This window comes from Dyella sp. (genome assembly GCF_036568765.1).
Classification (GTDB): Bacteria; Pseudomonadota; Gammaproteobacteria; order Xanthomonadales; family Rhodanobacteraceae; genus GSA-30.
On the sequence record NZ_DATCRY010000026.1, the window covers coordinates 1 to 46,666 of the forward strand.

Annotated in this window: 49 protein-coding genes and 1 riboswitch; of the genes, 30 read left to right on the forward strand and 19 right to left on the reverse strand. The window is 61.9% G+C overall.

The window, feature by feature from the left end:
- Window positions 1-226: 226 nt before the first annotated feature.
- A complete protein-coding gene (gene egtD, locus VIM98_RS02010) occupies window positions 227-1,252 on the reverse strand; it encodes an L-histidine N(alpha)-methyltransferase (protein WP_331991416.1) in 1,026 nt (341 codons plus the stop codon).
- Window positions 1,253-1,263: 11 nt separating this feature from the next.
- Window positions 1,264-2,520, reverse strand: coding sequence for an ergothioneine biosynthesis protein EgtB (gene egtB / locus VIM98_RS02015; RefSeq protein WP_331991417.1), 1,257 nt, complete (start codon window positions 2,518-2,520; stop codon window positions 1,264-1,266).
- 217 nt (window positions 2,521-2,737) lie between these two features.
- Here egtB and VIM98_RS02020 point away from each other — a divergent pair, with 217 nt between their 5' ends.
- Window positions 2,738-3,181: a DUF6491 family protein gene (locus VIM98_RS02020; RefSeq protein WP_331991418.1), complete on the forward strand. Its 444-nt coding sequence runs from the start codon at window positions 2,738-2,740 to the stop codon at window positions 3,179-3,181.
- A gap of 60 nt (window positions 3,182-3,241) precedes the next feature.
- Here the strand turns inward: VIM98_RS02020 and VIM98_RS02025 are convergent, their stop codons facing one another.
- From VIM98_RS02025 to VIM98_RS02035, 3 genes are all read right to left on the reverse strand, one after another.
- Window positions 3,242-3,634 (reverse strand): hypothetical protein, encoded by a 393-nt coding sequence (locus VIM98_RS02025; RefSeq protein ID WP_331991419.1) that lies wholly within the window; start codon window positions 3,632-3,634, stop codon window positions 3,242-3,244.
- A gap of 62 nt (window positions 3,635-3,696) precedes the next feature.
- Window positions 3,697-5,883, reverse strand: a complete 2,187-nt coding sequence (gene rlmKL, locus VIM98_RS02030; protein ID WP_331991420.1) for a bifunctional 23S rRNA (guanine(2069)-N(7))-methyltransferase RlmK/23S rRNA (guanine(2445)-N(2))-methyltransferase RlmL — start codon at window positions 5,881-5,883, stop codon at window positions 3,697-3,699.
- Window positions 5,880-6,404, reverse strand: a complete 525-nt coding sequence (locus tag VIM98_RS02035) for an alpha/beta hydrolase (protein WP_331991461.1) — start codon at window positions 6,402-6,404, stop codon at window positions 5,880-5,882. The genes rlmKL and VIM98_RS02035 overlap by 4 nt, the downstream gene beginning before the upstream one ends.
- A 77-nt stretch (window positions 6,405-6,481) precedes the next feature.
- Between VIM98_RS02035 and VIM98_RS02040 the strand changes: the two genes are divergently transcribed.
- The 5 genes from VIM98_RS02040 (at window position 6,482) to VIM98_RS02060 (ending at window position 11,087) form a co-directional block, all read left to right on the forward strand.
- Window positions 6,482-7,042 carry an N-acetylmuramoyl-L-alanine amidase gene (locus VIM98_RS02040; protein ID WP_331991421.1) on the forward strand — a complete coding sequence of 187 codons (561 nt, stop codon included), beginning with the start codon at window positions 6,482-6,484 and terminating at the stop codon, window positions 7,040-7,042.
- A 47-nt stretch (window positions 7,043-7,089) separates the two neighbouring features.
- Window positions 7,090-7,953, forward strand: coding sequence for an acyl-CoA thioesterase II (tesB, locus tag VIM98_RS02045; RefSeq protein ID WP_331991422.1), 864 nt, complete (start codon window positions 7,090-7,092; stop codon window positions 7,951-7,953).
- Between the two features lie 35 nt (window positions 7,954-7,988).
- Window positions 7,989-8,381 carry a putative signal transducing protein gene (locus tag VIM98_RS02050; protein ID WP_331991423.1) on the forward strand — a complete coding sequence of 131 codons (393 nt, stop codon included), beginning with the start codon at window positions 7,989-7,991 and terminating at the stop codon, window positions 8,379-8,381.
- Window positions 8,382-8,443: 62 nt separating this feature from the next.
- Complete coding sequence (locus VIM98_RS02055; protein ID WP_331991424.1) at window positions 8,444-9,148, forward strand: arginyltransferase; 705 nt, start codon at window positions 8,444-8,446, stop codon at window positions 9,146-9,148.
- A 118-nt stretch (window positions 9,149-9,266) separates the two neighbouring features.
- Window positions 9,267-11,087 (forward strand): sensor domain-containing phosphodiesterase, encoded by a 1,821-nt coding sequence (locus tag VIM98_RS02060; RefSeq protein ID WP_331991425.1) that lies wholly within the window; start codon window positions 9,267-9,269, stop codon window positions 11,085-11,087.
- Window positions 11,088-11,186: 99 nt separating this feature from the next.
- Here VIM98_RS02060 and VIM98_RS02065 read toward each other — a convergent pair whose 3' ends face one another.
- Together VIM98_RS02065 and purT are read right to left on the reverse strand one after the other, a co-directional pair.
- Window positions 11,187-12,704, reverse strand: a complete 1,518-nt coding sequence (locus VIM98_RS02065; protein WP_331991426.1) for an FMN-binding glutamate synthase family protein — start codon at window positions 12,702-12,704, stop codon at window positions 11,187-11,189.
- Window positions 12,705-12,760: 56 nt separating this feature from the next.
- Window positions 12,761-13,942 carry a formate-dependent phosphoribosylglycinamide formyltransferase gene (gene purT, locus VIM98_RS02070; RefSeq protein WP_331991427.1) on the reverse strand — a complete coding sequence of 394 codons (1,182 nt, stop codon included), beginning with the start codon at window positions 13,940-13,942 and terminating at the stop codon, window positions 12,761-12,763.
- A 147-nt stretch (window positions 13,943-14,089) separates the two neighbouring features.
- On the opposite strand from purT, the gene VIM98_RS02075 reads away from it, so the two are divergent.
- The 5 genes from VIM98_RS02075 (at window position 14,090) to VIM98_RS02095 (ending at window position 18,134) form a co-directional block, all read left to right on the forward strand.
- Window positions 14,090-15,577: a transglutaminase-like domain-containing protein gene (locus tag VIM98_RS02075; protein WP_331991428.1), complete on the forward strand. Its 1,488-nt coding sequence runs from the start codon at window positions 14,090-14,092 to the stop codon at window positions 15,575-15,577.
- 61 nt (window positions 15,578-15,638) lie between these two features.
- Entirely contained in the window at window positions 15,639-16,499 is an 861-nt protein-coding gene (locus VIM98_RS02080) for an SPFH domain-containing protein (RefSeq protein ID WP_331991429.1), read from the forward strand.
- Between the two features lie 25 nt (window positions 16,500-16,524).
- A complete protein-coding gene (locus VIM98_RS02085; RefSeq protein WP_331991430.1) occupies window positions 16,525-16,725 on the forward strand; it encodes an Arc family DNA binding domain-containing protein in 201 nt (66 codons plus the stop codon).
- 13 nt (window positions 16,726-16,738) lie between these two features.
- The gene (locus VIM98_RS02090; RefSeq protein ID WP_331991431.1) at window positions 16,739-17,524 is read left to right on the forward strand and encodes a CPBP family intramembrane glutamic endopeptidase; all 786 of its coding nucleotides are present in this window, start codon (window positions 16,739-16,741) and stop codon (window positions 17,522-17,524) included.
- 148 nt (window positions 17,525-17,672) lie between these two features.
- Window positions 17,673-18,134, forward strand: coding sequence for a DUF1203 domain-containing protein (locus VIM98_RS02095; RefSeq protein ID WP_331991432.1), 462 nt, complete (start codon window positions 17,673-17,675; stop codon window positions 18,132-18,134).
- Window positions 18,135-18,193: 59 nt separating this feature from the next.
- Here VIM98_RS02095 and VIM98_RS02100 read toward each other — a convergent pair whose 3' ends face one another.
- Window positions 18,194-18,562, reverse strand: coding sequence for a DUF423 domain-containing protein (locus tag VIM98_RS02100; protein ID WP_331991433.1), 369 nt, complete (start codon window positions 18,560-18,562; stop codon window positions 18,194-18,196).
- Between the two features lie 83 nt (window positions 18,563-18,645).
- On the opposite strand from VIM98_RS02100, the gene VIM98_RS02105 reads away from it, so the two are divergent.
- Entirely contained in the window at window positions 18,646-19,251 is a 606-nt protein-coding gene (locus VIM98_RS02105; RefSeq protein WP_331991434.1) for an SCO family protein, read from the forward strand.
- Window positions 19,248-19,691, forward strand: coding sequence for a copper chaperone PCu(A)C (locus VIM98_RS02110; protein ID WP_331991435.1), 444 nt, complete (start codon window positions 19,248-19,250; stop codon window positions 19,689-19,691). Before VIM98_RS02105 ends, VIM98_RS02110 begins: the two co-directional genes overlap by 4 nt.
- Here the strand turns inward: VIM98_RS02110 and VIM98_RS02115 are convergent.
- The 7 genes from VIM98_RS02115 to VIM98_RS02145 form a co-directional block, all read right to left on the reverse strand.
- Entirely contained in the window at window positions 19,688-20,554 is an 867-nt protein-coding gene (locus tag VIM98_RS02115) for a cytochrome c oxidase assembly protein (protein WP_331991436.1), read from the reverse strand. The genes VIM98_RS02110 and VIM98_RS02115 overlap by 4 nt on opposite strands.
- A 78-nt stretch (window positions 20,555-20,632) precedes the next feature.
- Window positions 20,633-22,531, reverse strand: coding sequence for a GldG family protein (locus VIM98_RS02120; protein WP_331991437.1), 1,899 nt, complete (start codon window positions 22,529-22,531; stop codon window positions 20,633-20,635).
- 3 nt (window positions 22,532-22,534) lie between these two features.
- A complete protein-coding gene (locus VIM98_RS02125; protein WP_331991438.1) occupies window positions 22,535-23,269 on the reverse strand; it encodes an ABC transporter permease subunit in 735 nt (244 codons plus the stop codon).
- Entirely contained in the window at window positions 23,266-24,204 is a 939-nt protein-coding gene (locus VIM98_RS02130; RefSeq protein WP_331991439.1) for an ABC transporter ATP-binding protein, read from the reverse strand. The genes VIM98_RS02125 and VIM98_RS02130 overlap by 4 nt, the downstream gene beginning before the upstream one ends.
- A 281-nt stretch (window positions 24,205-24,485) precedes the next feature.
- Window positions 24,486-25,847 (reverse strand): polyketide cyclase, encoded by a 1,362-nt coding sequence (locus VIM98_RS02135; RefSeq protein ID WP_331991440.1) that lies wholly within the window; start codon window positions 25,845-25,847, stop codon window positions 24,486-24,488.
- A gap of 370 nt (window positions 25,848-26,217) precedes the next feature.
- Window positions 26,218-26,859 carry a response regulator gene (locus VIM98_RS02140; RefSeq protein WP_019464490.1) on the reverse strand — a complete coding sequence of 214 codons (642 nt, stop codon included), beginning with the start codon at window positions 26,857-26,859 and terminating at the stop codon, window positions 26,218-26,220.
- A 126-nt stretch (window positions 26,860-26,985) separates the two neighbouring features.
- Window positions 26,986-28,206, reverse strand: a complete 1,221-nt coding sequence (locus VIM98_RS02145) for a sensor histidine kinase (protein WP_331991441.1) — start codon at window positions 28,204-28,206, stop codon at window positions 26,986-26,988.
- A gap of 212 nt (window positions 28,207-28,418) precedes the next feature.
- Between VIM98_RS02145 and VIM98_RS02150 the strand changes: the two genes are divergently transcribed.
- The 17 genes from VIM98_RS02150 to VIM98_RS02230 all read left to right on the forward strand — a co-directional run bounded on the left by VIM98_RS02150 (window position 28,419) and on the right by VIM98_RS02230 (window position 44,052).
- Window positions 28,419-29,039 (forward strand): GNAT family N-acetyltransferase, encoded by a 621-nt coding sequence (locus VIM98_RS02150; protein WP_331991442.1) that lies wholly within the window; start codon window positions 28,419-28,421, stop codon window positions 29,037-29,039.
- A gap of 8 nt (window positions 29,040-29,047) precedes the next feature.
- A complete protein-coding gene (gene minC / locus VIM98_RS02155; RefSeq protein WP_331991443.1) occupies window positions 29,048-29,815 on the forward strand; it encodes a septum site-determining protein MinC in 768 nt (255 codons plus the stop codon).
- Window positions 29,816-29,856: 41 nt separating this feature from the next.
- The gene (gene minD / locus VIM98_RS02160; protein WP_331991444.1) at window positions 29,857-30,672 is read left to right on the forward strand and encodes a septum site-determining protein MinD; all 816 of its coding nucleotides are present in this window, start codon (window positions 29,857-29,859) and stop codon (window positions 30,670-30,672) included.
- A gap of 5 nt (window positions 30,673-30,677) precedes the next feature.
- The gene (gene minE, locus VIM98_RS02165; RefSeq protein WP_331991445.1) at window positions 30,678-30,953 is read left to right on the forward strand and encodes a cell division topological specificity factor MinE; all 276 of its coding nucleotides are present in this window, start codon (window positions 30,678-30,680) and stop codon (window positions 30,951-30,953) included.
- A gap of 30 nt (window positions 30,954-30,983) precedes the next feature.
- The gene (locus tag VIM98_RS02170; RefSeq protein ID WP_331991446.1) at window positions 30,984-31,499 is read left to right on the forward strand and encodes a hypothetical protein; all 516 of its coding nucleotides are present in this window, start codon (window positions 30,984-30,986) and stop codon (window positions 31,497-31,499) included.
- A 153-nt stretch (window positions 31,500-31,652) separates the two neighbouring features.
- Window positions 31,653-32,744 carry a glycosyltransferase family 9 protein gene (locus tag VIM98_RS02175; protein WP_331991447.1) on the forward strand — a complete coding sequence of 364 codons (1,092 nt, stop codon included), beginning with the start codon at window positions 31,653-31,655 and terminating at the stop codon, window positions 32,742-32,744.
- Between the two features lie 22 nt (window positions 32,745-32,766).
- Window positions 32,767-32,844, forward strand: a riboswitch (Fluoride riboswitch).
- Between the two features lie 68 nt (window positions 32,845-32,912).
- Complete coding sequence (gene crcB, locus VIM98_RS02180) at window positions 32,913-33,305, forward strand: fluoride efflux transporter CrcB (protein ID WP_414650177.1); 393 nt, start codon at window positions 32,913-32,915, stop codon at window positions 33,303-33,305.
- Window positions 33,306-33,391: 86 nt separating this feature from the next.
- Window positions 33,392-34,510, forward strand: coding sequence for a cyclopropane fatty acyl phospholipid synthase (gene cfa, locus VIM98_RS02185; protein WP_331991448.1), 1,119 nt, complete (start codon window positions 33,392-33,394; stop codon window positions 34,508-34,510).
- Complete coding sequence (locus tag VIM98_RS02190) at window positions 34,453-35,964, forward strand: MFS transporter (RefSeq protein ID WP_331991449.1); 1,512 nt, start codon at window positions 34,453-34,455, stop codon at window positions 35,962-35,964. Before cfa ends, VIM98_RS02190 begins: the two co-directional genes overlap by 58 nt.
- 43 nt (window positions 35,965-36,007) lie before the next feature.
- The gene (locus VIM98_RS02195; RefSeq protein ID WP_331991450.1) at window positions 36,008-37,042 is read left to right on the forward strand and encodes a proline iminopeptidase-family hydrolase; all 1,035 of its coding nucleotides are present in this window, start codon (window positions 36,008-36,010) and stop codon (window positions 37,040-37,042) included.
- 12 nt (window positions 37,043-37,054) lie between these two features.
- Complete coding sequence (locus VIM98_RS02200; protein WP_331991451.1) at window positions 37,055-37,930, forward strand: TraB/GumN family protein; 876 nt, start codon at window positions 37,055-37,057, stop codon at window positions 37,928-37,930.
- Between the two features lie 212 nt (window positions 37,931-38,142).
- Window positions 38,143-40,383 carry a DNA topoisomerase IV subunit A gene (gene parC, locus VIM98_RS02205; RefSeq protein WP_331991452.1) on the forward strand — a complete coding sequence of 747 codons (2,241 nt, stop codon included), beginning with the start codon at window positions 38,143-38,145 and terminating at the stop codon, window positions 40,381-40,383.
- Between the two features lie 115 nt (window positions 40,384-40,498).
- On the forward strand, window positions 40,499-40,990 hold the full coding sequence (locus VIM98_RS02210) for a hypothetical protein (RefSeq protein ID WP_331991453.1): 492 nt from the start codon (window positions 40,499-40,501) through the stop codon (window positions 40,988-40,990).
- A 187-nt stretch (window positions 40,991-41,177) separates the two neighbouring features.
- Window positions 41,178-42,017 carry an alpha/beta hydrolase gene (locus VIM98_RS02215; protein WP_331991454.1) on the forward strand — a complete coding sequence of 280 codons (840 nt, stop codon included), beginning with the start codon at window positions 41,178-41,180 and terminating at the stop codon, window positions 42,015-42,017.
- Between the two features lie 8 nt (window positions 42,018-42,025).
- Entirely contained in the window at window positions 42,026-42,388 is a 363-nt protein-coding gene (locus tag VIM98_RS02220) for an EamA family transporter (RefSeq protein WP_331991455.1), read from the forward strand.
- Window positions 42,389-42,392: 4 nt separating this feature from the next.
- Window positions 42,393-42,824 (forward strand): DMT family transporter, encoded by a 432-nt coding sequence (locus tag VIM98_RS02225; protein ID WP_331991456.1) that lies wholly within the window; start codon window positions 42,393-42,395, stop codon window positions 42,822-42,824.
- Window positions 42,825-42,828: 4 nt separating this feature from the next.
- A complete protein-coding gene (locus VIM98_RS02230; RefSeq protein ID WP_331991457.1) occupies window positions 42,829-44,052 on the forward strand; it encodes a DegT/DnrJ/EryC1/StrS family aminotransferase in 1,224 nt (407 codons plus the stop codon).
- 38 nt (window positions 44,053-44,090) lie between these two features.
- On the opposite strand, the gene VIM98_RS02235 is transcribed toward VIM98_RS02230, so the two are convergent.
- The 4 genes from VIM98_RS02235 to VIM98_RS02250 all read right to left on the reverse strand — a co-directional run bounded on the left by VIM98_RS02235 (window position 44,091) and on the right by VIM98_RS02250 (window position 46,656).
- The gene (locus VIM98_RS02235) at window positions 44,091-45,203 is read right to left on the reverse strand and encodes a hypothetical protein (RefSeq protein ID WP_331991458.1); all 1,113 of its coding nucleotides are present in this window, start codon (window positions 45,201-45,203) and stop codon (window positions 44,091-44,093) included.
- A gap of 189 nt (window positions 45,204-45,392) precedes the next feature.
- Window positions 45,393-45,599, reverse strand: coding sequence for a hypothetical protein (locus VIM98_RS02240; RefSeq protein ID WP_331991459.1), 207 nt, complete (start codon window positions 45,597-45,599; stop codon window positions 45,393-45,395).
- 38 nt (window positions 45,600-45,637) lie between these two features.
- Window positions 45,638-45,763, reverse strand: coding sequence for a helix-turn-helix domain-containing protein (locus tag VIM98_RS02245; RefSeq protein ID WP_331991460.1), 126 nt, complete (start codon window positions 45,761-45,763; stop codon window positions 45,638-45,640).
- 20 nt (window positions 45,764-45,783) lie between these two features.
- The gene (locus VIM98_RS02250) at window positions 45,784-46,656 is read right to left on the reverse strand and encodes an arginase family protein (RefSeq protein WP_331991463.1); all 873 of its coding nucleotides are present in this window, start codon (window positions 46,654-46,656) and stop codon (window positions 45,784-45,786) included.
- Between the last annotated feature and the right edge of the window lie 10 nt (window positions 46,657-46,666).

The window sequence follows — 46,666 nt, forward strand, 5'->3', positions numbered from 1 at the left end:
AAAAACTTGCTTTCTGTGGGAGCGACTTTAGTCGCGACAATCGTGCCTCACCGCAAGTCCTTGTCGCGACTGAAGTCGCTCCCACAACGATAGGATCCGCTTTCGCTATATTCGGGCGATTGAGAGGTTTTTAGACGTTCCGTGATGCGGGTTTGCCGCCTCACACACCCCAGCGCTCTTCCCCTTAGCTTTGCCGAGGAAGAGGGCTGGGGTGAAGGGGTGCGCTTCAGCCGCCAACCATCCCATTCGCCGCCATGCGCATGGACCAATGCCCAGCCACGTCCGCCCGCGTCAAATACTGCACGCTGAAAAGCCCCTGCGGATCGAGCCAGACATGACGCACCTGCAAGCCCGCATGCGCCGCCAGGGCCGCAAAATCGGCCTGGGAATACTTGCAGCTATATTCGACCTGCATGGCCTCGTCCACATCGAAGTCGACGAACATCTTGCCCACCTTGACCTGCTGCTTGCGCAAACTGACGATGTGTGTCTCGATGCGCCCAGCCATCGGGTTGTAGTGCGCACGATGACGAAAGCCGTCCAAATCGAAGTTACTGCCTAGCTCCCGATTGATCCGCGCGAGCATATTGAGCGTGAACGCCGCGGTGACGCCGGCCTTGTCGTTATACGCTGCCTCGATCGTCGCCGGATCTTTCTTCAGATCCACGCCGATCAACAACCCACCGCCCTCGCCCGCTTCTGCGCGCATCTTGCGGAGCAACTCGATCGCTTCGCGCGCCTCGAAATTGCCGATGGTCGAACCGGGAAAATAAAGCACGTTGCGCCGAGTAGCACGCGGCGGAACCGGCAGGCGCAACGGCTTGGTGAAGTCGGCGCATAACGGCTGGATCGCCAACCCGGGAAACAACTCGCCGAAGCGCTGCACACTCTGGCGTAAAGGCTCGGGCGAGATTTCCACAGGCGTATAGCAAACCGGAGCACGCAGCTGCTCCAGCAGCATGCGTGTCTTGATCGCGTTGCCGCTGCCGTACTCGATCAGGCGTACGTCTTCGCCAAGGACTTCGGCGATATCGCTGGCATGGACATCGAGCAGATCGATTTCCGCGCGCGTCAGGTAGTACTCCGGCTGCTCGCAGATCTCTTCGAACAATTGCGAACCACGCTCGTCGTAGAACAGCCACGAAGGCAAGCGCTTGGGGTGCAGGCGCAAGCCACGCTGCACGACTTCCAACAAGTCGGCAGTAGGTGGGCGGCGGTCGTCGTCACGTACTTCGTAGGCCTGAACGCTCATGCATCGTACTCTTATCGATCTTGCGCCAAACGAAGCCCCATGAACTGCCAGCGCGCATGAGGCGGGAAAAAATTGCGGTAGGTGGCGCGGATATGATCGCGAGGCGTTGCCAGCGAGCCGCCGCGCAACACCATTTGTCCACTCATGAACTTGCCGTTGTACTCACCGAGCGCTCCGGGCAGCGGTTTGAAGCCCGGGTAACTCGCATAGGCCGACGCCGTCCATTCCCACACGTCACCGTACATGTGCAGAAAGCCGTCGCCGTGCGCCGCGCGCGGCAACTCCGGTGCGTCGTCCAGCAGATTGCCTTCCACGGGCACCGACACGGCGGCGCTTTCCCATTCGGCTTCCGTAGGCAGGCGCGCGCCTGCCCAATGGGCGAAAGCATCGGCTTCGTAATAACTCAAGTGACACACCGGCGCATGCGGATCGAGTGCGATCACGCCGTGCAAGGTGAAGGCGCTGGACAAGTCTTCTTGCCAATACATCGGTCGCTGCCACTGTTCGCGCTGCACGGTTGCCCAGCCGTCGGAGAGCCACAGCGTCGGTTCGCGATAACCGCCATCATGGATAAAGGCGGCATACTCGGCGTTGCTCACAGGACGGTTGGCCAGCGCGTGCGGCTCTAACCAGACGCGATGACGCGGCCCTTCGTTGTCGAACGCAAAACCGTCGCCGGCGTGGCCGATCTGAACCGGGCCTTCGTTACCGGCTATATACGTCATGGAAACTGCTGCCATGAGTGGCGTACCGGTTTGCATCGGTGCATTGCTATAGGCGGGCAGCAAAGGATTGGCGTAAAGCGCGTGCTGGATGTCGGTCAGCAGGAGCTCTTGATGCTGTTGTTCGTGTTGCAAGCCCAATTCGATCGTCGCAAGCATATCCGCGGGCAGATCGCCTGCCAGGCGCTCCTGCATCGCGTCATCCACATGGCGACGATAGTCGAGCACTTCGGCAAGCGTCGGCCGCGAGAGCAGACCGCGCTGTGGCCGCGCATGCATCGGGCCGACCGACTGATAGTACGAATTGAACAGGTAATGCCACGCGAGGTTGTAATGCTTGTAACGACTGTCACGACCGAGCACGAATTGCTCGAAGAACCATGTCGTGTGAGCGAGGTTCCATTTGCCCGGGCTGGCGTCGGGCATGGACTGGATCTGCATGTCCTCGGCGCTGAGGCTTGCGCTCAAGCCGATGCTGCGTCCGCGCACCCTGGCGTAGCGTTCGGCCAAGGCTATCGCGGCCTCTGGTTCAAAAGCCAGGCTCATGGAAAACCCCGGAAAGAAACCCGATGGGACAGGCACTTGCAGCTGTCGAGAACCACCAGGCCGTTTGTCGCTAATAACGGCATATTGTCACCTTGCCCGAGCGTCCGTTCAGATCGTGTGATGCGGCCATGGCGGATCATTTACAGTATCGATCGCAAGACGATGGGGCCGGTCTGCCGGTCCTCAAGGCCCCCAAGCCACGCCATGAGGTGATTCGATGAACGCCTTGAAAGCCACTTTGTCCGCTCTGCTCCTGCTCAGTGTGTCGGACGCCATCCAGGCCGCCGAGCCGCAAGCGCCTTCCTATACACCGCTGCGCCCTATCGGCTCGTGCATCCGAACCGATCGTATCGATGAATGGCATATTGTCGATGCACGTACGGCGACCGTGCGTACCGGCCCCACGCGCTATGAGGTCAAGCTGCAGAGTGCCTGCCCTCAATTGGGTATCGGCCGCCAGGGACTGATCTTCCGGGCCAACGAGTCCAATGAAGCCACCGCACAAGGCCGTATCTGCGGCGAAGCCGGCGAGACGGTGCGCTCACGCGATCAACCGCCCTGCGCAATCCAGTCCGTACGCATCATCAACAAGCATGCCTTCGACAAGTTGAGCGCTGCGGCGAAACGGCATGGCAGCGGTGCCGACCCCAATAAGCCCTGACAGCGCCCACAAATAAAAAAGCCCGGCATATAGCCGGGCTTTTTTTGTTCTATGCGTCGGTCAATAGCCGCCGTCGTCGCGAACGTAGCGCGTGTAGGTCGGCTCTTCGTAGACCGTACGGGTTTCGACCACGCGTCGCGTTACGACAGGCGAGCTATACACCACTGTCGGCTGCGTATAGACCACACGCGGCCCGTACCCGTAGTACACCGGCGCCGGACGGAGCGCGTCAGCCACGATACCGGCCGTTACGCCAGTCAGAATCGCACCGGCGACCCAACGACCGCCGCTCCAGTAGCCGCCGTGATAGCCGCGGTAACCACCGTGATAATAGCCATAGCCACCGTGATAACCGCCGCCCCAGCCGTGGGCCGATGCAGTCAACGGTGCCGCCACCATGGCGGCCAGGGCCAGACCGACAACAAGGGCCTTTGCACCAAAACGCTTGGTCATGACACACCTCCGTGAATACGGTTCGTATACTAAGCCTTCGCACTTAATATGAACTGAAGGGTTCATTTTTTGATGCGGGCACCTGCCCACGGGTTAATCGGCGCGTCAGCCTGCGGCCGGCGAAGCAGCCAACAGCCGTGGATATCGTGGCGCCGGGCGAAGTCGAACGGAATGCTCGCCTGGCTGACATCCTCGATCTGGAAATGCTCCAGCAACGCTTCGCGATCCAGCTTGAAGCGCCTGAAATTATTGGAAAAGACAATCACTCCGTCCTGACTCAGACGTTCGCCGCAGGCAAGTAACAGCGCGACGTGATCGCGTTGCACATCGAAATCCTCGGCCCGCTTGGAATTGGAGAAGGTCGGCGGGTCGACATAGATCAGCCCGTAGTGCTCGCGTTCGCGTTTCAGGAAGTCCATGGCGTCGGCCTGAACCAGGCGATGACGCGTGCCGGTGAAACCGTTGAGCGCAAGATTGCGCGACGCCCAGTCCAGGTAGGTCGCCGACAGGTCGACACTGGTCGTGTCGCGTGCTCCACCGGCGGCAGCATAAACACTCGCCGTGGCCGTGTAGGCAAACAGATTGAGGAACCGCCGCCCTTGCGACAGTTCGCGCACCTTGCCGCGTACCCAGCGGTGATCGAGGAACAAGCCCGTATCGAGGTAATCGGTCAGGTTGACCAGGAAATGCAGGCCGCCCTCCTCTACTTCGATGAAATCGCCGCGTTGGTCGAAATGCCCGTACTTGGAGCCGCCCTTGCCGCGCTCGCGCGTCTTAAGCGCGACGCGCTCGCGCGGCACCCCGAAGGTTTCGCCGGCTACGCGCACGATCTCGCGCAGACGCTGGCGCGCCGTCTCGACCGGAATCTCCGCCGGCGCCCGGTACTCCTGCACGTGCAACCACTGATTGCCGCGATCGTCGCCATAGACGTCGATGGCGGCGGCATACTCGGGCATGTCCTGGTCATACGCGCGCCAACACGCAATGCCTTCGCGCTCTAGCCGCTTGCGCAGATGGCGCAGGTTTTTCTCCAACCGGTTCTTGAGCATCTGCGCGCCGGACGAGAGCGGCTTGGCCTCTCTCGGTGCCTCATCGCGCGCATGCAATTCGAAGATAAGCAAGACGGTTTCGAGCGCACCGTTGTATAGCGCATAACGCTTGTCAGCGCGCAGCGGCATGGCACGGCCGAGTTCGGCATCGCCCGCGAGCACGGCAGCACGCCAACCGGCAAAGCGCGCACGCAAGGTCTCGCCAAGTGCGCGATACAGTGCGGGCATATCGCCGCGTTCGCCAAGCCGCTCGCCGTAAGGCGGATTGGTGATCACCAGGCCACGTTCGATTCCCGGCGGTGGCGACACATGCAGCGCGTCTTGCTTATCCAGCGTAAAGAAGCCGGCCACACCGGCCTCCTGCGCATTGCGCTTGGCTGTCTGCACCATGCGCGGATCGGCATCGGAACCGAAAAAGCAACTGCGCAAACTCCGTAAGCCGGCATCGGCACGCGTGCGTGCTTCTTCCAACAGACCACGCCACAGCGCAATGTCGTGCTTCTGCCAACCGAGAAAACCGAAATAGTCGCGACGCCAGCCCGGTGCGACATCCGCCGCCATCAACGCGCCTTCGATCAACAACGTACCCGAGCCGCACATCGGGTCGAGCAGCGCCCCGCCTTCGGCGTAGATCGCCGGCCAACCGGCGCGCAGCAGCATCGCCGCCGCCAGATTCTCCTTCAACGGCGCCTCGCCCTGCACTTCGCGCCAGCCGCGACGATGCAGCGGCGTGCCGGCAAGATCGATCGACACCGTAGCCCGGTCGCGACGCAAGCGCACATTGATGCGCACATCCGGCTCATCGGTATCCACATCCGGGCGCGCGCCGCTCCGCTGGCGGAACTGATCGACGATCGCGTCTTTCGCCCGGAGCGCAATGAACTGGCTATGCGTCAGCTTGCTTTGTGCGGTGACTGCATCGATAGCGAAGGTGGCATGCGCGGCCAAGTGTTCGGACCAGTCGATGGCCTGCATACCGTCATATAAGGCTTCACCATCGGCGGCATCGAATTCGGCCAGTGGCAGCAGAATGCGGCTGGCCAGGCGCGACCACAGACAGGCACGGTAAGCTGTGTCGAGTTCGCCGGCGAAATGCACGCCAGCCAATGCCTCGCGCACGTCCGCCGCACCCAGCGCAACGAGTTCGTCGCGCAGAAGGTATTCCAGGCCCTTCGGGCAGGTAGCGAAATAGGCGCTCACGCGACCGCCAGACGGCCGAGGAACAACCGGAACTGTTCGACGATCGCATCCAGGGTGTCGCCTAGCCGATGATCGTCGTCCATCGCCAGCAGCGGCACCCGCCGCTCACCGGCGAAACGATAGATCGGCTCGAGCGGGCAAATATCGTCGCGCCAACCGTGAATCAGCATGGTCGGCACATCGCGACGCATATCGAAGCCGTCGGCGTAACCGGGGATCTCCGGTGGCGTGGCCAGCAGGAACAGGCCGGCAACCGGTAAGTCGCGCGAGACCAGGCCGGAGACAAAAGCGCCCATGCTGGACCCGACGAGGATCGGCGGAACGGACTGGGCCTGCACCGTCGCGCGCAGCCGCGCTATGCGCGGAGCAACCGAGCCCACATGGCCTCGGGCATCGTCCTCGCGATAGTCCGGGCGCTGCGTGGACCAGCCAAGCGTTTCGGCCAGCGCGGCCAGCGCGCTGACCTTGGTAGCGTCCGGACTGGAATCCGAGCCATGGGAAAGAATGATCTGGCCGCGCATCGCGGTCTCCAACTGCTGAGCATTAAACGTCAAGCTGGGCATGATAACCGGCCCGCGCCTCCGCTACGCTATCGAATATGCCGACCATCCACGATCAACCGTTGCCCTATGTCGACCTGCTGCCCGAGCGATCCGCCGATGCGGTGACCATGGTAGTGATCCATTGCACCGAGCTGCCCGACATGGCGACGGCACGGGAATACGGCGAACGTGTGCTCTACGACAGCGGTACTGGAGCAAGTGGGCATTACTACATCGACCGTGACGGGGCGATTTATCGCTATGTGCCGGCCACGCGGGAGGCCAGGCACGTACGCGGTCAGAATGCGCATACGGTCGGCATCGAACTGGTCAATCGCGGGCGCTATCCGAACTGGTGGGATTCCCGCCATCAGACCATGACGGAGGCTTATCCCACGGATCAGATCGCCGCCTTGCGCGCCCTGCTGGCCCAGCTGCGCCGCGACCTGCCGAACCTGCGGCAGATCGCCGGCCACGAGGATCTGGACACCGAGCGCATGCCGGCCAGCGACGACCCGGCCATAGAGGTGGCGCGCAAGATGGACCCCGGCCCCTTGTTTCCCTGGGACCAGGCACTGGAGGGCAGCGGGCTGGAGCGGATCGGACGCGGCCAATGAGCCCGTTATACTTCTCGTTTTGGCGCAGGTCCTAAGGACCGGAAATCATGAAAGAAGCACACGTCAGCGAACTGGTGGACCTGCTCGAGCTCGAACGTCTGGAGGACAACCTGTTCCGCGGCCAGAGCCGCGACATCGGTACTCAGTTCGTGTTCGGCGGCCAGGTACTAGGCCAGGCGCTGGCCGCCGCTCAACAGACGGTCGACGCCTCGCGCACCGCCCATTCCCTGCATGCGTATTTCCTCCGCGCCGGCGACATCGAAGCGCCCATCGTCTACAGCGTCGAACGCACACGCGATGGCGGCACGTTTTCCTCCCGGCGGGTGGTGGCGATCCAGCACGGCCAACCCATTCTCAATAGCTCGATCTCGTTCCAGATCGAGGAAAAAGGCTTCGAGCATCAATCCTCCATGCCCGACGTGCCGATGCCCGAGGACATCGAGCCGATGCAGCCTCTGCCGCCCGAGCAGCTGGCCAAGCTGCCGGAGAAGATCCAGCGCTGGCTCGGCGTGGACGCGCCGATCGAATTTCGCCATGTCTGGCCGCAGGACAAGCTCAAGCCGGTCAAGCGCCCGCCGATCCAGCACATCTGGTTTCGCACGGCGGCGCCTGTCGGCGACGCGCCAGGGCTTCATCGCGCCCTGCTCGCCTATGCTTCGGATTTCAACTTGATCGGCACCGCCACGCTGCCGCACGGCATTTCCTACTACACGCACAATGTGCAGATGGCCAGCCTCGACCACGCCTTGTGGTTCCATCGGCCGTTCCGCGCGGACGAGTGGCTGCTCTACTCCTTCGACAGCCCGACCGCCCAGGGCGCGCGCGGCTTGGCCCGCGGCCAGATCTTCAGCCGCGACGGCCAGTTGGTCGCCTCGACCGCCCAGGAAGGCCTGATCCGGCTGCGCGAATAGCGCGCCGAACCGACCCATCGAGGTAAACTCGGCGCATGCGCCAGATCTATACCTCTCCCCGCCCGGAACACATCGAGATGGTCGTTGCCCTGCTCAACGAGCACGGCATCGAAAACTCGGTCCAGAACCGTTCCAATTGGAACAAGCCGAGCTATCAACGTTTCAGTTACTCGCAGCGTAATGACAGCCGCGACAACTGGCCCCAGGTCTGGATCAACCGCGCCGACGACTACACCCGTGCTCGCAACCTGTTGCGTGAGCTGGGTATCGAGCCGGTCATTCGCCATGGCGAGGAACTGGCCGCCGCACGCAACCCGTCGCCGGAGTTCCGCCGCCGCAGCGTGGCCGTCCGGGTGCGCCGGATCGTCCTGCTGGCTGTCGCGGGGGCGTTTGTCATCCTGATGCTGCGCTATATGGGCGTTATCTGATCGACAGCTGCGGCTGCCATCGTACTAGCCACAGGTGCCTGGACAGGGCATAGAATCGGGCCATGCGCTCCGATAACGTCCGCCTGTTCCAGACCCTGCCGCACACCTGCGGCTATTTTGCCGAGCGCACGGCACAGAACCTGGTTATCGATCCGGCTGCGCCGCAGCTCGACCAGTTGTACGGCGCAGCTCTGGAACGCGGCTTCCGCCGAGCTGGTGGACACCTCTACTTGCCCCATTGCGGCCATTGCCGCGCTTGTACGCCTTGCCGCATCGATGTCGAGCGCTTCGCGCCCCATCGAGCGCAAAAGCGCTGCCTGAAGCGCAATGCGGATATCGGCATCACCGAGTCGATGGCCGGTTATAACGCCGAGCGCCACGCCCTCTATGAACGCTACCTGCGTAGCCGCCATGCCGGCGGCGGTATGGACGAAGCCGACGCCAGCGACTTCAGGCGCTTCCTTACCGCCCCCTGGAGCCCGACCCTGTTTCTGGAAATGCGCCTGAACAAGCGACTGGTCGGCGTAGCGGTCACCGATGTCTGTATCAATGGCCTCTCGGCGGTCTATACCTTCTTCGACCCCGACGAGCGGGCCCGCAGTCTGGGCACATTCGCCATCCTGCAGCAGGTGGCGCTCGCCAAGCGGCGCGGCCTACCTTGGGTCTATCTGGGTTTCTGGATCGAAAACCATCCGAAGATGGACTACAAGCGCCGCTTCCGCCCCTTGCAACTGCGCGGCCCCGGTGGCTGGGCAGCGATGGAGTAGCGGCCCTTTTATCAGGAAGCGCAATTTCTTGAGACGCAAAAAAACATTGCTTGCCGCGCCATCGCCGCAGTAGGCTCGCCGCGGACGCAACCGTTGCGCCTCCATCAGGGGTTAAGCGATGCATACGACCAGGGGCCCGGCTCCGGGGGCGCGCGCGGCCGGGCTTCAGGATGCCCCGTCCGCCCAGGCTCCCGCATCGGCCGGCGATTCCGCCGAAAGCTTCGCGGTACCCGGTTTCGATGCCGTTGTCCGCCTGGCGTCGCATTCGCTAGGCATGCCGCTGGTCGCGTTAGCGCTGGTCAGTGGAGAAACCTATTGGTATAGCAAGGGTAACGACGCACACGGCCATGCCACGCAGACGCCGCGCCCACTCCATAACGACGCCGTACATCGGCTCACCGCCCAGGTCGTGCTCGACACAGGCGGCGACGCGCAACTGGCCGAACATCCGCCGGGGTTCGATGACGCCGCACCGATTCGCTTTTTCGCCAGCGAGCCCGTTTTTACCCTGACAGGTCAACATATCGGCGCACTATGTGTCATGGACTTGGCTCCGCGCGAACATTGGAGCGACGACCAACGCAACGCCTTACGCGATGCGGCCGAACTGGCGGGCGCCAGCGTCGTGCTACGCAGCTATCTGGGACGCACCGATCCGGTAACACAGCTTCCGCACCGGCATGCTTTTTTCGAAGACATGCGCGCGCGCCTGCGCGACGTGCCGCACGCCTGGGTCATGGCGATCGACGTGGCACCGGTGCAGCGTTTCAATGCCTTCATCCGCGCCATGGGTCATGCCTATGCCGACGAGCTGATGCGACTGGTAGCGCAGCGCGCACAGACTTGGTTGCCGGCTGACGTACGCTTGTATCACGTCGGTGTGACGCGCTTTGCCGCGCTGCTGCCCGATCGCGACATGCTCCTCGACCCGGATCGGCTGGACGACTTGGTGACGCGACTACGCCACCCCTTCGATTGCCTGGGCATCCCGCTGACCATCCAGCCGGGTGTGGGCTTGCTGAAGATGTACGCCAGTACGTTGCGCGGTGGCGATCCGCTGCGTCTGGTCATGAGCGCTTCGTACGCCGCGCAATCGAGTACGCGCGGTTGGGCCGTGTACGATCAAGATCAGGATGAACAACAACGCCAGGAATTTTTCCTGGTCACGGAACTCGCGGCGGCGTTGGCCGACCAGACCGAACTGGATCTGCACTATCAGCCGCGCGTAGATCTCGACACTGGCCGCTGTGTGGCGGTCGAAGCGCTCGCGCGCTGGCAGCACCCGACGCTTGGCTTGATACCGCCAGGCCAATTCATCGGCTTGGCCGAACGCGCTGGCTTAATGCACTCCTTGACTCAATGGGTATTGGACCGCGGCCTTGCGCAACTGGCCAAATGGCGCAGCCAGGGGCATCAGATTCATTTATCGATCAATGTCTCCAATACCGACCTGGGCACGGACCTGGTCGAACGCCTGCGGCAAGCTGCCGAGCGGCACGCGGTCGATCCCACTCTGCTCGAGCTTGAATTCACCGAAAGCACTTTGATGGAACACAGCGCGACAACGCGGCGTTATCTCAGTGCGATCCGCGGCCTGGGGGCAGGTATCGCTATCGACGACTTCGGTACTGGCTATAGCAACCTGGCAGCGCTACGGCAGATGCCCGCAACCAGCCTGAAGATCGATCAATCGTTCGTGCGCGGCATGACAACCAGCCGGCACGATGAAGCCATCGTGCGCTCAGTGGCAGACCTGGCACGCAGTATGGATTTTCGCGTGGTGGTCGAAGGCGTGGAAACCGAGCGCATCTACGACAGCGTGCTGGGTATGGCATGCGACGAAGCGCAGGGGTATCACGTGTCGCCGCCGCTGCCTGCTGCGGAAGTATCGGCGTGGCTGGCGGGGTATCAAGGAATGCGGGCTCGGCGGGATATTTGACGGTTCGGGTGCTTTGATGTCTCGCGCTTCGAATACCCTCACCCCAACCCTCTTCCCTGACTCGCCGAGGAGAGCGTTGAAGTGGGATGGCTCTTGCTGTTAGCCCACAACTTCCGTATCCCGCATCTTCACCTGCGGATACGGAAATAACTTCACCAACGGTACCGACAAACCATCGTCGCCAACGATACGGCAATGCGTGCGATCCAGTTGGCGCGGCTCTTCCACACCGCAGCTATGCGCGATGATGCCTACTTCCTGCATCACATTGCGCGCGTAGTGATATACGCGCTCGCTCTTGTCTGTAACCACCAGGCCACGTTGCAACTTCGGGTTCTGCGTAGTAATGCCGGTCGGGCAGGTATTGCGATTGCATTGCAGCGATTGAATGCAGCCCAGCGCCAACATGAAACCACGCGCGGAGTTCACAAAATCCGCCCCTACCGAAAGCGCCCAGGCAACATCGTAAGCGGTGACGCACTTGCCCGAGCAGATCACTTTGATACGCTCACGCAACGCTTGCTCGATCAACACATTGATCAACGCCGGCAGGGACTCGTGCAACGGCAGGCCAACGCCTTCCATCAAGGTCTGCGGTGCCGCGCCGGTGCCGCCCTCGGAACCGTCGACGATGATGAAATCCGGCGCGCTCTCGACGCCGCGGCGATGGATTTCCTCGCATAGTTCGGCAATCCACTCCACATCGCCGAACACGGCCTTGAAGCCAGTCGGCTTTCCGGTGAGATCACGGATATGCTTGATCGCATCGAGCAGTTCATAGATGTTGCCGATGTCGGTGTGGCGATTCGGGCTTTGCGAATCCTCGCCGACTGCGATGCCGCGAATCGCGGCAATTTCCGGTGTCACCTTGGCGCCCGGCAGCAGCCCGCCCATCCCCGGCTTGGCGCCCTGGCCGAGCTTGATACTGACCATTTTCACCTGTTTGTGCGCACACACGGCCTTGAGCTTTTCATCGTCGAGCTTGCCATCCATGGTGCGCACGCCGTACTTGGCGGTGCCGATCTCGAACACGATGTCGCAACCGCCCTCCAAGTGATACGGCGCAAGACCGCCCTCGCCCGTATCCATCCAGATACCCGCCTTCGCCGCGCCAATCGACAAAGCGCGCACCGCCGGTGCCGACAGCGCACCGAAACTCATGGCGGAAATATTGAAGAACGCCGAATGGCTATACGGCTCACGCGCATACGGGCCGATGGTGATTGGCCGAGGTTCGACGACATGTTCACCCAGCGAGGGAAATGGCGCGTTGACGAAGAACGGCACGCCTTCGCCGCGAAGGTCGCGGCTGGAACCGAAGGCATTGGTGTTATCTACATTCTTGGCCGCGCGATAGACCCAAGTGCGCTGCGCGCGATTGAACGGCATTTCTTCGCGATCGCTGGAATACAGGTACTGGCGGAAGAACTCGCCCAGGTGAAGAAACCAGTAGCGAAAATGCCCGATCACCGGAAAGTTGCGCAGGACCGAATTGGCTTCCTGGTTGCGATCGATCACCCAGACCACCGCGATCACCGCCACGACAATCACCAGCAATAACAAAAATAGCGCGGCGAATGTCTCTATCACCACGACCAACCAGTGCGCGAATTCCATACTGCATGTCTCCGTAGCGGCAAATGCCGCGCTAGCCTACACCTCAGAATGATCCTTTACAGCTCTACGCGCAGCTTGCTCGCGGCGCGAATCGCCTTGGCCTTGGCCACCTCGATATCGCTGTCGCGGGCCAAGGTTACCGCCATGCGTCGGCGCCCTTTCACCGTCGGCTTGCCGAAGATGCGCAACTGCGTATCCGGCTCGGCCAGTGCATCGGCTACGCCGTGATAGCGCGGACCGCTCCCCTCGCCTTCGATCAGCACCGCGCAAGAAGCCGACGGGCCCCACTGGCGAATCGCCGGAATCGGTAGGCCGAGAATGGCCCGCGCATGCAGCGCGAATTCCGATAGGTCCTGCGAAATAAGAGTAACCAGTCCGGTGTCGTGCGGCCTCGGGCTGACTTCGGAAAAGATCACTGCATCGCCCTTGACGAAAAACTCCACACCGAACACACCCCAACCGCCCAGGGCGCCGGTGATCGCCTCGGCCTGGCGCTGCGCTTCGGTCATGGCCGCCTCGCTCATCGGCTGCGGTTGCCAGGATTCGCGATAGTCGCCGTCTTCCTGGCGATGACCGATCGGCGCGCAGAAGCTGACGCCGTCGCGGTGACGCACAGTCAGCAGGGTGATTTCGTAATCGAAATCGATAAAGCCCTCGACAATCACACGCCCCCTGCCGGCGCGACCGCCGGACTGGGCGTAATCCCAGGCGGCATCGACTTGCTCGGCGCGTTTGACCACGCTCTGGCCCTTGCCGGAAGAGCTCATTACCGGTTTGACCACGCACGGCATGCCCAGCGCGGCGACTGCCCCACGGTATGTATCCAGGTCGTCGCAGAAGCGGTATGGCGAAGTCGGCAATCCAAGCTGTTCGGCTGCCAGGCGCCGAATACCTTCACGGTCCATGGTCAGCCAGGCAGCGCGCGCGGTAGGGATCACCCGCAGGCCGGCCTGCTCCAGTTCGACCAGGGTCGGGGTATGGATGGCCTCGATCTCCGGTACGACCAGGTCGGGCTGCTCCTGCGCGATCAAGGCGCGCAAGGCAGCACCATCGAGCATGTCGATCACATGGCTGCGGTGCGCCACCTGCATGGCGGGCGCATACGCATAGCGATCGACCGCCACCACCTCCACCGCGTAGCGCTGCAATTCGATAGCCACTTCTTTGCCCAGCTCGCCGGAGCCTAGCAGCAGGACGCGCAGGGCATGGTCGGAATACGGGCTGCCGAAAGGTTTCATGGGAGGGCTCCAATGGTCCAATTGGCCATTGTAAGTTGACGGCAATTGGTCATGGAAACGGCCGTATCCCGGAATACGCTGCATAGCAGATTGACGAGAAGCTTTTATAGGTGCTCACTGTAGCTGTCCCACCCCAGGACGCCGAATATGTGCCGACTGACCGCCCTGCCGTTGCTGGTGCTGTTGTGGTGCGCGAATGCCTGGATGCCTGCCTGGGCATCCACTGGCACGACCGACGAAACGTGGATGAGCGTGCGGCTGGGAGGTCGCAAGATCGGCCATTTGCTGATCGAGCATGAACGCGACAACGGTACGGTGACCACCACCCAATCGTTGCAGATCATGCTCAACCGTAACGGCAAGAGCATCCCCATGAGCAACATGACCCGCAGCGTGGAAACGCTGAGCGGGGAGCCGCTGGGATTCGCTTCGCGCACATCGATGTCGGCCATCGACAGCACCGTGGATGGGACACGCCAGCCGGACGGCTCGTACAAGGTCATCAGCCATGTCGGCGGCGCCTCGCAGCAGACCAGCATCGATTGGCCACGCGGCTCCGTGCTGGCCGAGGGGCTGCGTCGAACCATGCTGGCTCAGGCCGGGCGTACGGGCCAGCGCTACGAAGTTCGCGTGTTCGACCAGGCCACACAACAGGTCGTGCCGATCCAGATCGACGTACTGGGCGAAGAGCAGGTCGATCTGCCCGGCGGAGTGGAAACGCTCAATCACCAGCGCCAGACCCTGACCTCACCCAAGGGCATCCAGCTGATCGACCTCTGGCTCGATCGCGATGGGCAGGTTCGCAAGGGGGTACTGAGCATGCTGGGCCGCCAAGTGGAAATGCTCGCATGCGACCGCAGTTGCGCGCTGGCGCCTGAGCAGGACCTGGATATGTTCCGCGCGGCCATGGTCGACTCGCCCCGCCCGCTACCGTCGTACCTGCGCGACAACTTCCTACGCTATGAGATCCATACCAACGGCAAGGTAGCGCAACCGCTGATCGACACCGATGAGCAGCACGTTACACGACTGGCCGACGGCGACTGGCAAGTCGATGTCGGGCCGTCACGCCCGGGTGGACAGGCACCGCCGACCGATGCCGATCGCGAACCCAATCTCTGGGTGCAATCCGATGCCCCGGCGATCCGCGAACTGGCCGCATTGGCGGTGGGTAACGCCGGCAGCGACCAGGAAAAAATGCGCCGCCTGCGCCAGTTCGTCAGCAACTACATTACCGAGCACGGTCTGGACATCGGTTATGCATCGGCATTGGAAGTGGTGGGTAGCCGCCAGGGCGATTGCACCGAATTCGCCATCCTGTTGACTGCCCTGGCTCGCGCCGAAGGGATTCCCGCCCGGATGATTACGGGCATGGTCTATGCCGACCGGTACGCAGGCAGTTCGCGGGTCTTCCTGCCCCATGCCTGGATGCAGGCCTGGGTCAACGGTCGCTGGCAAAGCTATGACGCAGCCCTGAGGCGCTTCGACAACGCCCATATCGCGATCGATTCGGGCGACGGCGACCCCTGGCACTTCTTCAATGCCACCAATGTCTTCGCCACCTTGCGGATCCAGCGGGTCCGCCCGTACTGGGAGCTGTTCAACCCGGCACCCCCGCCCGGACCCTCGATCTGACGGCACTTGCAGATTGATATCTTTTTGATATCTACTCTTCCCATCTATGGGAGGGGTCGTCATGAACGAACGCAATGGGTTTTCCTTCGCCGGCATACCGATGGTGCTGGTCTGCATCGTGCTTGCCGCGGTCGGCGTGGCTTTTTACCTGCAGGCCGACCACAACCAGATCGCCATGGTCTTCGGCGTGCCGTTTCATCTGGTCACCGCTTTCCTGGCCAAGGGTTTCTTCCAGGTCGCGCCCAATGAAGGCCAAGTGCTGCAGCTGTTTGGCAAGTACGCGGGGACGGTGCGGGAAGAAGGCCTGCGCTGGACCAACCCGTTCTATAGCCGCCGGCGCATTTCGCTGCGCGTGCGCAACTTCGAGAGCGGCAAGCTGAAGGTCAACGACAGCGACGGCAACCCGATCGAGATCGCGGCGGTGGTGGTATGGCAGGTGGTCGATACCGCTGAAGCGGTGTTTCGCGTGGACGACTACGAGAACTTCGTGCACATCCAGAGCGAATCGGCGCTGCGGCAGATGGCGCAGAACTATCCTTACGATGCGCATGACGACGGCAAGCCTTCGCTGCGCAGCCACGGTGAGACCATCAATAATCACCTGCGCGACGAAATCCAGGCTCGACTGGAACGCGCCGGTGTGAACGTGATCGAAGCGCGCATCAGCCATCTGGCTTACGCACAGGAAATCGCCCAGGCCATGCTGCAACGGCAGCAGGCCAACGCGATCGTCGCCGCACGCGAGCGCATCGTCGAGGGCGCCGTGGGCATGGTTCGCATGGCGCTGGACAAGCTGCGTCAGGAAGGTGTCGTGCAGCTCGACGAGGAACGCAAGGCAGCGATGGTGAGCAACCTGCTGGTCGTGCTCTGCGGGGACCGCGCTACCCAGCCGGTAGTCAATGCCGGCACGATCTACAACTGATACGCAAAGGTTGCCGTGATCTCGCATGGCCGATAAAAAAGCCTATCCGCTACGCATCAGTACCGTCGTGCTCGACGCCATGCAGCGTTGGGCCGACGACGACCTGCGCAGCGTGAATGCCCAGATCGAGTTCGTACTGCGCGACGCGTTGCGCAAGCATGGACGACTCAAGCCCGGCCAGATCGCACCCGTAGCTGACGACGAAGATAACGATTCGAACGCCTGACCTGGAGTTCGTCATGAGCGCACTGCCTCCCGCGCTGCCATCGCAGCGTGGACACCTGCGACTTGCTTTGCTGCTGGCCCTTGCCGCCGCTGTCGCCACCCTGTTACTACAGCCTTACCTGATGGTATTGCTCGCACATACTCATGCGCGCATCCGGTTACCGCTATGGCAACTGGTTGGCATACAGGTGCTGCAAACAACCGTGCTGTGCCTCGTACTCGGGTGGCTGGGCCTGATCATGGGTGCACGCTATCGCCTCGACGCGCCTTGGCTACGGGCATGGGTAGAGCAACGACCGAACCCTTCGTTGCATGGCCGCTGGCTACTGGCGATCGTGCTCGGTGCGATCAGTGCGGTTATCGTCGTCGCGCTCGATTACGCGCATGCCGAATCGGCCATGACACATCACATCGGCGGGCGTGGCCTCGATCTCGCCTGGCGTGGCGCGCTCGCTTCGTTCTACGGCGGCACGGCCGAGGAAATCATGTGCCGGCTGTTCCTGGTCAACCTGTTCGTCTGGTTGGCAGCCAGACTTCACCGCGGCCAGGCCAATCGCACCATCTATATCGCCGCCATCGTCCTGGCCGCCCTCCTGTTCGGCGCTGGCCATCTGCCTGCGCTGGTCGCCAGCGGTGGGCATTTCACCGTTTTCACCGTCACGCGTGTCATCGGCCTCAATGCGCTGGTCGGCTTTTTTTTCGGCACGATATATTGGAAGTTCGGACTCGAACACGCGATGGTCGCGCATTTCTCCGCCGATATCGTGCTGCACGTGATCGCGCCACTGCTGTTGAACTGAGGGAATCTCTAACGAATCCTTTTCTGCCCGCCATCTTGACGATGGAACAGAGCCTTTGAAAGCCTTTTTTTCGAAAATGCGCAAGAATCGGATGGCTGCGCAGAGGTGCCGCAAAGACACTGCAAGACACCCGACCAAGGAGTCTGCCATGTCTTTCCGTCTTACCGGTCTACCGGCCGAGCCGTTCCAGGAGCTCTTCGCCCTGTCCGATGCCGAACTGGCCCAACGCCGCGCGTGCCGCATGGTGGCCGATTCGAACGGCTACCCTTGCCGCATCAGCCTGACCGATGCACCGATAGGTGCCGAGGTGATCCTGGTCAACTACGAGCACCAGACAGCCAACACGCCGTACCGTTCCAACCATGCCTTGTTCGTACGCGAAGGCGAAACGCAGTACGACGCCATCGATGAAGTACCCGACCAGTTACGCCGCCGATTGTTGTCGGTACGCGGGTTCGACAACCAGCATATGCTGCGCGATGCGGATGTGACCGAGGGGAAGCAACTGGAGGCGATTATCGAGCGGTTCTTTGCCGATCCTGCGATCGATTATCTGCATGTGCACATGGCGCGGCCCGGGTGCTACGCGGCCCGCGTGGATCGCGCCTGACGCCTCCGATGCACTCCCTCTGAGCCTCTCCCTGCGCGCAGGGGGAGGAGCCATGCAGATCAGGCATCCGACTTACGCAACGCCAATCCCAAGACAACCCAGCCCGCGATAAATGCCACGCCACCCAATGGGGTGATCGCACCGCACCAGCGCGGCGCGCCGAGCGCCAGCGCATACAAGCTGCCGCTGAACAACACGATGCCGACGGCAAACAAGATGCCGGCCCAGCGGGCCGATCGCCCGGTAGCGAATGTCGCCACGCCAAGCGCCAACGCATGCCAGAAATGATATTGCACTGCGGTATGCCAGAGCTCGATGCCGCGTGCGTCGAGCGTATCGCGCAACGCGTGCGCACCGAATGCGCCCAGTATCACGGCGCTGGCACCGGCCAATCCCGTCAGCCAGGCGGATGAGACAGTTTGTCGCATGATGAAAGCATCCGGCAAAGTAACGCGGCGAAGCACCGCCTGTCGTATCCTCACACAACTTGTCGTCACGATGGATGCCCGCAATGAAGTCCGCCCTCGCGCGTATGGCCCTGCTGCTCCTGCTGGTGCTGGGTTTGTCGGCCTGTCACCGGCAAGACGACATGCCCTGGCGATTGGTGCAGATCGCCGGTCATATGCCGGACCTCGACTTCGACCTGACCGACGACGCAGGCAAGCAGGTATCCGGCAAAGATTATCGTGGCAAGGTCGTGCTGCTCTACTTCGGCTACACGCATTGCCCCGATGTCTGCCCGCTGACCCTGGCGCAGTTACACGTGGTGATGCAGCGGCTCGGGCCCTTGGCCGACGGTGTCCGCATCCTCTTCGTGAGCGTCGATCCGGCGCGCGATACGCCTGAGGTCATGCATGCCTACGTCAACGCCTTCGACACGCGCGCGGTCGGCCTCACCGGCAAGCCCGGCGACATCGAAGCATTGAGCAAGCGTTATCGCTCCGCCTTCACCCGCGAGCCGGCGAAGGAGGACGGCAACTACGAGGTCAGCCACAGCTCGGCGATCTACGTCTTCGACCAGGATGGCAAGGCCCGGCTGTTGTCCACGCCGAATAATCCGCAAAGCGATATGGTGCACGATTTGCACCTGCTACTTGCCCCGGGAACCGCACCATGACGTTGAAGACGCTGCTGCTCGCCACATTGCTTCTACCCGGCGTCGCCCTCGCCAATGACGCACAGGCCATTCGGGCCAGTGCGCCGTGGATCCGCTTGCTCCCGGCCAATCTGCCCGCGGGCGGCTTCGTGACCCTGCTCAACGATAGCGATCGCGATGTGAGCCTGCGTAGCGCGAGCAGCCCGTCCTACGGCAGCGTGATGCTGCACAAGAGCAGCACCGAAGGCGGCATGGGGCGCATGGAAATGGTCGACAGCCTGAGCATTCCCGCCCATGGCAAGGCCATGCTTGCACCGGGCGGATATCACTTGATGATGATGAATGCGGCCAAGCCTGTTGCGGTCGGCGACAAGGTAAAGGTCACGCTGCAGTTCGGCGACGGCAGCACATCGACTGTCGAGTTCGTCGCCAAGCCGGCTAATACGATCGACGGCGACTAGCCCGACGGCTGCATGCTTCGCGACCGGGCGACGACGCGTGGCTTGCGACGAATGCGCCCGGCACGCGAAAGGCGCAACCACTGCCGCATCGCCAGCAGACCGCCGACGGTTTCGATCATCGCCGCCGGCACCCACATGATCACGCCACCGGCAAGCTGCCCGGTCAACACGTTGAACGTAAAGGCACGGCCGCAGATTTCGAAGATCGGGTAGAGATCCGACTTGGAAAAGGTCACGATGGCGCCGGCAAGGATCTGCGGGCTCATGGTGAGGCCCGGCGACAGCACGCGCATGCCGGCGACCATTCGGCCTGGCGGATGCGGCCGGTGATCGAGTACCAGCCACCAGTAGATGAAGCCACTGACGATCATCGACCAGTTCATGAAACGGTAGATGCGCCAGTCGAGCATCGCCAGCGTCTGCATCGACGGAATCAACCAGACGATGATGAAGGCGACGAACAATACGGTCGCTACCGCTGGGTTGAGAAACACGGCGCTGAACGCGCGCCATGGCCAGGACTGCAATGCCGGGCGCAGCAGGCGTATGCGCAGATCGAAGGGAAGGCCGGCGCGCAACACGCTGCCCGGATAGGACGCGACGATCAGCAAAGGCGCGAGATGATGCAAGAGCACCTGCTGGATCCGATGCATGAAGAATTCATGCTCGGCGAAATAATCCAGATAGGTATGCAGCGACAGATAGACGATCGCCATGCCAGTCCAGAACGCGATACGACGACCGCGACTGACCGCCAGACGACGGCAACCGCGCACGTAGAGCACGCAGGCGACGAGGAAAGTCAGCAGGAACACCCAGGAGAACTCCCAGGGCACGATCCATTTGAGCAGGCTCGACATCATCGGAGATTCACCGCGGGCGACGGCACAGCATAGCTGCTCGACGGGCCCTGCCCCAGTGCGACAGAATGCCGCTTGCGGTCATAGGGCGCGGCGACGGTTGCGACGCGAACGCCGCCAGCCGTACAGCAGTCCAAAGATCGCAATCAGAGCGGGCACCAGCACGATATTGAGGAATTTCAGTCGCAGACCCAGTGCATCGATCTCGGCATTGAGCTGGTGCTGCACGTTGCGCAATTCCTTGTTGATGGCCAGCTGGCGCTGCAGGAACTGCTCGATCTCAGCCTTTTGCTCGGCATTGCCGCTATCGGCATGCCCGGTCTTGGCCGGCTGCAACTCCGACAAGCGACTGCGCGTCTCAGCCAGTTCGCGCTGCAACTCCTGTTTCTTCGCAAGAAATTTCTGATCGGCCGCGCTTTGCAAAGCCTGTACGCGGGTAAACGGACGCTGCGAGGTGGAGCGGCCATGGATCGAAAGCAGCGCCGACGATCCGCTCAAGTTATCGACGACGTTGGTGATGAAGTCGCCGTTGTTCGCAATGGCACTCAGCTGTGTCTGGCCAAGCAGGTTTTGCGCATAGGAAACCCAGAGGCGATCGGTCAACAGATCGGTATCGGCAACCAGAATCACTTCGGCATTATCGGCCGATGCTGCCAGATGCCCATGTTGGCTGGCGCGCTCTGGGAATGCACTGGAAAATTGACCGTACAGACGCGCGGCAATGACATAGTGCGTATTGTCGCCCTTATAGCCGTCCAGCAGGGATGCCGGGTCGCGGCTGGATTCTCGCACCCGTTGCGCCGGCACGGTTTGGGCGTCGCTAGTGCTTTGAAGCAGCGGCATAAGCCGGGTGCGCGCGGTTGGCGCAAGATCGAAAAAGCCCACGCTGGCGACATTCACCCGTTGCAGGCTGGCGGTGACGACGTCGTCATGGTTGAGCTCTTGCGCGGTCAAGCCGAGCATTGCCGGATGATTGAGCGCACTGTTGTCGGACAACTCGATGCGCAGCGAGCGCGAACGATCGAGCACCACGCGCTGAGGGTCGTACTGCACACCCCATGTCTTGAACAGCCGCGGCAAGTCGGAGTTGTGATCGTCCATCACGCCATTGCTGTCCACGAAGGGCGTGTTGTCCAGCTCCGCGTCCGGGTCGACAAAAACCACCAGATGACCGCCGCGCAGTACGTACTGATCGATCGCGTACAGCGCGTCGTCGGACAAATGTTTGGGATGGATCAGCAGCAAGACCTTGATATCGTCGCCGATGCGCTGCAGCTTTGCCGGGTCGATTGTCTTGATATCGAACAACTGGCCCATCTGCCGGAAGACTGTCCAGGGCTCTTCGCCGATCAGCGGATTGCCCTGCACCGGCAGGCTGCTGATGACGCCGATATGCGGCTTGGCCGGCTGATTGAGTTCGTACAACAGCTTGGCGATGTCGTATTCGAGAAACGTTTCGCGTGACGGATCGAACACCGGTAAGGTCAGGGTCCTGCCGCCGGGCTGGTTCTCGCCGTCGACATCGCCATCGGCGCCGGGCGCCAGGGTCCGGCCGACCAGGCCGAAGAACACCCGCTCGCCGTTGTTACCGACGCTGATCGGACTGAGTCCATAGCCTTCCGCGCTCGCTTCGTCGTCCGAGTACGGCGCCGGATCGACAATCTGCAGGCGAATCCTGCCGCGCGAGCGGGCGACCATTTCTTGCAGCATTTCGCGCACGCGCTGTTCGTAGCTACGCAACTGCGGCGAATCGGCGGTGGCGTGATCGGAGAAATACAGCGTCAGTTTGAGCGGCGCACGCAACGAATCGACGATCTGATCGGTGCCGCGAGTCAGCGTATAAAGCTTGTCGGATGTCAGATCGATGCGATCGGCACGCATCCAGCGGCTGCCCACTAACGCGAGCAGCACAAACAGGACGACCAGCAGCGTCAGGGCGGCGGACAAGGTGGCGCGACGGCCGAATCGATAGCCAGCCATCGCTCAGGACGTCCGTTTCAGGTCGAGCACAAGCACACCGGCCGTCAGCCATGCGGCAATGCTCAAGACGAAATAGAAAATATCGCGCACATCGAGCACGCCGCGTGCGATCGCCTCGAAGTGGCGCAGCATACTCAAGTGGGCGACGCCGTTGATCAGCTTGCGCGGCAACGTGCCTTGCAGGAAATCCAGCACCTGCGGTTGCCCGGCCAGAATCAGCAGAAAGCAGACCACTACGGTGAGAATGAATGCGACCACTTGGCTACGTGTCAATGCCGACAAGCAGGCACCCACCGCCAGCAAGGCGCCTGCCATCAGCCAGCTGCCGAAGTAGCCGGCGAGGATCACACCGTTATCGGGCGAGCCCAGGTAATTGACGGTAACCCAGATGGGAAAGGTCAACAGCAAGGCCAGACCGATGAACAACCATGCCGCCAGGAACTTGCCCAGCATCGCTTGCGCCAACGAGATCGGCAGGGTCAGCAACAGCTCGATGGTGCCTGCCTTGGCCTCCTCGGCCCACATGCGCATCGATAACGCCGGCACCAGGATCAGGTATAGCCAAGGATGCATGGCAAAGAACGGCTGCAGGTCCGCCTGCCCACGCTCATAGAAATCGCCGCTGTAGAAGGTAAGGATGCCCGACAGCACGAGGAACATGACCAGAAACACGTAGGCCATCGGGGTAACGAAATAACTACGCAACTCGCGTCGCGCCAGGGCACCGATCGGACTCACGGGCGTCGCTCCACTCGCTGGCCGGTCGTGATCTGCCGGAATACCTCGTCCAGGCGACCGCGTTCGAGCTGGATCTCGGATACTTCCAGACCTTGCTGGCGCAGCAAGGTCTCGACGGATTCGAGAATGCGCTCACCTGGCTTGGGAAAGACGGTAATGCGTCCGTCCAGCGGATCGACCTCGATGGCGGCGACCTGCGGCAGGCGGCCGAGCATTTCCTGCGATACGCCGCTACCCGGCGCGCTGAACGACACGGCGCCGTGATAACGCGAACGCTCCTCCAGCTCTGCCGGCGTAGCGTCGGCCAGCAGGCGCCCGTCGGCAATGATCACCACGCGGTTGCACAAGGCATGCACTTCCTCGAGCAGATGCGTGGAAATAAGGATGGTGCGCTCACGCGCCATCGCATCGATCAACTGGCGCACGGCGTGCTTCTGATTAGGATCAAGGCCATCGGTAGGTTCGTCGAGCATCAGCACCGGCGGATCGTGGATGATCGCCTGCGCGAGACCGACCCGGCGACGCAATCCCTTGGACAAGGTGTCGATGCAGGTATCCAGCACGCTCTCCAATTGCAAGCGACCGACGACCTCGTCGAAGCGGCGGTAACCCTGCTCCACGCTCAGGCCCCGCACACGCACGATGAAATTGAGAAATTCACGCACGGTCATTTCGCCATAGCTCGGCGCCCCTTCGGGCAGGTAACCGAGGGCACGCTTGGCCTTGATCGGCTGCTTGACCACATCGTGGCCGCATACTCGCGCCGTACCGCTGGTCGGCACCAAGAACCCAGCTACCAAACGCATGACCGTGGTCTTACCGGCCCCGTTAGGGCCTAGCAGCCCCAGCACCTGGCCGGGCTCGGCACGAATGCTCAGCGAGTCGACCGCGGTGAGGTTGCCATAGCGTCGGGTAAGGTTTTCGGTTTCGATCATGTCAGGGCGGGCGGCAGCTGCGAACCGCAATGTAACCCAAACAAGGAATGAGAGTAGCGAAGAGTGAGAGAAGTATGGAGCGAGTAAGCATGGATTTACCGGCTTCCTGCCTATTTTTAGCTCTCAGCCACATGGCGCAAGATTTGCCCGGCAAGGCAAGCGCAAAGGCAGCGAAAACTGCTTCCTCTTACGCCCCTTAGCTCCTCTCAACTCACTTCTCGGTACTCTCACCCCCAAAAAAAAGGCCCTTCCGAAGAAGGGCCCTTTTGAAGGCTTTCTGCTTATTGGGCCGGGGCGGCGGTGCCCGCCGGGGCCGGCGCCGAACTCGCCGGAGCCGCAGCCGTGCCGGACGAGGCGGGGGCGTCGTCGAGCGTCGGCGGCTTGATGCCGGCTTCCTGCTCCGGCGTCTGCTCCGGAGCATTGCTGATCGGCAAATAGACGTCGAAACGAGCATAGCTGGTGACGTCGTCGCCATTCTTCACTTCCGGCTTGGCCAGGATGTCGTACGACGGGTTGGTCACGTCGTCGAACTTGTAGCCATGCGTCTGCGAGTAGGCCTTGAGCATGTCACGGGTCTGCGGCACGCCAGCAAAGGTTCCGTTCCATTCGCCCTTCAGCGCCGGGCCACCGAAGGCCAGCATGCCACGCACGTTGCTGTCGACGATCAGGCGACCGAAGCGATCGGTGCTGCCCGGTGCGGCATTGGCATCGGCCGGAGCGGCGGCGGTGCCGCTGCTGGCCGGAGCTGCGCTATCGCTGAGCTGCGGCGGCTTCGGTGCTACCAGGTCATGGCTCTGGCCGCCGACATTCAGGCTGCTCGCGCTGATCGGAAGGGCCACATCGAAGTTGTACGTCTGGTCGCCATAGTTCGTGGTGAACAGGATGCGCGGGCCGGTGATGTTGACATTGAGCTTCTTGGCCGCAGCCTGGATTTCGCTCGTAGCCTTGTCGACGGCATCGTTCAGCGCGTCCAGACCGCCCTTACGCTCGATGGATGTGGAGACCAGCAGCACCGGCGTCGGCTGGGTCTGCTCCACGTACGGAATCAGCTTGCCATAATCGATGTTCGGCACCTGAGCCAGCACATTCTGCAGGTTGTTCAGCGAGAACTGGACGAAGGCGTCCGGATCGCCGTGGATGTAGAGGTTGGAATAACGGTCGATCAGGTTGAAACCGTACTCGACGTCATACGACCAGGTGATCTTGGTCAGCTGGTTGCGGCTGCCCTGGCGTTCCAGATCGAGCGTGAAATGCTTGTCCTTGCCACGCCAGCTGTTGTCCACATTCCACACGATCTTGGCGGTACGAGCCTGCACGTCGACCTTGTCGAAACTCGGATCGTTGCTGGCGATAACCAGCTTGCCATTGCCGACTTTGTCGTCGTCGCTCGACCAGCTCATCTCGGCACCCGGGCCATAGGCCTTGCCGCTGAACTCGTACTTGGTATTGCGGTCGTACTGACGCTGCACCGAGAAATCGGGGAAACGACGGAAGTTATTCAATACATCGTAAACCTGACGCATGTCCTTGCCGACCACCAGTGTCCTTTCCACGTGGCCACTGCCAGGCATGATCACGCCCACCACGACGCCAACGACGGCGACAATGATCAGGGCAACAATAAATTCTAGAACACGCATCATTCCGGGGTTCTCCGAACATCTCTCTAGGCGGCACAAGGACGTCGCCGGGGACCTTGTCCGCCACGGTAAATCCCCAAGAAAGTGCGTCGTGGCGGGGGTCGGCCAGCGCCGAAGCCCTCGATGGTACTTGCTTGCGGGCGGGAACGCTATTGGGGCGTAGGCATAAAATGACCCGCATAACTGTGCTGCGTCGCGCCATTCGGGCACGCATGGTGAGGCTTGCCCCCGGTTCAGGGACGAGGGGCGAGTAGCGGGGGGTGCGAATGAACGAGACAGCAGATCTCCTAACGAGGGCATTCGTTTGGCGAGCTTTTCGAGCAGGCCGCAAAATGCTCAGGCCTGCGCACTCGCTGCTCGTGCCTCGCCCCTGCTAGACGATGCCCAGCTCGAGCGCCTTGAGCACGGCACGAGTGCGGTCGCGTACGCCCAGTTTGGAGAGAATGTTGGAAACGTGATTCTTCACGGTGCCTTCGGCGACCTTGAGCGAGTTGGCGATTTCCTTATTGCTGTACCCGCCCGAGAGCAGCCGCAGGATCTCGGTCTCGCGTTCGGTCAGCGGGTCGGGTTGCTCGAGGCTGGTGAACTGATTCTGCATGCGCCCTACCCCCGCCAACAGGCGCTGGGTCACCATCGGTGCTACCAGCGAACCGCCGGCGGCCACCGTGCGCACGGCCTCGACGAGTTGTTCGAGCGAGACATCCTTGAGCAGATAACCGCGTGCGCCGGCCTTGAGACCCTGCAACACCAATTGGTCGTCGTCGAAGGTGGTCAGGATGATGGTCGGCGGCAGCTCGTTGCGCGCGGACAGCGCCTGCAATACCTCCAGGCCACTCATATTGGGCATGCGCAGATCCAGCAGCACCACGTCCGGCTTGACGCGAGGAATATCTTGTACGGCCTGCGCACCGTCGGCACACTCGGCCACCACTCGGATATCCTCGGCCAAGTCGAGCAGGGAGCGAACGCCCTGGCGGACTAGGTTCTGGTCGTCAACGAGACAAACGGAAATCATCGCGAATCCTCGACACGTTAGTAGCCGCCCCCAAGCGGGCTACACAGAGACGATGTTGCAACCGTGTCGCATATTGTGACACGGCGCGGGGAGTCCGGGCGAACACCTGAGCGTACCGGCATGATGCTAAGGCATTGATAGCGCGGGCGGCTCGAACCGGGCCGGCGCGTGCGCCAGCGCGGATTCCTCGCCCAAGGGCAGACGGATGTTCAAGGCGAAACCGCGGGTAACCCCGGTCGCCTCCACCGTTACACTGCCACCGAATTCGGCCAACCGCTCGCGCATGCCCGACATGCCATTACCCGGTTGGTAGTGCGGCGCGCCGCGGCCGTCGTCGCGCGCATACAGGCCAAGCAAGTTGACGTCGGCATAGGCGAAGTTGAGCCATAGATTGCGCGCATCGGCATGCTTGGCGGCATTGGTGATGATCTCCTGCGCACAGCGCAGCAGCACCTGCGCCCGGCGCGGGTCTTCCACGCTGAACCGCGGTGGCGTTTCCAGATGTACCTTCAGGCCCGGCACGCCCTCGATCAGGCTGCCGAGGGCCTGGGTCAGGTCGATCGCATCATCCTGGCGTAGCTCGCTGACCGCCTCGCGCACATCCGAGAGCAGATGCTTGGCGGTGGCCTGAGCCTTGCGCACATGCTCGGAAGCTTCCGGATTGGTCAGATGGCTGGCCACTTCCAGATTAAGCGTTAGAGCGGTGAGATGATGACCGATCAGGTCGTGCAACTCGCGCGCGATGCGCATGCGCTCGGCAATGCGGGTCGATTCGGCCAACAATGCACGTGTGGCACGCAGTTCGGAATTGAGCCTGCGTTGCACTTCGCGCTCCTCCACCAACTGACTGGCGATGGCGGAGGTAAAAAAGGCCAACATGGACATCCCCATATAGACGCAGACCTGCAGCGTCGCACCGGTCCAGGTCCAGGTGGGGTAATAGGCAATGATCGGGATCAGCAGCAAGTGTTGGGCCAGCATCCAGACCAGCCCGGGGATGATAGGTAGCTGCCAAGGCAGCACCATCGCGATCACCGTCATCAACATGGCCGACAAGCCGCTCTGGCTGAACCAGCCCACCGCGATCGCCGACCCGGTCAGTAGGACCAGGCCGAGGATCTTGGTCAAACGAATGCCCGAATCGAGCCTGCTGGTCAGCAGCAGGTAATTGGCGCCGAATACCAGATAACTGATGACCCAGCCCAGGATGATCGGGCTTTTGCTCCATGAAGCGTTGACCAGGGCCAGGCCCCAGGTGCTTTGCAATAACGGCACGCCTACGCAGAGGTAGGTGAACAGGCCGATATAACGCAGGACGCGCTGATGATTGAAAGAATGCCAGGGCATGAGGGCATCATAGGCGCCGGAGCGCGTGGTGCAATGCGTGAGAAGTCATTGGCCTCGAACCCAGGAGGCCCTGCTGTCCGGCACTTTACAAACGTTTTACATGGTGCATCGTGATATGTGACGGCGTCGCCGCCATGTCATAATGCGCCCCATTATGCGGGCTGCCCAAGCAGACTCGTCCTGGTCCACCTTAAAGCATTGCGGAGCAACGAATGGCCCTAGCCATCCGCGACGTGCGCGAGCACGACCTGGATGCCGTACTGGCGCTCAACAACGCCGCCGGCCGCTCCATCCTCGCCCTGGACGCCGAGCGCTTGCGCTTCTTCTACGCATACGCCGATTATTTTCGCGTCGCCGAGATCGACGGACACCTGGCGGGCTTCCTGATCGCCATGCGCGAAGGACGCCCTTACCAGAGCCCGAACTATGTCTGGTTCGGTGAGCACTACCCCCAGTTCGTCTACATCGACCGCATCGTGATCGCCAATGCCTATCGCCGGCATGGCCTGGGTCGTATTTTTTACTGCGACGTCAACAGCTATGCCGAAGTGCGGGTGCCGCTGTTGACCTGCGAGGTCTTCCTGGAGCCGCGCGACGACGTGGTGGTGCTGTTCCATGGCACCTATGGCTTCCAGGAAGTCGGCCAGCAACGCATGGGGAGCGAAGGCCCGCAAGTCAGCCTGCTCGCCAAGGAGCTGCCGAGTTATGCTTACGTCCGCGAGACCTATCTGGAGCGCGGCGGCTTGCCCGACGTGCCCTGGCTCGCCGAACGTGAGCGTCCTCACTCCCCCGATTCCAATCAGCGCCGCCTCGCTGGAGAGCGGCGTACGTGACGGTAAGCATGGATCAAACCCTTTCAGACGCCTGCGACCTACGTTTCGGCCAGGTGGGCATCGCCTGCGTGCGCGTCAAGCGTGTCGACGCCGCCGCGCTGTGCGAAGAGCTGGAGCGCCGCGTGCGTTCGGCCCCGCAACTGTTTTCCCGTGCTGCGGTGGTGCTGGATCTCAGCCATCTGCTGAATCTGCCCGATGACGGTACGGTCGATGCGCTGCTCGAAGCCGTACGCAGCGCCGGCATGCTGCCGGTCGGCCTGGCCTATGGCACCAGCGAGACCGAGGCGCTATCCAAGCGCATGGGTCTGCCGCTGATCGCCAAGTTCCGCGCCGCCTATGAGCCTGCCGACGGTGGCAGCATCGCGCCGCCAGCCGCCACGGCCGCATCGGCGCCGGCGCGTACGAAAGCCGCACCCGCCCCTGCTCCGGAAGAGCCGGCCGCACCGGCGCTAGGCGCACAGCATCACGACGGCGCGGTACGTTCGGGCCAGCAGATCTACGCGCGCGACCGCGATCTGGTCGTGACCGGCGCGATCGCCAACGGTGCCGAAGTCATCGCCGATGGCAGCATCCACATCTACGGGGGCCTGCGCGGGCGCGCCATGGCCGGCGCGCAAGGCGACGAGAAGGCGCGCATCTTCATTTCGAACTTTCACGCGGAACTGGTGGCGATCGCGGGCCACTACCGCGTATTTGAACAGATCCCCAAGGACCTCGAAGGCCAGGCTGTGCAATGCTGGCTCGATGGTGAAAAATTGATGATCGCCCGGCTGTGACCGGCGATTCCCACCTGCCAAGCATTACCGGAGAAGAGCCCTTGAGCGCTGAGATTATCGTCGTCACGTCCGGCAAAGGCGGCGTCGGCAAGACCACCACCAGCGCCTCCCTCGCCACCGGCCTGGCCATGGCCGGAAAGAAAGTCGCGGTGATCGATTTTGACGTCGGCCTGCGCAACCTGGACCTGATCATGGGTTGCGAGCGTCGGGTCGTGTACGACTTCGTCAATGTCGTGCAGGGGGAAGCCACGCTCAAGCAAGCCCTCATCAAGGACAAGCGCCATGAGAACCTTTACGTACTGGCGGCCAGCCAGACGCGCGACAAGGATGCACTGACCCAGGAAGGTGTCGAGAAGGTGCTCAACGAGTTGTCCGAGGAAGGCTTCGATTACGTTGTCTGCGATTCGCCCGCGGGCATCGAGAAGGGCGCGCACCTGGCCATGTACTTCGCCGACAACGCGGTGGTCGTGGTCAACCCCGAGGTCTCCTCGGTGCGCGACTCGGACCGCATCCTCGGCCTGCTGGCGAGCAAGACCCGCCGCGCCGAGCGCGGCGATGGCGCAATCAAGCAGCAGTTGCTGCTGACTCGTTATAACCCTGAACGCGTCGCCAAGGGCGAAATGCTCAGCGTCAAGGACGTGGAGGAAATCCTTGGACTCGGCGTCATCGGCGTGATTCCCGAATCGGAAAATGTACTGGCGGCTTCCAATTCCGGCGTACCGGTGATCCTGAACAACGATTCGTTCGCAGGCCAGGCCTATAGCGACACCGTCGCGCGCGTACTCGGCGAAGAACGGCCGCTGCGCTTCATCGAAGTGCAGAAGAAGGGCTTTCTCCAGCGCGTTTTCGGAGGTTGATCGCGATGGGTATTCTGGATTTTCTCAAGCGCAAACCCGAACCCACGGCCACCGTGGCCAAGGAGCGCCTGCGCATCATCGTGGCGCAGGAGCGTTCCACCCGAGGTGGCCCGGATTACCTGCCGCTGCTGCGCAACGAGCTGTTGGAAGTGATCAAGAAATATGTCCACGTGGACCTGGAAGCCATCACCATCAATGTGGAGCGCGACAGCGGCCATGAGGTGCTGGAGCTGTCCGTGGCCCTGCCCGAGGCAAAGGCCGAGCCGAAGCCGGCCGGCTGATCCGGCCGGCTTTTGTCCACGAGACCGGACATGAACGCCCCGGGCGATCGGACACTAGTCGACGTCTTGCGCTTGGGCGAGTTGGGTTTTGCTCCGGCGGCAACACTACTCGCGCGCTACGGCCTTGGGCTCGAACCGGTCGCCGACGGCGAACCGATTCCCGGCAGCTTCTGGGGCGACGACGAGGCAGGCATCATCGGACATACCGTTTATGCGCGTGCCGATACGCCTGTACATTCGCTGCTGCACGAAGCCGGGCATCTGCTGGTGCTGCCAGCGGAGAAGCGTGCTCAGGTACATACCGACGCGACCGATTCGATCGACGAGGAGGACGCTACCTGTTACCTGCAAATCGTACTGGGCGATGCGCTCCCCGGCGTGGGCAGCGCGCGGATCATGGCCGACATGGACGCCTGGGGCTATTCGTTCCGGCTCGGCTCCGCACGCGCCTGGTTCGAGGAGGATGCGGAAAATGCGCGTGCCTGGCTGATCGACCGGGGATTGCTGCACGCCGATGGACAATTAGCGAATCCCCCTGTCTTATAGGAACGGCTTCAGCTGCGAATAGCCGTAACGTACCCGCGCACCGCGGCTGAACCGGACCTGCAAAAGCGAGACATCTCGAAAACGCCCCGGACAGCTTCGCAAAGCGCACCGCCCGTGCCACGATTAGCCGGCTGATTCGCCTCAGGGTCTCTTGTGCTCAAACGTCTGCGCTCCTCTACCCGCGTCAATGACAAGCGCCGCCGCGTCGCGCAAAGCTTGATGCGCATGCTCTTCGGCAAACCTGTCACGCTGAGCCAGGAGCCGCTGCCGGAGCAAGGCATTTACCGGATCCTGATCTGCCACTACAGCCACACGCTGGGCAATGCCCTGCTGCTCACGCCACTGATCCAGGAATTGGAGACGATCTATCCTGGCGCAACCATCGATATCGTTACACGCAGCCAGATCGCCGAAGCGATCTACGGGCGCTATTTCAATGTCGACCGCCTCTACAAGCTCCCCTCGCACAGCGCGCGCCACCCGCGTACGTTGCTGAGGCAGTGGCGCGCGATCCGCAAGAACCAATACGACCTGGTGATCGATCCCGACCCGCAATCGCAGACCGGGCGCCTGCTGCTGTTGCGGGCCAACGCCACCTACAAGCTGGGCTTCGACAGCCCGAAGAAAAGCGGCAATGTCACCCATGCAGTACCGGTGACCGATGCGCCGACCAGCAAGGGTAAGCGTCCGGTGTTCCTGCTGCGCGCCGCGCTCGGCCGGCCATGGGATATGCCCTACCCGTTCGCCGATATCCGACTCAGCGATGCCGAACGCGCCGATGGCCGCGCGGCCTTGCAACGCGTCCTGGGCGCCAGCGGCAAAGGCAAGCGCATTCTCGGCGTGTTCGCCAATGCCACGGGGCCGAAGCTGTTGCGCAAAGAATGGTGGTTGCCGTTCCTGGATGCCTTCGAAGCGGCCGCACCGGACTATCAATGTGTGGAAATTATCCCCGCCTTCGGCCGTTCGTTGCTGGACTCGCGCTATCCGGCATATTTTTCCAACGATCTGCGCAAGCTGGCGAGCGTCCTGGCCGCATTGGACGCCTATACCAGCGCCGACTGCGGCATCATGCATCTGTCTTGCGCGGCACGCACGCCGACCCTCGGCATCTTCAATACCACCAATGCCGAGGAATGGGGACCGTACGGCGGACTTAACCAAATCGTGCATGCCTATGACATGCAGCCCGCCGATGTGGGGCGCAAGCTGGCGGCAATGCTCGGCGCGCCATCCAGCGTCCCTTAAACCGCGCTCAGTCTGCTAGCATCCGGCCAACGGAGATGGCATGCCTCCTGCTTCGTTTCGAAGCAAACCGCCCAGTAGGGTTGATGATGCCTGCACGACCGGACGTTCCGGAAGCGCAGGTGCCTGCCTGTTTCCATGGAAGTCCTTTGAAGACCTCGCCAGGAGACGATGTTCGTGAACTTGAGCGGTTTTATAGCAGTAGGTATCGGCGGCATCCTCGGCTGCTGGCTGCGGTGGGCGCTGGCCGTGCTGTTCAACCCGATCTTTCCCACGCTACCGCTAGGCACCCTCGCGGCCAACCTCGTGGGCGGTCTGCTGATGGGTTGCGTGCTGGGCATCTTCGATCACTATCAGACCTTGCCCTTGGCCTGGCGACTGTTCGCCGCCACCGGCTTTCTTGGCGGACTCACCACCTTCTCGACCTTCTCGGCCGAATCCACCTCACTGCTGCTGCGCCAGCAATACCTGTGGTTCGCCGGCCATGTAGCTCTGCACTTGATCGGCTCGATTACCCTGACCATCGCGGGCCTGGCCTTGGTGCGCGCCATCGTGCGCGCCTGAAGGCATCCACGCGGTCTTTGCTTTTCGCCCGGTAGAGTTCGTCGAGCTGAAGTTTTCGCACGCTTTCCCATTCGAATGAGGCAAGCATGAGCAAAGATTCACTCAAGCAACGCGCTGGCGCTCTGCTTGAAATGGCCGGGATCCTCATCGATGGTCCGGCACCGACCGATCTGCAGGTTCACGACGACCGGTTGTATGCGCGTGTGTTTGCGCACGGTTCGCTCGGCCTGGGCGAGGCCTATATGGACGGCTGGTGGGACGCACAGGATCTGGCAGGCATGTTCACCCGCCTGCTGTCCGCGCACCTGGACGAAGAGCTGCGTACGCTCGACACCTTGCTGCTGCACTTGAAGGCGCGCTTCGTCAATTTGCAGCGCGGCGAGCATGCCTACGAAGTAGGCAAAGTACATTACGACCTGGGCAACGACTTGTTCCACGCCATGCTCGGCAAGCGACTGGTCTATTCCTGCGGCTACTGGGCCGAGGCAGATAATCTCGACGACGCACAGGTCGCAAAACTCGATCTGATCTGCCGGAAACTGCGTCTCAGCCCTGGCCAGCGCGTGCTGGATATTGGCTGCGGATGGGGCGAAGCCCTGAAATACGCCGCCGAAAAGTACGGCATCGAGGGCGTCGGCGTCACCATTTCGCAAGAGCAGGCCGAATTTGCACGCGCGCTGTGCAGGGGCCTGCCGATCGAGATCCGTCTGCAGGATTACCGCGAACTGGACGAAACCTTCGACGCGGTATTTTCGATCGGCATGTTCGAGCACGTCGGCGCACTGAACTACCGCACCTATTTCGAAGTGGCGCGGCGCGTACTGAAGGACGACGGCCTGTTTTTACTGCACTCGATCGGCAGCAATGGCTCGCCATCGCGCCCGGACCCTTGGATCGAGAAGTATATTTTCCCCAATTCGATGATCCCGGCGTCGAGCCAGGTGACCGAGGCTCTGCAGACCTTGTTCGTGGTCGAGGACTGGCACAATTTCGGTGCCGACTACGACCGAACGCTCACCGCCTGGCGTGAGAACTTCGATCGCGCCTGGCCGCAGCTGGCCGAAAACTACGACGCACGCTTCCGCCGCATGTGGCTTTTCTATCTCGGCGTATCGGCGGCGGTGTTCCGCAGCCGGCGCGACCAGCTATGGCAATTGACGCTCAGCCCGAACGGCGTGCCGGGCGGCTACCGGGTGCCCCGTTGACCGTACTTGCCGACCCAGCATCGGATGTCGTCGTCACGGACATCCCTGCACGCCTGGATCGGCTGCACTGGGGGCGCTTCCACACGCTGGTGGTTGTCGCGCTGGGCATAACCTGGATCCTCGACGGGTTGGAGGTCACCGTCACCGGCGCGATCGCCGGCGCGCTCAAATCCAGCCCGGTGCTGCACTTGACCGATGAGCAAGTTGGCCTCGCCGCAAGTTGTTATCTGATCGGCGCGGTTTCCGGTGCGTTCGGGTTCGGTTGGCTGACCGACAAGCTGGGGCGCAAGCGGCTGTTCAATATCACGCTGGGCCTGTATCTCACCGCCACCGCGCTGACCGCGTTCAGCACACACTTCTGGGTCTTTGCGCTGTTTCGCGCGCTCACCGGTGCCGGTATCGGTGGCGAATACGCCGCCATCAATTCGGCCATCCAGGAGCTGATTCCTGCGCGCTACCGCGGCCATACCGATCTGGTCATCAATGGCAGTTTCTGGGTCGGCGCGGCGCTCGGCGCGCTCGGCGCAGTGGTGCTGCTGGACTCGCACTGGCTGTCGGCGGAACTGGGATGGCGATTGTCGTTCGGATTGGGGGCCGCGCTTGGACTGGTCATTCTCTTTCTGCGGCGGTTCCTGCCTGAAAGTCCGCGCTGGCTGATGCTGCATGGACGGCTGGCGGAGGCCGAAAGCATCATGAAGCAGATCGAGGAGCGCCTGGACGTCACGCCTCCGACGCAGCCTCTGCCCAAGCTCCGCCTCCGCCCGCGCGAGTTGCGCATGGCAGATGTCGCACGCACGCTGTTCCGCGATTATCCGCAGCGCACCGCGGTCACGCTGGTGTTGATGGCTTGCCAGGCATTTTTCTACAACGCGATCTTCTTCACCTATGCACTGGTGCTCGGCCGCTTCTATGGCATCGCCGACGATCGCATGGGGTGGTTCCTGCTGCCGTTCGCGGCGGGCAACTTTCTCGGGCCGTTGTTCCTCGGCCGCTGGTTCGACAGCCTGGGGCGGCGGCCGATGATTGCCCTGACCTATGCCATGTCCGGGCTGCTGCTGGCTGTGACCGCATGGTTGTTCGGGGAAGGCGTGCTGACCGCGCAGACCCAGACGCTCGCCTGGAGCGTCGTATTCTTCTTCGCCTCCGCAGCGGCCAGTTCGGCTTACCTGACCGCCAGCGAGAACTTCCCGCTGGAATTGCGCGCCCTGGCCATTGCGTTGTTTTACGCCCTGGGCACGGCCATCGGCGGTGTCATCGGTCCGTGGCTTTTCGGTGTGCTGATCGGCAGCGGCCAGCGCGGCGCGATCGTTGGCGGCTACCTGGGCGGCGCGGCGCTGATGCTGGTGGCTGCCGTAGTCGCATGGCGCTGGGGTGTTGCTGCCGAGCGACGCGCCCTGGAAGACATAGCCGCGCCACTATCGCTGGAGAACGTGGAGAGTGAGGCACGAAGGTGACCGCGATATAGTGGACCGATCGTTCAACGCCTAGGGGAACTCGATGAAGCGCTTCGTCCTCGCCATAGCCGCCTTGCTGGGCGCCTGTTTCTGCCTGGGCACACAGGCGGCCGACCTCAAGCCCGCCACCGCCGGTTACTTCGATCAGACCGGCCACGACGACGTGCTGGCAGGCGGCGTGAAGATGATCCAGATCGATACGCCCAAGGGTAAATTCCGAGTCTGGACCAAGCGGGTGGGCAATAACCCCAAGCTGAAAGTGTTGCTGCTGCATGGCGGCCCAGGCGCAACGCATGAATATTTCGAGGCCTTCGATAGCTATTTCCCCGGCGCGGGCATCGAGTATTACTACTACGACCAGCTCGGTTCGGCCTATAGCGACCAACCCAAGGACGACGATCTATGGACGACCGATCGTTTCGTCGAGGAAGTCGAACAAGTGCGCCAGGCCCTGCACCTGGATCGCGACAACTTCTGCCTGCTCGGCCATTCCTGGGGCGGCATTCTCGCGATGGAGTACGCGCTCAAGTACCAGCAGCATCTCAAGTGCCTGGTGATCTCCAACATGGTCGATTCGATTCCCGAGTACAACGAGTACGCGCACCGGGTGCTGATGCCCAAGATGGATCAGGCCAAGCTTGCCGAAGTGCAGAAATTCGAGGCAGCGCACAAGACCGACGATCCGCGCTACATGGAGATCCTGATCCCCATGCACTATGAGCAGCATCTGCTGCGCATGCCGCAGGCGCAATGGCCCGATCCGGTCAACCGCGCTTTCGCGCATATCAACGAGCACCTGTATCAATTGATGCAGGGCCCGAGCGAACTGGGCGCCAGCGGCCGACTGGTCGAATGGGATCGCAGCAAAGACCTGCACAAGATCACCGTGCCGACCCTCGTCATCGCCGGGACCTACGATACGATGAATCCGGCGTACATGAAGGAAATGTCGCAGCGCCTGCCGAAGGGGCACTACCTGCTGTGTCCCAAAGGCAGCCACATGTCGATGTACGACGACCAGAAAACCTATTTCGATGGCCTGATCGCGTTCCTCAAAGACGTCGAACAACACGATTGACGGATATTTTCGGTGCCACGCCTTTTTCGCTTTGTCGCTGTCCTCCTGCTCTCGCTGACGCTTGCCGCGCCAGCGTGTGCCAAACCGCTGCTTTGGGCCGTCCGGCAGGGCAATACGACGATCTACCTCTTCGGTACGGTGCACTTGCTGCCATCGGATACCGACTGGATGTCAGACAAGCTCAGCGCCGCGCTCGATCGTAGCCAGCGCTTGAGCATCGAACTGATCGACGACGATCCGGCCACCGTCATACCGCTGGTGCGCAAGTACGGTCGCGACCCAGCGCATCCGCTGTCGAGCAAGCTGCGCGCTTCCGATCGAGCGAAGTTGAAGCTTGCAGTGGCCACAGCCAACTTGCCCGGCGGCGAGGAGGCACTCGAACCCATGCGTCCGTGGCTGGCCGCGCTGACTCTCACCGTCGCGCCGCTGGTGCAGGCCGGCATGGACCCGAACCAGGGCGTGGACAAGCAGTTGAAAGCGCGCATGATTGCGGCGGGTAAGCCGGTCGATGGGCTGGAAACCGCGGAACAGCAATTACGCATTCTGGCCGACATGCCCGAACCTCTCCAATTGGACATGTTGCGTGAGACCTTCCATGACGTGGAGGAGGGCCCGAAGAAACTGCTCGAACTGGTCGATGCATGGAAGAACGGTAATACCCAGGCCATTGCCCGGATTGAAAGCGTCGAACTGCAAAAGACCAGCCCCGAGCTCTACAAGAGCCTGATCGTCGATCGCAACAAGGCTTGGGCACGCACCATCGCCGAACGCCTGCGCAACTCGACGGGCGGCACCAGTTTCATAGCGGTCGGCGCCGGCCACCTGGCCGGGCCCGACAGTGTGCAGAGGCAACTGGAGGCGATGGGATTCAAAGTCGCAGTGGAGTAAGTGCGTGAGGTCGGCCGTGGGGACCGCTCGTTTGCGCTCGCCATGAGGCGTCAAGAAGAAAAGCACGAGGCAGCTCCACATAGCGGTTTACAGCCGCGCAGCGGCCGTCCTGACTCATCGCCTGAGACCCGGGGCAGCCAAAATGCTCCGCTTCTGGCACCATCCGCAGGCTGCGCCGCCTCGAGGCGCCCCCTGCAAATCGACGCAACCCCATGAATCTGCAAGCCAATTACGAACAGATCCCGCTCAAGGAATACGCCGAGCGCGCCTACCTCGATTATTCGATGTACGTGGTGCTGGATCGCGCCCTGCCCTTCGTGGGCGACGGCCTGAAGCCGGTCCAGCGGCGCATCATTTACGCCATGAGCGAGCTGGGCCTGGCCTCGACGGCCAAGCCGAAGAAATCCGCGCGTACCGTCGGTGACGTCATCGGTAAGTTCCATCCGCATGGCGACAGCGCCTGCTACGAAGCAATGGTGCTGATGGCACAGTCGTTCTCGTACCGCTATCCGCTGATCGACGGCCAGGGCAACTTCGGCTCGCCGGACGATCCGAAGAGCTTCGCGGCGATGCGTTACACCGAGTCGAAACTCAATCCGATCGCCGAAGTGCTGCTCGGGGAACTCGGTCAAGGCACGGTGGACTGGACACCGAACTTCGACGGCACGCTGGAAGAACCCAGCTGGCTGCCTTCGCGCCTGCCGCACGTGCTGCTCAACGGTTCGATGGGCATCGCGGTAGGCATGGCCACCGATATCCCGCCGCACAACCTGCGCGAAATCACTAGCGCCTGCATCCGCCTGCTGGACGATCCGGATGCCTCCATCGCCGACCTGTGCGAGTACGTGCGCGGCCCGGACTACCCGACCGAAGCGGAAATCATCACGCCGCGCAACGAACTGCTCGCGATGTACACCTCCGGCACCGGCTCGGTGCGCGCACGCGCGGTATATACCCGTGAGGACGGCAACATCGTCATCACCGCGCTGCCGCACCAGGTCAGCCCGTCGAAGATACTCGAGCAGATTGCCGCGCAGATGCGCAACAAGAAACTGCCGATGATCGAGGACCTGCGCGACGAATCGGATCATGAAAATCCGATTCGCCTGGTCATCGTGCCGCGCTCCAATCGCGTCGACGCCGACGAGATGATGCAGCACCTGTTCGCCACCACGGATCTGGAAAAGAGTTTCCGCGTCAATCTCAACATGATCGGCCTGGACGGCCGGCCGCAGGTGAAGGATCTCAAGCGCATCCTGACCGAGTGGCTGAGCTTCCGAACCGATACGGTCACGCGTCGCCTCACCCATCGCCTGGGCAAGGTCGAGCGTCGCCTGCACTTGCTGGAAGGCTTGCGCATTGCTTATCTCAATCTGGACGAAGTAATTCGCATCGTTCGCACCGAAGACGAACCGAAGCCGGTGCTGATGGCGCGCTTCAAGCTGTCCGAAGAGCAGACCGATTACATCCTCGAGACCCGACTGCGCCAGTTGGCGCGCCTGGAAGAGATGAAGATCAATGCCGAACGCGATCAGTTGGAAGAAGAGCGCGCCCGCATCAACGTGCTGCTGAAGTCGCCGGCCAAGCTCAAGGGCTTGATCAAGGAAGAACTGCGTGCCGACATGACCAAGTACGGCGACGATCGCCGCTCGCCGCTGGTGGTGCGCGAAGCCGCGCAGGCCCTGGACGAGAGCGCCCTGGTCGCTAGCGAACCGGTAACCGTGGTGCTCAGCGAAAAGGGCTGGATCCGCGCCGCCAAGGGCCACGATGTGGATGCCGACGGCTTGTCCTATCGCGAGGGCGATAGCCTGAAGGCGGCGGTGAGAGCGCGCAGTACACAACAGGTCGCAGTGATCGACTCCACCGGTCGCAGTTATTCGACGCCGGCGCATACCCTGCCCTCCGCACGCGGCAATGGCGAACCGTTGACCGGCCGCTTTACGCCGCCCTCCGGGGCGAGCTTCGATGCGCTGATCGCTGGTGATAACGATACCCGCCTGGTGCTTGCGACCGATTTCGGCTATGGATTCGTCACCCGCTTCGAAGCACTCACCGGACGCAACAAGGCAGGCAAACAGATCATCACCCTGGGCGACGGCGCGCGGGTGTTGCAGCCGCAAGTCAGTGCCGATCCCGCACGGGACCGCATTGTGGTCGTCACCACCGAGGGCCACCTGCTGATGTTCTCGGTGGCCGAGCTACCCGAACTGGACAAGGGCAAGGGCAACAAGCTGATCGAGATTCCCAAGGCCAAGCTCGGCTCGGGCGAAGAACGCGTGGCTGGCGTCGCCGTAGTCGCCGAAGGCAAGGGCGAGGTGACGCTGTACGCCGGCCAACGCAAGTTGACTTTGCGTTGGTCCGACCTGGTCGAGTTCGGCGGCAACCGCGCCACCCGCGGGGGTGTGCTGCCTCGCGGCCTGCGCCGCGTCGAGCGGATCGAGACCACTGCGTGAAACTGAACGGCGCGCCGCTGGAACTCCCGCGGCGCGCCGGCAGTCCAAGCGTCGTTGTGCACCTGCGCCCGTATCGGCGCGTTACCCGCACTATCCTCCAGCGCCTTGGATACCCATGAAACAGCTCTCGATCGCCCTCGCCCTGGCCTTACTGACTGCCGGCATCCACGCGCAATCGGCTACCCCACCGCTGAACCTCAAGCTGCCCAATGACATGCCACCGAGCATGGCGCCGGCCTCGAGCAGCACGGCCGCCAAGCCCGCTACCGACAAAAGCGTAGCCGCCAACGGCAATGCCCCCAGTAACAGCAGCAACAACAGCACCAGGCCGAAGGACGCCCCCGGCGTTTACTACGGCGATACCAGCGGTCGCACCTATCACGACGATGAAGAGCGTGTCAGCGCCGCCCGCCAGGACTGTGACGACGCGACCTACAACGACACCCAGGTCCATGGCAGCGTCGGCATGGGCGTGGTCAGCGGTAACCATTTCGGCGGCAACTATCAGACCGGCGCCGTCAGCTTCAGCAAGCGCACCGGAAGCTGCGATCACCCGACGGGCGGGATCAGTGTGGATATCGGTGTGGGGCAATTTCACGGGCACTGAGGTACGGGTGAGGTGAACCCATCTCCCCTCTGCAGGCAAAACACTTAGCCCTACAGCCCTCCTCCCCTCGCCCGGGAAAGCCTTCGGAAAGAGTCTCCCCTCACACTGTGCAGCCATCCAAGCCGACTCCGCTGCCCATGTTCCCTGCCGCTGTCACACAAGCCGTACGCCCCAAGGCGGCTCGCGCATGATCGAGAATGTCGAATTCCGCTTCGAGGGCGGCCGCAGCGGCGTCATGCTGATCCATGGCCTGACCGGTACCCCGGCGGAAATGCGGCTGGTCGGCAAAGGCTTGAGCCGGGCCGGGTTTTCGGTCTATGGCATGCAGCTGGCCGGTCATTGCGGCGATGTCGATGACCTGCTCAAGACCGGCTGGAAAGACTGGTATGCCAGTGTCGAAGCTGCCGCCGAGAACTTCCGCCAGGAAGTCGATCACCTGTTCGTGGCCGGCCTGTCGATGGGAGCGGTACTGGCGCTGAAGTTGGCTGCCGAACGCCCGGACTGGGTCAAAGGCGTGGGCGTCTATGGCGCCACCTTCCGTTACGACGGCTGGGCAACGCCCTGGTACAACCGTCTGGCGTTCATGCTGCCATTGATCGGCAAGCTGGGTATCGGCAAGCACCGCATGGTGCATGAGAACGAGCCCTATGGCATCCGCGACGAACGGCTGCGCGCGCAGATCGCCGGACTTATGCTTGGTGGCGACAGTGCGGCCGCAGGGTTGCCAGGCAATCCTTGGCCCTCGCTTGCCGAGATGTACAACATGGCCAAGGTCGTGCGCCGCGACCTGCCGCGTGTGCATGCACCTTGCCTGATTGCCCACGCGGTCGAGGACGACATTGCCAGCTTGTCCAATGCCCGGCTGGTGGAGCAAGGTGTATCCGGTCCGGTTGAAATGCTGCTGCTGAAAGACAGCTACCACATGATCACCGTCGATCGCGAACGTCGGCTGCTCACCGAACGCTCGGCGGAGTTCTTCGGCAACATCGCCGATACGTACAAACCCGCCGCGCGCGCGGCTGCCTGAGATTCGCCGTGACTCCGCTGGTCGTCGTTCTCTGGCTGCTCAACGTCGCTCTCGATACCGTCGGCCAACTCGCCTTCAAGGCAGCCGCCAGTGACCCGGAAGCAGGCGATGGCATCGCGCGCTGGCGCTACATGGCATCGCGCCCATGGCTGTGGGTCGGCATCTTTTCCTATGTGGCCGAATTCCTGGTCTGGATCGCCTTTCTCTCGCTGGTCGACCTTTCCGAAGGCGTGCTGCTCGGCTCGATCAATATCGTGGTGATCATGATTGCCGGGCGCATTCTGTTTCGCGAGAAGCTCACCCCGCTTCGTGTCACTGGCATCATGCTGGTCACGCTCGGTGTGGCTATCGTCGGATTCGCTGGAGGCTGACCGCATGAAGCGCTTCTACCTGATCGGCTTCACGGTACTGGTGCTGTTCGACACCATCGTGCAGCTGAGTTTCAAGTATGCGGGTAATCACGCCTTCCCGCCGGAGGCGAACTGGGCCTGGATCGTGCGCGTATTCGGCCATCCCTGGATCTATCTCGCGGTGATCGGCTATGTCGGCAACTTCTTTACCTGGATGACGCTGCTCAAGCATGCGCCGATCGGGCCGGCTTTCGCCGTTACCCATCTTGAAGTGGTCAGCGTCATGTTTTTCTCTGCCTGGTTGTTCAACGAGGGATTGACCTGGCCCCGCCTGCTCGGTGCGGCGGTGATCGTAGCCGGCATCATTTGCCTGGCCTTCGCCGAAACCGGTGCCCATCCGGAAAGCGATGCTCCCACCGAAGCCAAAGGTGCGCTGGGCGTAGCTGCCGGCGATTAAACCCATGCGTGAACTGCCGCCGACCGCAGGACTCCCGCTCAAACTCTTGGACCTTCGTCCCGGCGGCGCCGATTTTGCCGCCGCCGCCACCGCGTGGCTGCAGACGCCGCCGTTGCAATTGGAGTGCTCGGGCACCGCGGCCATGGTGGTGGCGTTAAACGCCATGCGCAAACTCAAACCCAGCCGACGCGAGGTGGTGGTGCCGGCATGGACGTGTCCGTTGGTTGCGCTGGCGATCCATCGTGCCGGATTGATTCCGCGTCTGTGCGATCTGGCCCCGGATCACTACGACATGGATCGGCAGGAACTGGAAGGTCTCTGCGGCGAAAACACGCTGGCGATCGTACCGACACACCTGGGTGGCCGACTGGCGGACGTGCATGTGGCCGGAGCCATCGCGCAGCGCGTGGGTGCCTTCGTGCTGGAAGATGCAGCACAAGCCACCGGCGCGCGGCAGGATGGGCAAAGCGTCGGCCTGCTCGGCGACGCGGGCTTCTTCAGCCTGGCCGTCGGCAAGGGACTGACGCTATATGAAGGTGGCTTGCTGACTGCGCGCGATCCAGCCTTGCGCGCCGCCTTTGCCGAAAGCCATCGCGAACTGATCGCCTGCGACCCGCGCATGGATCGACAGCGTGCGTTGGAGCTGATGGGCTACGCGATAGCGTATCGCCCCGCGTTGCTGCCGCTGGTCTACGGCCATCCATTACGCAAGGCGCTGGCGGCCAACGATCCCGTGACCGCGGTAGGCGACGATTTCGGTCCCGACATTCCGCTGCACACGGTCAGCCGTTGGCGGCAAGCTGTTGGCGTTCGTGCGCTGCCGCGGCTGTCGGGCTTTGTTGCCGCCACTCGCCAACAAGCCTTGCAACGCGTGAAGATGTTGCGGCAAATTCCAGGCATCGTTGTCTTCGACGACTTGCCTGGCGACGAAGGTATCTGGCCGTTTCTGCTATTGCTCTTGCCCGATCGAGCTCAGCGTGACGCAGCGCTGGATGAACTATGGACGGCTGGACTCGGTGTCAGTCGCCTGTTTATTAATGCGTTGCCCGACTACGGCTACCTCAATGGCATCGTGCCGCCGGCCGATTTGCCGCATGCGCGCGATTTCGCAGCACGCTCGCTCACTATCGGTAATAGCCTTTGGTCGCGCGACGAGGAGTTTGCGCATATCTGCGCGATGCTGGAACGGGTTGTTCGGGATTATCGATCCTCACGCCATAGCCCCTAACGGCTTCCAACATCACCCTGCGGGCGAGACCAGATGGCCTATTGACCATGTCCGTTGTGAGTTGGCGGCCAAAACTCAGCTGGACTGTGAATAACAAAATAGCCAGGTTGATTTTCTTCCGTCGCAAAGGTTGTCATGAGGCAGTTTTGTGTCTTATTCCATCTCATCGCACTCAGGCCAGGCAAATACTTTTCCACCGAAAGGACGTGTGTTCCGAGAACTTCACCTTCCTCCAGATCCACTACGGTAACACCCAATGGATCGCTGCCTCGCGGGTTTTGACAGAGACAAAAAAGAAGCCGACCTTCCTCGTCAATACTTAATTCCACGCACATTCCCTTGAATGGAGGGAGTTCGCGACGCTTTGCTTTGGATACCATATCGAACGTGTTGATAGTCGTGCATATGACATCGTCGATATTAGACACTAATGCCACGTGCAGCTCACCTGCGGCGTCATCCACGGCGAGGCCACCAGGGCTCCCCGATCCTGCCCATTCGATCGGTTCAACGAATTGCGCGGATACGCCGTCGTAGCGAAAAACTTTGCTATCGACATCATTGGCAAAATAGGCCATGCCATCCTGGCTCACTACGGGGCGAACGCCTCTTTCTCCCCGGCCATTTGGAGATTCGAATGTCTTTACAAAACGCTTACTCTCAGCATCAATAACAAAGTACGTTGTGCCGACGGCAAGGTTGTTGTTCATCAAGGCAGAAAAATAGATCTGTCTCGTCTTTATGTTGTAAGTGGCACTACCAAACGCCGAGCCGTTTATGAGCTGCTCTGGCAGCTCGATCTCGACTTCGTCACCAAAGCCTTGCCCCATAACAGGCGCATAGGTGATATGCGCCTTGTAATTTTCCGACAGATTGCTCGGGTAAGAACCAGTGAACACATAGACCTCAAAGGGGGAGCAACACAGCACGCCTATTTCTCGATTTTCTTCGTAGCCTTTTCGAATGAGCGGTTTGAGTGATGCAGAGGCGAACCTGACATCAACTATTGCAATGTCGGTAGATGGCTGCGCCGAATACCGGCCACCACCAGCGACATAAAACGCACTTTGAACATCGGATGACGAAAAGTTCGCAAGCGCAGGCGAATAGAACTGCGGCGGCAGGTCAAATGGGCCTAAGATTTTCGCCATGAGCGCCTCAAGTAAGGTTTAGATGCTGAAATGCTTGTCTTTGTGACAAGCGAGCTTGAGCGTCGATTTCAGCGCGTTTGTTTAAGTATTCGACGCAGCATCCGCCGGAATACGCTTCATATATTTGGCTTCAACCCGGCAACAAGCGCTCGAACCGCACGGTACCGGCAACCACACCATAATTCGCGTTCATCGTTGGCTCCTCGATTTATGGGATGGCCGTGCCGCGTCGTCCTCGGCCTCAAGCGCCGCTTGCAGCGCATCGAGTCGACCGCCCCAGAAGCGTTCGTAGTGCCGTATCCATTCCATGCCGGCATGCATCGGCGCAGCATCCAACCTGCAGGTGTGCGTGCGCCCCGGCACGCTGCGGGCGATCAATCCGGCACGCTCGAGCATCCTGATGTGTTTCGATTTCGATGCCGCAGCCAGGGACATCACATACGGGCAGCCAGCTCGCCGGCAGTGGCCGGCCCGTCCGCAAGGGTTTGCAGCATGGCGCGACGGGTCGGATCGGCCAGCGCAGTGAAAAGCACATCGAGCGGCGGAGCATATTCAACCATATGGTCAAGCAATTTCCAAATCAGACGCAGCTGGCGTCGATAGCGGCAAGCAGTCGACTATTCAGGGCTCGCTGCTGGGCCTGCCAGGCATCCAGCTCGCTTTGCGGCACCGGCGCCTGCCCGTCCATGCCGCTGAGCAGACGCTTCCACCAGGTGCTATAGCGATAGGCAGAAACCTCGCCGTTGATGTCGCTGGCGATGATATGGCCACGCAGGGCGTCGATAATGGCCATGGCATGCCGTTCCTCGATACGCCCTTGGTCCCAGTTGGTGCGTGCGGTCGACACGCTGAAAGCGTCCTTGTCGATCGACAGATACGTCGCTTGAGGCGCTTCGCCGAGCATGGCGACGAACGCTGCGGTGAGCGCATCGGGGTCGGCATACCGCCGAAACGCACTCGACAGACCCAAGCGCGCCGCCCAGTCCACGTCCACATCCATGCACCAATAGGTGAGCTTGCCGGCAAGGAGCGGCCGCAGATAATTTTCCCAGGCGTGCCCCGCACCAATATCGCCGGAGGTGATGCCCACCACATGCACGTGATCGACGTAGGGCAGCATCGCGACCTTGCGCACCCATGACCCGCAATGAATGCCCCAGGGAAAGCGCATATTGTCGGGATGATTGTCGAACACGACCAGTTGGAACGGTCCCTTGGCGCGTTGGCGCTCCACCAGTGGCCATGTCAGATGATGATAGTCGCCCGAGCCCATCAGCACCGTGCCGTAATGTGCCGGCATGCTCTCATCCAGGCGCCGCCGAAGACGACGGAAGGTGGACAGCGTGCAACCGAAACGGATGGCCTCCTGCCAATCGCCCAAGGCAATCGTGGTCGAGCCCGGCAGGTGACCGACCGAGCCATCGAAATCCAGAATTAATGGCTCGCGCCTCAATAGATCATGT

What these genes read in the sequence shown, in the direction of transcription:
- VIM98_RS02100 (WP_331991433.1), bottom strand. Translation starts at nt 18,562, where the DNA reads ATGCGACAAACTGTCTCATCCGCCTGGCTGACGGGATTGGCCGGTGCC.
- VIM98_RS02060 (WP_331991425.1), top strand. Translation starts at nt 9,267, where the DNA reads ATGCATACGACCAGGGGCCCGGCTCCGGGGGCGCGCGCGGCCGGGCTT.
- VIM98_RS02150 (WP_331991442.1), top strand. Translation starts at nt 28,419, where the DNA reads ATGGCCCTAGCCATCCGCGACGTGCGCGAGCACGACCTGGATGCCGTA.
- minC (WP_331991443.1), top strand. Translation starts at nt 29,048, where the DNA reads ATGGATCAAACCCTTTCAGACGCCTGCGACCTACGTTTCGGCCAGGTG.
- VIM98_RS02020 (WP_331991418.1), top strand. Translation starts at nt 2,738, where the DNA reads ATGAACGCCTTGAAAGCCACTTTGTCCGCTCTGCTCCTGCTCAGTGTG.
- tesB (WP_331991422.1), top strand. Translation starts at nt 7,090, where the DNA reads ATGAAAGAAGCACACGTCAGCGAACTGGTGGACCTGCTCGAGCTCGAA.
- egtD (WP_331991416.1), bottom strand. Translation starts at nt 1,252, where the DNA reads ATGAGCGTTCAGGCCTACGAAGTACGTGACGACGACCGCCGCCCACCT.
- VIM98_RS02055 (WP_331991424.1), top strand. Translation starts at nt 8,444, where the DNA reads ATGCGCTCCGATAACGTCCGCCTGTTCCAGACCCTGCCGCACACCTGC.
- purT (WP_331991427.1), bottom strand. Translation starts at nt 13,942, where the DNA reads ATGAAACCTTTCGGCAGCCCGTATTCCGACCATGCCCTGCGCGTCCTG.
- minE (WP_331991445.1), top strand. Translation starts at nt 30,678, where the DNA reads ATGGGTATTCTGGATTTTCTCAAGCGCAAACCCGAACCCACGGCCACC.
- VIM98_RS02040 (WP_331991421.1), top strand. Translation starts at nt 6,482, where the DNA reads ATGCCGACCATCCACGATCAACCGTTGCCCTATGTCGACCTGCTGCCC.
- VIM98_RS02240 (WP_331991459.1), bottom strand. Translation starts at nt 45,599, where the DNA reads ATGCTCGAGCGTGCCGGATTGATCGCCCGCAGCGTGCCGGGGCGCACG.
- cfa (WP_331991448.1), top strand. Translation starts at nt 33,392, where the DNA reads ATGAGCAAAGATTCACTCAAGCAACGCGCTGGCGCTCTGCTTGAAATG.
- VIM98_RS02235 (WP_331991458.1), bottom strand. Translation starts at nt 45,203, where the DNA reads ATGGCGAAAATCTTAGGCCCATTTGACCTGCCGCCGCAGTTCTATTCG.
- VIM98_RS02230 (WP_331991457.1), top strand. Translation starts at nt 42,829, where the DNA reads ATGCGTGAACTGCCGCCGACCGCAGGACTCCCGCTCAAACTCTTGGAC.
- VIM98_RS02065 (WP_331991426.1), bottom strand. Translation starts at nt 12,704, where the DNA reads ATGGAATTCGCGCACTGGTTGGTCGTGGTGATAGAGACATTCGCCGCG.
- VIM98_RS02075 (WP_331991428.1), top strand. Translation starts at nt 14,090, where the DNA reads ATGTGCCGACTGACCGCCCTGCCGTTGCTGGTGCTGTTGTGGTGCGCG.
- VIM98_RS02035 (WP_331991461.1), bottom strand. Translation starts at nt 6,404, where the DNA reads ATGCGCGGCCAGATCATTCTTTCCCATGGCTCGGATTCCAGTCCGGAC.
- egtB (WP_331991417.1), bottom strand. Translation starts at nt 2,520, where the DNA reads ATGAGCCTGGCTTTTGAACCAGAGGCCGCGATAGCCTTGGCCGAACGC.
- VIM98_RS02085 (WP_331991430.1), top strand. Translation starts at nt 16,525, where the DNA reads ATGGCCGATAAAAAAGCCTATCCGCTACGCATCAGTACCGTCGTGCTC.
- VIM98_RS02245 (WP_331991460.1), bottom strand. Translation starts at nt 45,763, where the DNA reads ATGGTTGAATATGCTCCGCCGCTCGATGTGCTTTTCACTGCGCTGGCC.
- crcB (WP_414650177.1), top strand. Translation starts at nt 32,913, where the DNA reads ATGTTCGTGAACTTGAGCGGTTTTATAGCAGTAGGTATCGGCGGCATC.
- VIM98_RS02225 (WP_331991456.1), top strand. Translation starts at nt 42,393, where the DNA reads ATGAAGCGCTTCTACCTGATCGGCTTCACGGTACTGGTGCTGTTCGAC.
- VIM98_RS02145 (WP_331991441.1), bottom strand. Translation starts at nt 28,206, where the DNA reads ATGCCCTGGCATTCTTTCAATCATCAGCGCGTCCTGCGTTATATCGGC.
- VIM98_RS02170 (WP_331991446.1), top strand. Translation starts at nt 30,984, where the DNA reads ATGAACGCCCCGGGCGATCGGACACTAGTCGACGTCTTGCGCTTGGGC.
- VIM98_RS02210 (WP_331991453.1), top strand. Translation starts at nt 40,499, where the DNA reads ATGAAACAGCTCTCGATCGCCCTCGCCCTGGCCTTACTGACTGCCGGC.
- VIM98_RS02115 (WP_331991436.1), bottom strand. Translation starts at nt 20,554, where the DNA reads ATGATGTCGAGCCTGCTCAAATGGATCGTGCCCTGGGAGTTCTCCTGG.
- parC (WP_331991452.1), top strand. Translation starts at nt 38,143, where the DNA reads ATGAATCTGCAAGCCAATTACGAACAGATCCCGCTCAAGGAATACGCC.
- VIM98_RS02195 (WP_331991450.1), top strand. Translation starts at nt 36,008, where the DNA reads ATGAAGCGCTTCGTCCTCGCCATAGCCGCCTTGCTGGGCGCCTGTTTC.
- VIM98_RS02140 (WP_019464490.1), bottom strand. Translation starts at nt 26,859, where the DNA reads ATGATTTCCGTTTGTCTCGTTGACGACCAGAACCTAGTCCGCCAGGGC.
- VIM98_RS02025 (WP_331991419.1), bottom strand. Translation starts at nt 3,634, where the DNA reads ATGACCAAGCGTTTTGGTGCAAAGGCCCTTGTTGTCGGTCTGGCCCTG.
- VIM98_RS02120 (WP_331991437.1), bottom strand. Translation starts at nt 22,531, where the DNA reads ATGGCTGGCTATCGATTCGGCCGTCGCGCCACCTTGTCCGCCGCCCTG.
- VIM98_RS02090 (WP_331991431.1), top strand. Translation starts at nt 16,739, where the DNA reads ATGAGCGCACTGCCTCCCGCGCTGCCATCGCAGCGTGGACACCTGCGA.
- VIM98_RS02130 (WP_331991439.1), bottom strand. Translation starts at nt 24,204, where the DNA reads ATGATCGAAACCGAAAACCTTACCCGACGCTATGGCAACCTCACCGCG.
- VIM98_RS02105 (WP_331991434.1), top strand. Translation starts at nt 18,646, where the DNA reads ATGAAGTCCGCCCTCGCGCGTATGGCCCTGCTGCTCCTGCTGGTGCTG.
- VIM98_RS02050 (WP_331991423.1), top strand. Translation starts at nt 7,989, where the DNA reads ATGCGCCAGATCTATACCTCTCCCCGCCCGGAACACATCGAGATGGTC.
- VIM98_RS02080 (WP_331991429.1), top strand. Translation starts at nt 15,639, where the DNA reads ATGAACGAACGCAATGGGTTTTCCTTCGCCGGCATACCGATGGTGCTG.
- VIM98_RS02095 (WP_331991432.1), top strand. Translation starts at nt 17,673, where the DNA reads ATGTCTTTCCGTCTTACCGGTCTACCGGCCGAGCCGTTCCAGGAGCTC.
- VIM98_RS02190 (WP_331991449.1), top strand. Translation starts at nt 34,453, where the DNA reads ATGGCAATTGACGCTCAGCCCGAACGGCGTGCCGGGCGGCTACCGGGT.
- VIM98_RS02110 (WP_331991435.1), top strand. Translation starts at nt 19,248, where the DNA reads ATGACGTTGAAGACGCTGCTGCTCGCCACATTGCTTCTACCCGGCGTC.
- VIM98_RS02135 (WP_331991440.1), bottom strand. Translation starts at nt 25,847, where the DNA reads ATGATGCGTGTTCTAGAATTTATTGTTGCCCTGATCATTGTCGCCGTC.
- VIM98_RS02215 (WP_331991454.1), top strand. Translation starts at nt 41,178, where the DNA reads ATGATCGAGAATGTCGAATTCCGCTTCGAGGGCGGCCGCAGCGGCGTC.